Origin of the sequence: Fodinicola feengrottensis, from assembly GCF_039530045.1 — a bacterium.
Lineage (GTDB): Bacteria > Actinomycetota > Actinomycetes > Mycobacteriales > HKI-0501 > Fodinicola > Fodinicola feengrottensis.
The window spans coordinates 115344-170394 of sequence record NZ_BAAANY010000002.1; the positions used below are offsets into that span (position 1 = coordinate 115344).

The following is a 55051-nucleotide window of genomic DNA, read 5'->3' on the forward strand; positions in this document are numbered from 1 at the left end:
CGTTGGCATTGCCGAAAATCGCTGCGCCGCCGTGAATGTACACGATAACGGGCCGGTGCGTACGGCCGCTTTTCGGTGCCCAGACGTTGAGATAGAGGCAGTCCTCGTTCGTGAAGACCTTCTGGTTGGACGGGTAATCCTCCGAAGACGGGTCGGCATATTGCGGGCACACCCGGCTGCCGTCGCTGGCCCGCAGCGTCCCCTTCCACCGGGCCGCCGGCTGGGGTGGCCGGAAACGATTGTCGCCGGTGGGTGGCGCCGCGTACGGGATTCCCTTGTACGTGCAAAGGTTTCCGGCCGTGACACCGGCGATCCGGCCGACCGACGTGGTGATCGTACAGTTTCGCTGGCCGGCGGTGAGCGCATCGGCGTCAGCCGGAGCACCGCAGCCGGCGGTGAAAAACCCGGCCGCCAACGTCAGTCCGGCCGCCGCAGCGGCTGCCCGGCGCCAGCGGGTCAAGGTGAACATCAAAGGTCTCCCCAAAGTAGTCGGCACGACGCCGATAGTGGCCCGGCGGACGGTCCGTCCGGATCGCCGACAGGAGCGAACCTCGGCTCAATCTGCGAGGGGAAACGGTCAGGCGCCAGCGATGACCAACCCGGACTCGTACGCGAAAACGACCGCCTGGACACGGTCGCGAAGGTCGAGTTTGGTCAGCAAATTGCTGACATGCGTCTTGACGGTGTGCTCGCTGACCGTCAGTTCGGTGGCGATCTCGGCGTTGGAAAGGCCCTGCGCGACGAGCCGCAGCGTGGCCAACTCGCGGTCGGTCAGGTGCGCCAGCTTCGCGGTCAACCGCGGCACCGGCTGGCCGCGCTGAACCAGGTCGGCGATGAGCCGGCGGGTCACTGTCGGCGCCAGCAGCGACTCGCCGGCGGCCACCACCCGGACCGCGTTGACCAGCTCATCGCGGCGGATGTCCTTGAGCAGGAAGCCGCTGGCGCCGGCCCGAAGGGCGTCGTAGACGTACTCGTCCAGGTCGAACATGGTCAGCACGAGCACCTTCGCGGTGGTATGCCGGCAGATTTGCGCAGTCGCCTCGACGCCGTCGACATTCGGCATCCGTACGTCCATAAGGACGACATCAGGGCGGACCTCCAGAGCAACGCGGACGGCCTCGGCGCCATCGCTGGCCTCACCCACCACGGTGAGATCAGGCTGGGCGTTGAGGATCATGCTGAAGCCGCCTCGGAAGAGGTCCTGGTCGTCGACGACGAGTACGCGAAGCACGAGCAAGTCCTACCTGATGGGCAGCGTCGCCGCGACGGCAAACCCGGCACAGTCCGGCCGCTGTCCAGCTTCCAGAGTGCCTCCGCAGGCCAGCACTCGCTCACGCATGCCCAGCAACCCGTACCCACCGCCGGCCGAAGCCGTGCCGCCCTGCCCATCGTCTCGCACTTCGACCAGCAGAACCTCCACTGACCAGCACAAACACACCTCAACACGGCTGGCGCGAGCGTGCCTGACCACGTTTGTCAGGGCTTCTTGGACGACTCGGTACGCGGCGAGATCGACATCGGCGGGCACCTTGCGCGCCTCCCCCACGACCTCGACCGACACGTCCAGGCCAATCCGCCGAGTCTGCTCGATCAGGCCAGCCAGCGCATCGATGCCCGGCTGCGGCTGCCGGGCGGCCGGCTCATCCGCCGATCGGAGCGCCCCGAGCGCGCGACGCAGCTGCCCGACCGCGGCCCGACCGGTGTCCGCGATCGCGTCGAAGACCGCCTCAGCCCGGTCAGGGTCGGCTCGTACGGCCAACGGCCCCGCCTCGGCCTGCACCACCATGATCCCGACGGAATTCGTGACAATGTCGTGAATGTCGCGGGCGATCCGGGTCCGCTCGCGGATCACCGCGGCGGCCTGTTCCTCCTGGAGCCGGGCGGTCCGCTCGCGCAGCACCGCGGCCTGGGCCGCGTGGGCCCGCGCGCTGATGCCCAGCGCGTAAGCGGCCACGTACGCGACGCCGAGGTAGCGCGCCACGCTCAGGTCCTCGCCGGGCACGACAACCGAAACCGCGATGCCGATGATCGTCGCCACCACGCCCCACCAGCGCACCCGCGGCCGGCTCAACGCGGCCACCGTGTAGAGGCTCACCAGCCCGCCGACCGGCAGCAGCGGCGGCACATTCGCCAGCGCCTGCGCGATAATCGCCCAGCCGACCACCGCGCCGGTCCGGATCGGGAACCGGCGTCGCCAGAACAACGGCACGGACGCCAGCACGGCCAGCCCCACCGACCACCAGGTAGGCCAGCCGGCGACCGGGACGGCGGTGGCGACGAACGCGATCACCACCAACGCGGCATCCACCGCGACCGGCGGAATCCCCCGCAGCCATCGGCTCAGTCTCTCGGTCACACCGCAGTATGCGGCCGCGCGGTCGCTCGGCGCCTCCCGCGCCAGAGCGAACTGGCACTCGCTCCTAAGCCGGACCGCTGCCGTACGCTCGGGTCAGGATCTCCAGGCTGTGGCCGTTCGGGTCGTCCCAATAGACGCCGCGGCCGCCGTCTCTGGTGTTGATCTCGCCGGGCGTGCCGTGCCCCGGATCGGCCCAGTAGTCCAACCCGCGCGCGGTGATCCGGCCGAAGATCTCGTCGAACTCCGTCTCACTCACCAAAAACGCATAGTGCTGGCCACGAACTTCCCCGTCGGTGTCCAGAAAATCCAGCGTCACGTCATTCGCCGGTTGGACCATCATGAAGGGCCCGAAAGCCTCCGGCGCTGGCAGGCCAAGGATCTCCGCCATGAACCGCGCCGACGCCTTCTTGTCATGCGCCCAGACGATCGTGTGGTTCAACTGCACGGCCATCGCGTCTTCCCTTCCTGGGCGGGACAACTTCCCCCCACCTTAACGCGCGTGGCCGACCTCGTCGGTCAGGTTTCGCAGGCGATGCCGTCGTGGTCGCGGTCCAGGGCCGAGCGATAGCCGGGCTGGCCGCGATAGAGCGGCGCCTTGCCGGCGGCGCGTACGGCCGTGCAGTTCTGGTAATACACCGAGGATTCGCCGGAATCTCCGGTCGTACTCGAGCCGCCGCCGTCTCCCGAGGTGGTGCCAGCGCCGGCGGCCGGCGGGGCGAGCGACCGAGCCGGCACCGGTGCTGGCGGAGGTGGTGGTGGTGGCGCGGAGGGAGATGGCCGGACGGGCGAAGGCGACGCGGACGGCGACGGGGGCTTTGATGGCGACGGCTTCGGGATGGCGCTCGCCGCCGGAGCCACCGGCTTGTTCCCCATCATCGAAACGAAAAAGCCGCCGCCACAGCACAGCAGCACGATCCCGACAACGGCCGCGATCACCACGATGAGAATGTTCCTGGTTCGGTCCTGCATGCCGTCAGGGTCACCCCGGCAACGGTGACGCGGCGGCCCTTTCTCGTTGATCGAGCCACAAAGTCGTACCCGTAGGGCCAAAGTCCCCTAAGCTCGAAGTCCAAAAGCCCCTAAAGATGTGGTTTTTCGCAAAAAGCACCACATAACAAGGCCGGAGGCATCACTTGTCGTCATCGCGCCATTACCGTCGATTGCGACAATAGGTGGGGTTTGGTGGCGATCGCCGGCTCGAGTAGGGTCCCGGGGCGTGAGCGGCAGTCGGCGGTTGGCCCTGATCGGTGTTGTTCTTGTTGGCATTCTGGTGAATGTCGGTATCTGGTACGGCCTGCCACAGCTTTTAGGGACGACCCAGGTCGCGGTCGCGGACACCAAACCTGCGCCCCAACCGACCGGGACACAGTCGTCCGCCGCTGGCGCCGACACTGGCCGGCTCGACCCCAGTGGCGTTGGCAGTGGCACGCCCGATCCCAGCCATCCGGGCTCTCCGGTCGCCGGTGGCCCGGGCAGCCCGGCGGCCGGCCACGGCACGCCCGGCGGTCCGCAGCCGCCAGCAGGATCGGGACACCAGCCACCGCCCTCCACCCGGCCCAGCCCGCCACCGCCGGTGGTGCGTACACAGCAGGTGACCGCGCAGCATGGCTCGGCGACTTTCAGATACAGCAAGGGATCCCTGGACGTGATCGGCACCGAGCCGGCGGACGGCTACCAGGTGAGCGTCACCCGGCTCTCGCCCACCGAGATGGGCGTGCAGTTCACTGCCGGCAAACAGAAGGAAACGATCCTCGCCGCCGTCGATGACTCCGGGACCTTCAAGTCCGGGGTCATCGAGTCGAACGGTCAGTAATCAGCCTTTCTTACCTGGCTGCCAAAGGACGTCGCCGGTGTCCAGATTGGCCGTACGAGCAAGGATAAACAGCAGGTCGGACAGCCGGTTGAGATAGTGACCGGTGAGTGGGTTGGTCACCGCCGGCTCCGCTTCCAGCAGCGCCCACACCGATCGCTCGGCGCGCCGGGTGACCGTACGAGCCGCGTGCAGCAGCGCACCGGCGGGCGAACCGCCGGGCAAGATAAACGACCGAAGTTTTGGCAGCTGGTCGTTGAAAGTGTCACAGTGGCCTTCCAGTCGCTGGACATACGCCTCGGTGATTCGCAGCCGGTCGTCGCCCTCAACGATCGGCGTGCAGAGGTCGGCGCCCACGTCGAAGAGGTCGTTTTGCGCCTCGATCACCACCTTGCGCACGTCCTCGGCCGGATTTCCCAGCGACAGCACGACACCGATGGTGGCGTTGGCCTCGTCGGTGTCCGCATATGCGGCGAGCCGGACCGACGTCTTCGGGACCCGGCTGCCGTCCCCGAGACCGGTCGTCCCGTCGTCGCCAACCCGCGTGTAGATCCGGCTGAGCACCAGGTCCGCCATTTACGTGCCTCCGATTAGAAGAGTGCGCTCGCGAGATCGCGGCGCGCCTTCGCCACTGCCGGGTCGTCCGGCGAGGCGACTTCGAAAAGCTTCAGCAGGTGCTTGCGGGCCGCGTCCCGGTCGTCGCCGGCAGTCCGGCGTACGGCCCGGATCAGCCGGGCGAAGGCCGCCGGGGCCTCCCCCTGCACCAGCTCGGAGTCGGCCGCGAGGGTCTGGGCGGCCACGTCGTCGGGAGCGGCGTCGGCGTCGGACACCGCGGCCGCGAGGTCGACTCCGTCGATCCGCAGGAGCAGGTCGGCCTGGGCGATCCCGGACTTGGCCACCGGGTCGTTCGGCAGGTCCACCAGCACCTGTTCGTACAAAGCCTTGGCCGCGGTCAGGTCACCGGCCGCCATCTGGTCGTCTGCGGCCTCCAGCCGCGGGTCGATCGGCGGGCCGGCCTCGCCGGCCGGGCCAGCGCCCGGCTCGACACCGCCAGCTTGCAGGACCGCGGCGATGAACTGGCGCGCCTCAGCCTCCCCGATGGCGCCCTGGAAACCCTCCATGAGCTGGCCCTTGATGACCGCCATCACGGTCGGGATGCTTTGGATCTGGAGCGCCTGCGACAGCCGTGGGTTGGCGTCGACATCGACTTTGACCAGCACCCACGAGCCGCCACCCTCGGCAGCGAGATTCTCCAGCGTGGGCGAGAGCGTCTTGCACGGCTGGCACCAGTCGGCCCAGAAGTCGATCACCACTGGCGTGGTCATCGACCGGTCGATCACGTCAGCCTGGAAGCTGGTCTCGGTGGCGTCGATGACGGTCAGCGGGGCGTTCGGGTCGGCGGCGGCGTCCGGAGCCGCCGCGCGGTGCCGGCCGGTGTCGGGTGCCGCGTGCCGGGCGCCGTTGCCAGCCGGCCCGGCCGGGGCCGCCGCCGGACCGGCCAACGACGAGAGGTCTACCGCTCGTGAGAAGGCCGCCGACATCGCCGCGGCCTGCCGAGGATCTGGACGAGTCATAAGGACGATTCTCCCACCGTCGCCGGAACCGCTGCCCAGTGGTCCGGCCGACGGTGCATGCCAAAACTTTACACAAACTCGCTCAGGCAAATTTATAGGAGTAGTGTCAACGTCATCCGGGAAGCGAAGACATCCCACCCCTGAGGTGCCCCTGCCGGGCCGGCCTGAGGAAAGTGGTGGGATTTGTGATAGCCGTCCGCGTTCGTACCCATCCGGATGTCCGAGATCCTCGCTCAGGACCACTGCGCCGTACGACGGAGTGGGTCGGATCGGCGACCGCCAAGGCCGCGAGAGTCGTCGCCACGCTCATCGCACGGATCGCGCCATCGCGCCGTGCCGTACGCACTCCTCGTCGATGACGGCACGGCCCCGGCCGGCAGAAGGACCGAGAATGACAATTGAAGACAGCACATCCACACGGCTACGCCTGGAACCGCCACGCTCCCCCATGGGTCCGCTGGACGGCGCGTGGTGGCCTCGATCGGCCGATCCGGTCGCCGAGCTGCCGCCGCTGATCCGCGCCGTCGAGGTCAGCCGCGGCAGGATCACCCATCTCATGCTGCAGGCCGAAGGTTGGCGGAGCCAGCCGCGGCGGATGACCGTGGACGGCCGAGTGATCCGGCTGGGCTGGTTCACTTCCGGTCCCGCTGGCCTGTTGACCACCACGAACAGCGGCCGTGACCGGGTCGACCTGCTGGTCGTTCCGCCGACTCTGTCCAAGGCCGCCGCCGCGGCGGCGATGGCTGCCGCCTCGGATCCCACGAACACCTTACGTACCCCCGAAATCCTCGCTGCCGTGAACACGACCGATCCTGCCGCGCTGGACCGGTGGGAATCCGACGGCGGCCACCTTCGCACCGCCGCGGCTTAGTTCGCCGGAAAGGAAATCTCATGCAACTGCCACTGATCCTGTTGGCCGCCATCGTGGTGCTCGCACTCATCTATTTGTCCCGGTCACTTCGCATCGTCACCCAGTACGAGCAGGGAGTGCTGTTCCGGCTGGGCAAGATCCAGGGAATCCGCAAACCCGGGCTCGCCGTCATCGTGCCCGGCGTGGACGTGCTGCGTCGGGTGTCCCTGCGAATTGTCACGATGCCCATTCAGTCGCAGGGAATAATCACCCGTGACAACGTCAGCGTGGACGTGTCCGCGGTCGCGTACTACCGCGTCGTGGATGCGGTGAAATCCGTGGTAGCGATAGAAAACGTCGGCGCCGCGATCAACCAGATCGCGCAGACCACGCTGCGCAAGGTGGTCGGCCAGCACACCCTGGACCAGACGCTGTCCGAGACCGACGCGATCAATATCAACATCCGGGAAATCCTCGACGTGGCAACGGAGGAATGGGGCGTAGTCGTCACGCTGGTGGAGCTCAAGGACATCCAACTGCCGGACAGCATGAAGCGGGCGATGGCGAGGCAGGCCGAGGCCGAGCGGGAGAAGCGCGCGAAGATCATCGCCGCCGAAGGCGAGTCGCTGGCCGCGGCCGCGCTGGGCGAGGCGTCGGACGTCATGATGGCCCACCCGCTCGCACTCCAGTTGCGAAACCTGCAGAGCCTGGTCGAAATCGGCGTCGACAAGAACACCACGGTCGTCTTCCCGGCCCCGCTGATGAGCACCATCGGAGAGCTGGGCGCCTTCCTGGCCCGCGAGACCGCGGCCGGCGCGAGCATCACCCCGCACGCACCGACGACGGTGACCAAGGCCGCCGTTCCACCGACCAACTCGCACACTCCGCCGCTGTCCCCGGTGAAGTAGGGCCAGAGAAGAAAAGCCCGGCCACTGTGGCCGGGCTTTTCCGCGTCCGCTCAGAACCGGGCAGGCTCGACGTACGCTCCCCACTGGTCTTTAAGCGCGCCGCAGATCTCGCCGACGGTGGCCTCCAGTCGTACCGCCGCCAGCATCGGCGGGAGCAGGTTTCCATCCGTATGCGACACCCGCACCATCTCGGCGAGCGCGGCTCGTACCGCCGGCTCGTCGCGGGATTTCTTGCGATCGGCCAGAACCTGGACCTGGTCGCGCTCGACCTCGTGGCTGACCCGCAGGATTTCCAGGTCACCGGTGATCGTGTCGGTGTTGGTGTTGACGCCGACGATCCGCTTGTCGCCCTTTTCCATCGCTACCTGGTAAGTGAACGCGGAGTCGGCGATCTCGCCGGTGAACCAGCCGTCCTCGATGCCCCGCAGGATGCCGGACGTCATCGGACCGATCTCGTGCTGCTTCTCGTCGCCGCCACCCATTCGCATGATCTGGGCGAAAATCTTCTCGGCCTCGGCCTCGATCTTGTCGGTCAGTGCCTCCACGTACCAGGAACCACCGAGTGGATCGGCGACATTCATCACGCCGGTCTCCTCGCCGATCACCTGCTGAGTGCGCAGCGCGATCTCGGCTGACTCGGCGGTGGGCAGCGCGAGCGTCTCGTCCAAAGCGTTGGTGTGCAACGAGTTCGTGCCACCGAGGATCGCCGCGAGGGCTTCGACCGCGGTGCGTACGACATTGTTGTACGGCTGCTGCGCGGTCAGGCTGACACCGGCGGTCTGGGTGTGGAACCGCAGCCACTGCGCTTTCGCTGTCTTCGCGCCGTAAACATCGCGCATCCAGCGCGCCCAGATCCGCCGGGCGGCCCGGAATTTCGCGATCTCCTCGAAGAAGTCGATGTGACTGTCGAAGAAGAAACTGAGACCCGACGAGAACTTTTCGACGTCCAGGCCACGGGACAGGCCGAGTTCGACATAACCAAAACCGTCGGCGAGCGTGAACGCCAACTCCTGCGCGGCGGTCGCGCCGGCTTCGCGGATGTGGTAGCCGGACACCGAAAGTGGCTTGTACGCGGGAATTTCCGCCTGGCAGTATTCCATCAGGTCGCCGATCAGCCGCAGGTGCGGCTCCGGCTTGAACAGCCATTCCTTCTGGGCGATGTATTCCTTGAAAATATCGGTCTGCAAGGTGCCGTTGAGCTTGGAGATGTCAGCGCCCTGCTTTTCGGCGGCGACAACGTACATGCAGAAAAGTGGCACCGCCGGGCCGGAAATCGTCATCGACGTGGTCGTGTCCGCCAGCGCGATGCCGTCGAACAGCACCTCCATGTCGGCCAGCGAGTCGATCGCCACCCCACAGTGCCCGACCTCACCGAGGCTGCGCGGGTCGTCCGAGTCACGGCCCATCAGCGTCGGCATGTCGAATGCCACCGAGAGACCGCCGCCACCGGAGCGCAGGATCATCTTGTAGCGCTCGTTGGTCTGCCGGGCGTTGCCGAACCCGGCGAACTGCCGGATCGTCCACGCGCGGCCGCGGTAGCCGGTCGGATAGAGGCCGCGGGTGAACGGGAACTCCCCCGGCCAGCCGATCCGCTCGAAGTCCGGCACGTCGGCACCCTCGGGCGGCCCGTACGCGGGATCGACCTCCATCCCGGACAGCGTGCTGAAGTCGGCGTCCCGGACCGCTGACGCCTCGTACCGCTCCCGCCAGCGTCTCCGCCCGGCCTCGATCTCTTCACTCATCGCATGCCTCCTGAGAAAATACTAGGATGTCCTAGTAATTTCAGCCAGTGGGATGCGACCTATCTCTCAGAGGCTGCCCGAAGGCCACCAGCCGGTAGCGCGGATCGGCCCGGGCCACCTCCTGATGGGGCAGCGCGGCAAGCGATCTGTCCAGCTCAGCCGCCTGATCGGCGGTCATCGTACGCATCCAACGGATGGTGCCGGCGGCCAACCAGCGGCGCCACTGCGCCGGCGCAACGCCCTGCCCGACGCCGCTGAAGGTCGTCTCACCCACCAACTCCAACCCCCTGAGCAGGCCGGTCACGGTGGCGAAGTCGTCGAACTCCACGTGCCTCGCCCGGTCTGGTCTCGCGCGGGCCAGGCTCGCCGCCAGGTCGCTGTCCATTTCGAAGTGGCCATCGTTTTTGTTGACCGTCAACACGAGCACCCCACCGGGCCGAACGACCCGGACCGCCTCGGCGAGCACCGGCCCCGGGTCGTCCAGCAGGTGAACCAGCCAGATCATCGTCACCGCGTCCACCGAACCGTCCGCGAACGGCAGCGCCCGCGCATCTGCCCGTACGACCCGCCCGCCGAGCCGGGCCGCCGCGATCCGCAGCATCCCCGCCGCCAAGTCGATCCCGACCGCTCGCACGCCGCCGATCTCGCTGGTCACGAAGCCAGTGCCACATGCGACGTCCACCAGCGTCCGAGTGCTCGCCGGCAACAACCGGCCAACCGCGCCGGCCGCCTCGCGCGCCCTCGGAAGCCCACCGCGAGTCGCGTCGTACCGCGCCGCTTCGGCGTCGTAGTCCAGCACCCCTCACCCTCCCGTTCGTCGGCGTCTGGATCACTCCGACGAGGTGAAGTCACCAGCCGCGGACCGTACGTCCCGAAGCCGCTCGAAGAGCAACGAACGGTCCTGGTCGTCGAGCGCGTCCAGGCCGAAGTCGATGGCCATCAGATCCTTGGTCGCCCGGCGGACCACGTCACGGCCAGTGTCGGTGAGCGTTGCGAGGACGCCGCGGCCGTCGTCCGGGTTGCGGCGGCGTGCGACCAGGCCGGCAGTGACCAGCCGGTCGATGATGTTGGTGACGCTGGTCGGGTGCACCTGCAGGCGCTCGCCGATCGTCTTCAGAGACAGCGAGCCGGTACGGGAGAAGTCCAGCAGCACCAACGCCTCATAACGGGCGAAGGTGATCTCGTACGGACGCAGCACCGCGTCATAGCGGGCGAGCAGGATCTGCTGGACCCGCATCACCGACGTGGCGACTCGCATCGCCTCGGCCGGCCCGTACCGGCGGGCCCAGATGTCGCCGGCGCGTTGGATCGGATCGAACGGCAGGCCAGCCCCGGATTCCACGATGCAACCCTAGGCCAGTCGATTGACAGGGTGGCGGATCGATCAGCCAGGAGTCGAGTCGCGATCCATCGGCCGGCCGGCGCCCCATCGCGCAAACAGGTGGCGGCAGGTACGGCCCCGCAAAAGCAGACCTCTACCCTGGCCAAGTGGACTGGAGCTTGCGGGCCTGCGGCCGGCGCGGACATCTGACGTACCGGCCAACAGAGACGGACCTGGCCGACCGGCTGACCGCCGACACCGCGATCGGTACGGTCTGGCGCTGCCTGCGGTGCGGCGACTTCGTGCTGAGCGAGCCGAAGCTGACCGGGCCGGCCAACGAGGCGCCGATCGTGCTGCGCGGCCCTGCCCTACGCGACGCGGTGATCCTGCGGCTGTTGTCCGCCGAGCGGGCGATCCGCGGCCTGTTGTTGCTGCTGGCGGCCTATGGCGTCTTCGAGTTCCGGACGGTCAAGGGCTCCCTCCAGATGGCCTTCGAGCAGTATCTTCCGCTGGTCAAGCCGCTCGCCGACCAAATCGGCTACGACCTGACCAACGCCGGCCCGGTGCGGCTGATCGAGGGCGCGTTCTCGGTCAGCGCCAACGCACTCATCTGGATCGCTCTCGGCGTGCTCTTGTACGCGCTGCTTCAGCTGACCGAGGCGACCGGCCTCTGGTTGCTCAAACGCTGGGGTGAGTACGTGGCGGTGATCGGCACGTCGCTGTTCCTGCCGCTGGAGATTTACGAGCTGATCGAGAAGATCACCGTGATCCGGATCGGCGCGCTGCTGATCAACATCGTCGCGGTCATCTACCTGGTGTGGACCAAGCGGCTCTTCGGCGCCCGCGGCGGCCGCGCCGCGCACGAGGCCGAGCGGCACAGCGAGTCCGTGCTGGAGGTCGAGCAGGCGGCACTGAAGGCCAGCACCCCGGTGCCCGCCACCACCGACTAGCGCGGCCCGATCTCCAGATAGGCGATGGTGTCCGGCCCGTCCAGGAGGCTGGTGTACAGCCGCCGGACCAGGCCGTTGTTGGCCTGGATGATCCGCTCCACCGCGGCGCCTTCGGCCAGATCGAGCACCCGCGCGACACCAGCCATCGGCGGGCCGGTCGGCCGGCCACGGCTCGTGCAGGGCGCCACCAGGACGGCCGGCTCCCGACGGATCCGGCGGGTCTTGTACGCGTCGATGCCCGTCTCCACGTAGACCCGGTCGCCGGCCGCGCCGAACCAGACCGGCGTCGGCACCGCGGTCCCGTCCGCGCGATAGGTGACCAGCAGGCAATAGCGGTGTCGGCGCAGCGTACGCACATCCCAAGGGCGCACCTCCGCCGTCGTCACCGTCCCAGCGGCCGGATGCCCCAGCCGCTGGAGCATCCCGACCAGCGCCTTGCCAACACGCTCGTACCGGTATCCGCTGCCCGCTCGTACGGCCATCAGCACTCCTCGCTCGACTAGTGAGAGTGTTCCCTCACCATCGGGCATTAAGGAAGACGACGGTCAGCCGCCGGCCGTGTCGTCGGGGGTGGCGTCCGGGAACGAGTGGTGTTCGTGCGCGACAACCCAACGCTGTTCTCCTTACGTAGCCCCAAAGTTAGCCACACCCGGTGCTCTGGATGGGCCGCGAGGTGTGCCGGCGCGCCGCACAGCAAGAGGGCGTATGCGAAAGCGACGTCGTCGCCGGCGACGATCTCCAGCGACTCGATCTCGAAGCAGGCAATGCGCTGCCACTCGAAGAAGCCCGGCCACGTCTCGCGGTAGGCGTCGATGCCACGGACACCTTCGTACGGCGGAGGTATGTCGAACATAACGATGTCGTCGGTGTGGTCCGCGAGCACTCCGGCCATGTCCCCTGCGTGTACGGCGGCGGCCCAGCGCTCGATCAATGTCCGGATTTGTTCCTCGTTGGTAGCCATTGTCATCCAGTCTTTAGCCGTCGACGTTCGGTGTTACAACTACGACCCGGGCCGATCGGAGAACTCATCGCGCTCCGGGCGGGTCTTGCCAGCCACCTTCGGCGGCCCTACTATCTCGGACTATCGGAAAACGTTTACGCTATTTCGAAACTAGGTGCCGCCGTGATGGGTCGTGGGGTCGCAGATGGATATCTCTGAACCTTCGCGCGAGCTCGGGTTGAGCCGGCGCGGATTCCTCGCCGCCGCGGCCGGGGTGGGGGCGCTTGGCATGACCGGCTTGGCCGGCTGCGGCGCGGCCGGCGACGGCGGCATCTCGTTCTGGAAAACGCCGGTCGGCGACCTGCCTTTCGAGCAGTCATACAACAAACAGCTGATCGTGGACTTCGCCAAGGCCAACAAGAACGCCAAAGTGAATTTCCTGATCATCCCGTGGGACAGCGCGCTGCCGAAATACACCGCCGGTTACGCCGGCAGCAACCCGCCCGATGTGGCGTACGAGATCCTGCCGTGGATGAACAAGTTCCGCGGCACCGGCGCGCTCACTGACCTACGCAAAATCGACCCAGGCGTGGAAAAATACTTCCAGAATGTGCCACAGAGCGCGATCGACGGCTGCTCGGGACCCAACGGTGAGCGCTTCGGTGTGCCGTTCGCGGCCGGCCATTTCGGCCTGACGCTGAACGAGGAGATCTGGGAAAAGGCCGGCAAGCCGACCCTCCCGGTGACGTACGAGGACATCATCCCGTTCGCCCGGAAACTGACCTTCGACAAGGCCGGCAAACGACTCGGCGAGGCCGGCTTCGACCCGAAGAACATCGCCCACTGGGGGATGACCTGGGCCGGCTCGACCGGCGCCGAAACGAACTACATCTGGAACTATCTCTGGGCGTACGGCGCCGACATTGTCAACAAAGACAAGAACGACATCGGCTTCGGCGGTGCGCAGGGTCGTGCCGCGTTGACCCACATGAAGAAACTGGTCGATTCCGGCGCTACCACCCCGATGGGCCTTTACAGCGACCAGGACGCCTGGAATGACCTGATGTTGCAAGGAAAATCCGCCCTGCAGTGGATGGCCAACATCAGTCCCACTCAGCAGAAGGCCTACGCCACCCGATTCCGGGTGCTCGACCTGCCCAAGGGTCCGGCCGGCACGTTCGTCGTCGGCGGCTGCGGCTACTACGCGATTTCCAGCAAAAGCAAGAACAAGAAGGGCGCGTACGCGCTGCTGCAGTTCCTGTTCGACGACACTCGCCGGAAGGACTACATCCGCAGCATCCGGGTCTACCCGTTCGGCGACCCGCCGGCCGGTTACTACAGCGGAGTCGGCGACAAACGGGTCGAGGACTATCTCACCGCGGTCGGCGCGCAGACCAAGTACGTGCGGCTCACACCGGTGCTGCCGTACGACCCACAAGACTACATCCTGGGCAAGTTCAACGACTTCTTCCTCGGCCGGAGCAGCCTGGACGACATGCTCAAGGACACCTCAGCACACGTGAAACAGCTGGCATCGACTGCCCGCTAGCCGCACCGGAAAGGACACCGAGGTTTTGGTCAGCGTCCAGGAGACGAGGCTTTCCCCAGCGGCGCCGGAAAATCTGCCAGCGCGCCGGCGCCGCCGGCCGGTCGGCCGCGCCGCCACCTACCGGGACGCCGCCCTTTTCCTGCTGCCCAAGGCCCTGCTCTTCGGAGTGTTCATCCTGGTCCCGTTCGTCTACACGTTCGTGCTGGTTTTTCAGGACGGGTCACTGCTGGGCGATTTCCGGTTCGTCGGACTGGCCAACTTCGCCACCATCCTGTCCGACTCGCTTTTCCTGAGCACGCTGAAGAACACGCTGCTCTTCCTGGTGATCCTGGTGCCGCTGACGATGACCGTGCCGCTCGCGGTCGGCGTCCTGCTCTCCAGCAAACTGGCCGGTCTGCGGTTCTACCGCTCGCTGATCTACCTGCCGTCGCTGCTGTCCATTGTGGCCACCGGGCTGATCTGGCGGGTGCTGGTGGATCCGCAATCCGGCCCGTTGAACCTGTTTTTCCAGCGCGTACTGGACATCGAGGTGCCGTGGCTGTCCAACGGCACCTTCGCGATCTTCTTCATCGCGGTCATTACCATGTGGTCCTCACTCGGCTTCAACTCGATCATTTTCATGGCCGGGCTGAACGACATCCCGGACGAACTGGTGGAGGCCGCCCGCATCGACGGCGCCGGCATGTGGCGTACTTTCTGGAGCATCAAGCTGCCGCTGCTGCGACCGGTCATGCAGTTCGTGCTGATCCTCACCACGATCGCGTCGGTGCAGGTGTTCGACGTGATTTTCGTGATGACCAAAGGTGGTCCGGGCACCGCCACCTACACCGCGATGTGGTACATCTACCAAAACGTCTTCAACGGCGGCTCGGTCGGCTATGCCGCCACCATGAGCGTGATCCTGCTGCTCCTCACCCTGGTGATCTCGGCTTTCTACCTGCGTGCCACCCGATCGGACGGTCGCGGCCGTGGCTGACAGCAGCAAAACCCTCCGCCGCTACGGGCGTCAGACAGTTCTGCAGATCTTCGCGATCATAGTGACTTTCGCTTGTGTGGCACCGATCGCGCTGATCGTCTTCGCGTCTTTTCGGGACGTACACACCTTCAACGACCTGAGTCTGAGCTTTTCCGGCTGGAGCCTCGCCGGCTATCAACAGCTCTTCGCGCTCGGCACCATCCAGACCTGGTTGTTCAACACAGTCTTGGTCTCCACGGTCGGTACGGTGTTGACCGTACTGGTGGACCTGATGGCCGCTTTCGCTTTCAGCAAGCTGAAATGGCGCGGTCGCGACTCGGTTTTCCTGCTGCTGATCAGCACCATGATGTTGCCGTTCTCGGTGACGCTGGTGCCGACGTACCTGATCGCGAACAGTCTCGGGCTGACCGACAACTACGCGGCGCTGATCCTGCCCGGGCTGTCCGCGCCGCTGGGTACTTTCCTGCTCCGCCAGTTCGTCCGCGGCATCCCGGACGAACTGCTGGAGTCGGCCAGGGTGGACGGCGCCTCCAACGCCCGGATCTTCGTCTCGATGATCGTGCCGCTGTCCGCCCAGCCGATGGCCGTACTGGCGATCCTCACCTTCGTGGCGAACTGGAACAACTTCCTCTGGCCCCTGTTGGTGATCCAGACCGACAGTCTGAAGACGCTGACCGTCGGCCTCGCGACCACGAGCACCGAGTTCAGCGTCGACCTGTCGTCGCTGACCGCGACCACGGTGATCAGCCTGGTCCCGATGGCCATCCTCTTCTTCGCCTTCCAGCGCTACTTCCTGCGTGGCGTGACGGCCGGCGCCGTCAAGGGCTAGCTCCGCGTTTCCGCAGCTCAGCGGCCTGAGCGCGACACCTGGGTAGTTCGCTGGAGGAAAATGAGTACGTGCTACTCATGCGCCCGGCTGCCCGAACAGGCAAGCTCATGCCCAGAGTGGACGGGCGCTTGGCTGGTGGCCCGTCGGGACGGTAGCGAGGGGTGGACCGGCAATGTTGCTGAGAGCGCTGATAGACCGCGATGGCGAAGTGGTGGGCGTGAGCGCCGACTTCGACGAGACTCCGCAGGCGTACGACCCGCCACACCGGCCGGGTGACCGGATCAGCACGCTGCGGATCCCGGACCCGGCCGGTGACGTGCCGCTGCTCGAGCTGCACCGCCGGCTGTCGTACGACCGCACCACCGGGCAGCTGCGGCTGGCCAGCTGCCAAGAGGCGGTCTGCGCTAGTTAGGACTTCCCAACGGCGATCTTGAGGGCCGGCTCCAGTTGGCCGAGCAGCCAGCGCACGCCGAGCACTGACGGGTAGCGCAGGACGCTGATGGTTTCGAGGTCGGTGCTGAAATACCGTTTGTCGCGGACCGCGGCGAGCCCCTTGAAGACCGCGTTGCCTTCAAAGGTGGTTTTCGCGGCCGGGCTGGGAAAACCGACGATCAACAGATCCGCGTCCAACAGGTCCAGCTGCTCCATGCTGAGCTGCCCGGTCAGCTTGCCGCCGCCGGCCGGCCGGACCTTGTCGATCGACGCCGGCAGCCGCATCCCCAGCTGGACGAAGAACTTCACCGCGAAGTCCGCCTGCGACACCAGGGTGAAGACATCCGGGGCGTACACCACCGAGGCGGTAAAGGTTTTTCCTGTCAGCGCGTACCTTTTCGCCGCCGCGGCAACGGCTGCCTCGGTCTCCCGAATCGCCGTCTCGGCCACCGCCGGCAGCCCGACCGCCTTGCCCGCGAGCCGCGTGAGGTCCTGCCAGGAATCGGTGCCCCAGCCCGTCAGGTAGCCGATTGTCGGCGCTATCTGGGACAGTTTCCGGTAGTCCTCGGCCAGCTTGAAGTGGGTGGTCGCGAGGATCAGATCCGGCCGCAACGCGGCCACCTTCTCGAAGTCGACCCCCTTGCCGATGCTCAGCAGCTGGGTCTTCTTCAGGTCGATCTTCTCCTTCAGCCAGGGGAAAACCCCGGCCCCGTTGGACTCGTCCCTGGACACCCCGACCGGCGCCACTCCCAACGCCACCAACGCGTCGATGTCGCAGGACCCGGTCCCTATCGCGATCACCCGCCGCGGCTTGCGCGCGATCGTTGTCGTCCCGAACTTGTGCTTGATACTGACCGGAAACCCCGGATCCGCCCCGGCCGCCGACGTACCGGCCCCACCACCACACCCAGCCAGCGTCCCCGCCACCGCGAGTCCGCCCAGCCCACCCAGCAGTCCACGCCTGGTCACCGCTTCCGGCAGGGCGACGAGCTGCGAAGTCATTCGACCTCCTCCAGTCCACAGGGCTCCCACGAGCCTATGAAGATAGGTTAGCCTTACCTACTCTCTTTTCCGTACCTTGACTCACCTCGATGCCACCGGTGAGGACCAGATTTCGTCGAGTGCGGGACTTTGTCCCACGCTCGACGCCGAGTGTGGGGTTTTGTCCCGCAGTCGACGACGGGCCTGTTGCCGGTGGGGCTGATGTGACCACTGAGGTGTCGGAAATCAGGAACGGACCAGGGTGGCTTGGCCGTCGGCGATGTGGAGTTCGGCGTCGCAGACGTCCGCGGCTTCTGGGTCGTTGGTGGCGAAGACCACGGCCGCGCCGGTACGGGCGTGGGCGCTCAGGAGTTCCAGGACGAGTTGGCGGTTGGTGGCGTCGAGTTCGCTGGTGACCTCGTCGGCCAGCAACAGGGCCGGTGCGACCGCCATGCCGCGGGCCACCGCGACCCGCTGTTGCTGGCCTCCGGAGAGTTCTTCCACCAGCTGGTCGGCGTGTGACGTGAGGCCGACCGCCGCCAGCGCCGCACCGGCCCGGTCACGGGTCTCGGCGGCGGCCAGGCCGCGGGCGAGCAGGGCGACCTCGACGTTCTCGGCGGCGGTCAGCACCGGCACCAGGCCGTTGTCCTGCGGCACCAGGGCCACCTCGGCGGGGGCGCAGCCGTCCAGGCTGATCTGGCCGCTGGCGACCGGAAGCAAGCCGGCCACTGTCCACAGCAGCGTCGACTTGCCAGCGCCGGACGCGCCGGTGACGGCGACCAGCTGGCCCGGCAGCACCCGCAACGACACCCCTACCAGCACGTCCCGCCCGCCACGCTGGACCGTTACGTCCTCCACCACCGCGCTCAAGAGCCCTCCCCCGTCGGTTCCAGCAGCACCGAGCCGTCCCCCTGCAGTCGTACGCGCACCAGCGTCCCTGGCGGCAGCGCGGCCACCACGTCCAACGGCAGGGTCAGCGAGCCGCCCCGGCCGACCACCGCGAACTCCTCGCCGCTGCGACCCTCGGCGCCGACCCGGCCATCCCGGATGGTGACCGTACGACGGACCCGCTCACTGACCTCCGGGTCGTGCGTGACCGCCACCACCGTGGTGCCGCGTACGGCGTTGACCTGCGCCAACGCGTCCAGCACCTCCTCGCGGGCGTCGTGGTCGAGCTGGCTGGTCGGCTCGTCGGCGAGCAGCAGGCCGGGCGAGTGCGCCACCGCCACCGCGACCGCGAGCCGCTGTCGTTGGCCGGGGGTCAGCACCTGGAACTTCTCCCGCGCGAACGACTCCAACCCGAGCAGGTCCAGCACTTCCTCCGGCGCATCCAGCTCAGCGCCCCTGGGCGCCGCCCGCTGCGCGAACCGGACGTTGTCGTACGCCGTCAGATAAGGCAGCAGATTGCGGCTGGCCCCCTGCAGCACCACCCCGACCTCGGCGGCTCGCATCCGCTGCAGCTGGGCCGGCGACATCGACTCGACAGCGTGCGCGCCGATCCGCAGCCGACCGGCGCTGGGCCGAAGGACACCGGCGAGGATTGACAGCAGCGTCGACTTGCCGGCGCCGGACGGTCCCAGCAGCGCGACCGACTCACCGGCCGCCACCTGCAGGTCGATGCCGGCCAGCGCCACCACCTCGGTGTCCTCGGCGCGGTAGATGTGCACCAGACCCTCACAGGACACCGCCACACCGCTGCTCATTGCTGCCCCTCCTGTACGCGCCGGATAGTCCCACCGCGTTCGGACCGGACCGCCACCAACAAAGCCACCACAGTCAGTACGGCCGCCGCCAACATCGCGGCGCCCAGCGGCCACGCCGGGCCGGGCAGATAGACCAGCCGCGGAAAGGGCGGCGGATCGGAGAACACCGGAATGGCCGGCAACGCGAGCGCCGCGCCGACCCCGCCGGCCACCAACCCGGCGACCACCCCCGCCAACGCCGGAGCCAGCTGCTCCAACCGGGCCGCTCCACGCAGCACCTGATCGGACACACCGGTCAGCCGCAGCACCCCGAACTCGTACGCTCGCACCCGGCCGTCCAAGTACGCCGCCACCACGATGGCACCACCGGCGAGCAGCAGCGCGGCCACCGCCGCGACAAGGTACATCCGCAGCGCGAGCGTCGGGCCTTGGCCGTCCAGCTGCGCCAGCCGGCCGGCGTACGTCGTCTCGGACAGTGTCTCGATGCCGGCGGCGGACAGGTTCTTCAGCACCGACGCGGGCGCGTCCGGCGCGAGCCACACCTCGTCGGTGAGGCTGACCCGGCCGTACGTGTTCGACACCCGGTCGAGGTAGGCCAGGTCCGCCATCAGCACCGATCCGCTGACGCTGGGTACGTAGTCAGCGTGCGCGGCCACCAGGTACGTGTGTGTCTGCACCGAGAAGTCCGGACCCGCCACCTTCGACCCGGGTTTGCTCAACCCACTGTTGTCGCTGTCCGGGTCGGGCGCAGCGGTCGGCGGTGCCGGAAGCACGTCCGTGGAGCTGTCCGTTGGCGCCTCGGCCGGCACCGGTGGCGGCGCCGTACCAGCCAGCACTGCCGGGATCGGCGACGGTGTGTCGGCCCGCGCGGCATAGATCTGCTCGCCGCCGTCGCTGTTGAAGCTCACGGTCAGGGTGGAGTCGCCGCTCAACGTGGCGTGCGGGGAGCTGAGGCCGCTGTCCGGTGTCCGCCACCCGTTCGCCGCGGCGAACCCGGTCACTGGGCTGCCCCCGTCGGTCAGCCCAGTGACTTGTACCTGTCCGGAGATGGTCAGCAGATCCAGCGGATCACGCTGGATCTGCAGGCCGTCGAACCGGCAGCCGGCGGCGCAGCCGGGCAGCGGCGCCCGGAGCGTCTGGGCTCCCTGCCGGAGAGCGCCCATCGGTACGTTCACCGGCTGTCCGTGGTTGTCGCGCAGCGACACCTCGAGGGTGAGCGGCCGCGCCGACTTCAGCTGGTCTCCTACCACCCGCAGCGCCAGCTCCGGGCCGTGCATCAGCAGCGGCGTCGCCGGCGCCGGCTTCGACAACGCCTGGGCGATCGCCGCGACCGGCTCGGTGAGGCCACCGCGATCCCACCGCGCGACGGCCGCCAACCGGCTGGAGTCCACCCCGAGGACGGCGTTCACGCTGCCGCTCTGTCCGACGGCGAACTGGACGGCGGCCATCGCGTACTGCCCGGTCGGGTCGGCCTTGCGGACGGCCTGCAGCAAGTCCAACTCGCTGCTCGCCCGTACCGTCAGCACCCGGTCCGCGCCCACCTCCGCGGCCGCCCGGGCCTGCCGGTCGGAGGCGGCGGTATCCCAGGCGATCGAGGAGAAGAAGAGCAGCGCGACGGCGACGGTGACCACCAGGATCGACCGTCGGCCACTGGCCCGGCGCTCCAGCGGAGTCCATCCGAGCATGCCGACCAGGTTGGCGCGCGTACGAGCCGTGATGCGCTGCCACCGCGCCAGCAGAGGCAGCAGGCGGGCCGCCCCAATGCCCATCACGACGGCCACCATCGCGGGCGCCACCAGCGCCAACGGCGACGCCGAGCGGCCTCGGTCGGTCAGCAGCTGGACCAGCGCGGCCACCGCCAACGCGACCACGATGCCGTCCGCGATGCCGGCCCGCAGGCCGTGCCGGCGCGCCGGCACCCGGCGCAGCAGGTCGGCGACGCTGAGCCCGAGCACCCGGCGCCCGGCGATGGCCGCGGCCACCAGAGCGCCGGCCAGCGCGAGGCCGGCCACCACCCACACCGGCAGCCGCAGCTCGACGTGGATGCCCGAAGCCAGCAGGCCGCGGGCCACCAGCTCGGTGGCCAGCAGACCAAGCAGCAGGCCAACCGGGCCTGCGGCCAGCACCAACAGCAGCGACTCGGCCAGCCCGAAAGCGGTCACCGACCTGCCGCGATGCCCGCGTAACCGGGCCAGTGCGATCTCCGGCCCGCGTACGTCGGTGGCGTCCGAGACCACCAACATCAGCACGAACCAGGCGATCAGCACCAACTCGGCAGCCACCAGCGGGATCGACAGCGCGACCAGCCGGCGACCGACGGTGACCGGGTCGACCACGGTCTGCAGCTGTTCGCTAACGGCGTAGCCGCTGCCCTTCATCGTCGACTCGACGCCCGCGTACTTGCCGAGGAGGCGGTCGATGTCGTCGAGCCGGACCTGGTCGACCCGCATCGCCACATCCGCGACGACGGTCAGCTCTCCCGGCAGACCCCCGAGCAGGTGTTCCCCGCCGAAGACCGCGTCGACGCCCTGAATCGTGGTCTCCCGGTCCAGGTTCACCAGCCGGAAGTCGAAGTACGGCTGCGCCAGCCAGTACGGCTCTTCCGGGTTCACCGGCTCGTACAAGCCGGTGACCGGCACAGACTTCGGCGACCCCGCGGTCTTAAGACCTTTCAGGTCGAGCTTGCTCCCGACGTGCATCCCGGTGGTCGCGGCCGAGCGTTTCGAGATCACCACGCCACTGTCGATATCGCAGGTGCCGGCGACGATCCGGAGGTGAGCGCACGCGCCGTCGCGGTAGACCACGGTGGTGGCTACCAGCTCGGACTTCGCATTGGTGAAGCCGGCGACCATCTCCAACCCGCCCACCGGCTTGGCCAGCAACGGGTCCACGGCTCCGGCATTGGCCACTTCGCTACCGACCACCGCAGGCGACTCGCTGTGCGCGTCAATGCTGATTTCCGAGCCTGCCGTGACGTACCGCAGCGGAAGGTAAGGACTCGAGACGCGGATGCCCACGATCGACGCCGGTGCCGCGCGCAACGCGCTGACCAGCAGAGACTGCTCCGCGGCTCGGGCGTACGCCGGACCCACGACGGCCGCGGTCATGGCGATCACCGCTACCGCGAAAACCGTGAGGGAACGCCCCCGCCGATACAACAGACCCCGTACCGCCACCGCCATCGGCCCCATGCCAGGACACCCTCGTCTGACCCGCTAGCCTCGGCCGCCCCCGTAACCCGATCGTGCTCTCGCCGTGAGGCAATCGTTATCCGGGATTACTCGCCCATGCGGACAAACGGGGATCACTCAGAGCTAAGGCCGTCGATGAGACGGTCGGCGCTGACGTACGGGTCCTGGCGGCCTTCGACGACGGCGGCGGCCAGCGAGCCGAGCGCCTGCTGGCCGCGCAGGTCACCCATCCGCTCGCGCAGCGTCTTGACGGCGATCGCCTCGATCTCAGCGGCGGCCCGGCGGAGCCGGCGGCGGTGGAGCTCGCCGCTCTCCTCCATCCAGGCGCGGTGCTTGTCAATGGCAGTCAGTACGTCGTCGATGCCCTTGCCCTCTGAAGCGACCGTCGACACAATCTCCGGCCGCCACGCGCCCGCCTCCGCATGCCGGCCGCCGAGCCGCAGCATCCCGTTCAGGTCGCGTACGACCTGGTCAGCGCCGTCCCGATCGGCCTTGTTCACCACGAAAATGTCGGCGATTTCCAGGATCCCGGCCTTCGCGGCCTGGATGCCGTCACCCATTCCGGGCGCCAGCAAAACCACGGTCGTGTCGGCGAGCGAGGCGACATCGACCTCCGCCTGGCCGACGCCGACCGTCTCCACCATGACCACATCGCAGCCGGCCGCGTCCAGCACCCGTACGGCTTGGGGCGTCGCCCACGACAGCCCGCCGAGGTGGCCACGGGACGCCATCGACCGGATGTAGACGCCACTGTCGGTGGCGTGGTCCTGCATGCGTACGCGATCACCGAGCAGCGCGCCGCCGGAGAACGGCGACGACGGGTCGACGGCCAGGACGCCGACCCGCTTGTCCTGCTTACGGATGGCCGCCACCAACGCGTTGGTGGACGTCGACTTGCCGACGCCGGGCGAGCCGGTCAGGCCCAACACCTGGGCCCGGCCGGTGTGCGGCGCCAGCGCGGCGGCGACCTCGCGCAGCGCCGGACTGTCGTCCTCGACCAGGCTGATCAGCCGCGCGACCGCCCGCGGATCGGCGTTCTGAGCCCGCTCCAGGACCTCCGCGAGTGGCGCGTCCCGGCGGAGCGGCTTTTGAGCTGTGGCCATTTACTTCTTGCTTGGTACGCGCAGAATCAAAGCGTCACCCTGGCCGCCGCCACCGCACAGCGCGGCCGCGCCGACTCCGCCGCCGCGGCGACGCAGTTCCAGGGCGAGGTGCAACGCGAGCCGAGCGCCGGACATCCCGATTGGGTGACCGAGCGCGATCGCGCCGCCGTTCACGTTGACCTTCTCCTCGTCGACTTCCAGGTCCGCCATGGACTGCAGCCCGACGGCCGCGAAAGCCTCGTTGATCTCGATCAGGTCGAGGTCACACACCGAGAGGCCCTCTTTGGACAGGGCGTGCTTGATGGCGTTCGACGGCTGCGACTGCAGCGAGTTGTCCGGGCCGGCGACATTTCCGTGGGCACCGATCTCGGCGATCCACTCCAGCCCCAGCTCTTGGGCTTTCGCTTTGCTGACAACGACAACCGCACAGGCGCCATCGGAGATCTGGGATGCCGTACCAGCCGTGATGGTGCCTTCCTTGCCAAAGGCTGGCCGCAGTCTCGCGAGTCCGTCGACGGTCGTGTCCGCGCGGATTCCTTCGTCAACGGCGAAAACGATCGGGTCGCCCTTGCGTTGCGGAATGCTGACCGGGGTGATTTCCGCTTCGAAGAGGCCGTCTTTCTGCGCACGCGCGGCCCGTTGGTGCGACCGCGCGGCAAAAGCGTCCTGGTCTTCCCGCTTGATGCCGAGTTTTTCGTTGTAGCGGTCGGTCGACTCGCCCATCGGGATGTGGTCGAAAGCGTCGGTGAGGCCGTCGTACGCCATCGCGTCGACCATCTCGATCGCGCCGTACTTGTAGCCCGAGCGCGACTTGGGCAGCAGGTGCGGCGCGTTCGTCATCGACTCCATGCCGCCGGCCACCACGATGTCGAACTCGCCGGCCCGGATCAGCTGGTCGGCCAACGCGATCGCGTCCAGCCCGGACAGGCAGACCTTGTTGATGGTCAGCGACGGCACCGTCATCGGGATGCCGGCGGCGACCGCGGCCTGCCGGGACGGGATCTGCCCGGCGCCGGCCTGCAGCACCTGACCCATGATCACGTACTGCACGGCCTCCGGCCCGATCCCGGACCGTTCCAGTGCCGCCTTGATCGCGATCCCGCCGAGCTCCGCGCCGGAGAAGTCCTTCAGCGAGCCGAGCAACCGGCCCATTGGCGTACGCGCACCCGCCACGATCACAGATCCCGCCATCGCGTCCTCCCGAACGGTCGTTAGGTGGCCCACCTTATGAGATGGCATGGCTCACAACATGCGGTCGTGACTGGATCCACATCACTTACTGTTGAGTAATGTTCACCGCCATAGATCATGTTGGTATCGCGGTCGCCGACTACCAGAACGGCATCGACTTCTACACCGGCACGTTCGGGATGACCGTGCTGCACGAGGAAGTCAATGAGGAGCAGGGCGTACGCGAGGCGATGCTCGCGCCCGGTTCGGATGCCTCCGGTACGCAGATCCAGCTGCTCGCGCCGCTGACGCTGGAGTCAACCATCGCGAAGTTCCTGGACCGCAACGGCCCCGGCATACAGCAGATCGCCTACCGCGTCACCGATGTCGCCGCGACCGCCGCCACCCTGCGCGAACGTGGGTTGCGACTGCTCTATGACGCGCCCAAGCGGGGCACGGCCGGGAGCCTGGTCAACTTCATTCACCCCAAGGACGCCGGCGGCATCCTCGTCGAGCTCGTCCAACCCGCCACGGACCACCAGACCGTGCCACAGTAAGCAGAGTGCGGCTTTTCACACCGTGCTGCACTGGATCGTTACTCGCCGGTAGGGTCCGGCATCACCTGCTGATTCGGGAGGTCAAGCGGTGAAGCAGATCCTCGACGCGATCATGGCCGGCGAGAACCAGGCGCTCGCGAACCTAGCGGTGCCGGAGTCGTACAAAGGCGTGGTCGTACGGGCGGATGAGGCGGACATGTTCGCCGACCAGCCCACCAAAGACAAGGACCCGCGCAAGTCGCTGCACGTCCAGGACGTGCCGACGCCCGAGCTCGGGCCGGGCGAGGCACTGGTGGCGGTGATGGCTAGCGCGATCAACTACAACACCGTCTGGACCTCGATTTTCGAGCCGGTATCGACGTTCTCGTTCCTCAAGCGATACGGGAAGCTGTCGCCGCTGACCGCCCGACACGACCTGCCCTACCAGGTGGTCGGATCGGACCTCGCCGGCGTGGTGCTGCGCACCGGTCCCGGCGTACACGTCTGGAAGCCCGGCGACGAGGTGGTCGCGCACTGCCTGTCGGTGGAGTTGGAGCATCCGGACGGCCACAACGACACGATGCTCGACCCGGAGCAGCGGATCTGGGGCTTTGAGACCAACTTCGGCGGGCTCGCCGAGATCGCGCTGGTCAAGGCGAACCAGCTGATGCCCAAGCCGGACCACCTGAGCTGGGAAGAGGCCGCCGCTCCGGGGTTGGTCAACTCGACCGCGTACCGGCAGCTCATCTCGACCAACGGCGCGAACACCAAGCTCGGCGACGTGGTGCTGATCTGGGGCGCCTCCGGCGGCCTCGGTTCGTACGCGACCCAGATGGCGTTGCAGGCCGGTACGACCCCGGTGTGCGTGGTGTCCAGCCCGGAGAAGGCGGAGATCTGCCGCCGGATGGGCGCCGAGCTGATCATCGACCGGAGCGCCGAGAAATACGAGTTCTGGTCGGACGAGCACACCCAGAATCCCAAGGAGTGGAAGCGGTTCGGCTCGCAGATCCGCGAGCTGACCGGCGGCGACGACCCGGACATCGTCTTCGAACATCCAGGCCGGGAGACCTTTGGCGCCAGTGTGTACGTGGCCCGCCGCGGCGGCACCATCGTGACGTGCGCCTCAACCTCGGGCTACCTGCACGAATTCGACAATCGCTATCTGTGGATGAATCTGAAAAGAATTGTCGGATCGCATTTCGCCAACTACCGGGAGGCGTGGGCGGCGAACCGGCTGATCCAGCGCGGGATCGTGCATCCGACGCTTTCGCGTACTTATGAAATGCGCGAAACGGGACAAGCTACCTATGACGTTCACAAGAACGTACATCATGGCAAAGTGGGCGTATTGACCCTCGCTCCAGAGCCTGGCCTGGGCATACGTAATAACGAACTACGTTCGAAACACTTACAGGAAATCATGCGCTTCCAGAATATTTGACCCTTTTCGCGGCCCACCGCCACAGGGCGACTTTGAGGGGTGAATACTACGGGTCTAGGGTGTGCTTCCTCACCTGTTCATGATCCCTGGGACCCGTAAGAGAAGGCCCGGCGGAGCATGCCGCGTGGGAAGCAGCTCAGGACCCGTCCACCGCCTCTGCGATAGTGAGCGACATGGCCTCCGACACCGACGTGCAGTTCTTCGACAACATCCAGAACGAGCCCGAGTTCGCGATCACGCTGCGCGGGTACGACCGCCAGCAGGTCACCGAGTACATGCGGCGGGCCTCCGTCGAACTCGGTCAGCATTCGGCCGCCCGGGCCGAAGCCGAGTCGCGGCTCAACGACGCCGGCAACCGCATCCGCGGCCTGGAAGACAAGCTCGGCACGCTGCAGCGCCGGGTCGCCGACCAGGAGCAGCAGCTCAAGGAGAACGCCAAGCCGTCGCTGTCCGGCCTTGGCACCCGGGTCGAGCAGATGCTCCGGCTGGCCGAGGAACAGGCCACCGAGCACACCGAAGAGGCGAAGAAGGTCGCCGCCGAGACGCTCTCCAACGCGCGGGCCTCCGCCCGTGAGATGACCGAGAAGGCCCGCCAGGAGGCCAAAGCGGTCAAGGAGGGCGCCGAGCGCGAGGTCTCCGGTACGCGTGAGGTCGCCGAGCGGGAGGCCGCCGAGCTGACCGCCCGGGCCGAGCGGGAGGCGGCGCTGCTGCGCGCCAACGCCGAGCGCGAGACCACCCAGCTGCGCAAGACCACCGACCACCAGGTCGCCGAGCAGAAGGGCACCATCGAGCGCGAGGTGTCCCAGCTGCGGGCCACCGTCGAGCGCGAGGTCACCCAGCTGCGCGGCAAGGCCACCCAGGAGACCGAGCAGCTGCGCAACGCCGCTCGCAAGGAGATCGACCAGCTTCGCGCCGCCGCCCAGGCCGCGGCCGCCAACCTGCGCGCCGAGGCCGAGCGCGAGTCGGCTGAGAAACGGTCCATCGCCGAGCGGCTGCTGGCCGAGGCCAGCCAGAAGCGCGACACCGACCTGCGCAGCCTGGAGCTGGACCTCGCCGAGCGGCGCGAGCGGGCCGAGCAGCAGCAGTCCGAGCGGCACGCGGCCTCGGTCGCGGGCAACCAGAAGCTGATCAGCGAGGCCGAAGAGCGCGCTCAGGCGGCCGACGCCCGCGCCCGCGAGATCGAGGTGGCCGCCGAGGCCCGCCGCAAGGACTCCGAGCAGCAGGCCCGGGCCACCGTGGAGAAGGCCAAGGCGTTCGCGTCCAAGACCACCTCCGAGGCCCGCTCGGAAGCGGACCGGCTGCTGGCCGACTCCCGGTCGCAGGCCGAGCAGCTGACCAGCGACACCAAACGGCAGGTCGAGGACCTGATCAAGCAGCGGGACGCGATCACCGGTCAGCTGGGTCAGCTCCGCGAGATGCTCGCCGGCCTGGTCGGCGGCGGCGCGGCGGCGGCCCCCAAGCTCGCCGCGGTCGACTCGGTGATCTCCGACGCCAAGGGCGGCCGGCCGTCCCCGTCGCCGAGCTAATCACCGCCGTACGATAAATCCGGGTGGCCGCGACGCGCGGTCACCCGGATTTTTTTATTCATTTTTTTTCCTTGCTGAGTACGGAAATCCGCTAACACAACGGAGGGCGGGCGGCATCGGGCCCGGGTTCATGTGAGTATGGGGGCATGTCCACGCAGAGCCATGGCACTGGCGATGTATTTCGCCTTTCCGGCGCCGCCCCGGTCGATTTCGAGCGGGTGCTGCGCGGATACGACCCCCGGCAGGTCAACGCGTTCATAGCTGACCTGGATCGCGGCGTCGCGGCCCTCGCGGCCGAGCGCGACAACGCCCTGGCACAGATGGAAAGACTCGCGGCGCAAACCCAGCAGGCCAAGGTCGAGGCGCTGAACTGGCGCCGGCACGCGGCCGCCGGCAGTGGCGAAGTGTCGTACGCGAGCCTCGGGGTGAGGGTCGAACAGATCCTGCAGCTGGCCGCGGACGACGCGGCCGAGAAGATCGCCCACGCACAGCGGATCGAGGATGGTTCCCAGGCCCGCGCCGATGAGGTTATCGGCGCCGCTCAGCGGCGTGCCGACGCGGCCGAGCAGGACTACCAGGCCACTCTTGCCGCCAAGCGCACCGAGGCCGAGCGGGAGCTGGCCGAACGGCAGCGGGCCGTCGAGCAGGAATGCCGTGATGCCCTGGAGCGGGCCCGCAAAGCGGAGTCCGATGCCGCCGGGCAGGCCAAGGCCACCGTCTCCGAAGCCGAGGCCCGGGCCGCCGCTCTGACCAGCGAGACCGAGCAGAGCGCGACAGCCCTGCGCAAGGACACCGAGGAATATGCGGCGAAGATCCGGCACGAGGCCGAGGTCTACGCCAACCGTCTTCGCCGCGACGCCGAAGCGCACGCCGCCACCCTCATCTCCGCCGGCCGCCGGGACGGCGAACGCGCCGCCGCCGAAGCTCAGACCGCTGCCGACAAGCTCCGTACGGCCGCCGCTGTCGACGGCGAGCAATACCGTACGACCGCCCGCCAGGAAGCCAACCGCCTCGTGGAAACGGCCCGCACCGAAGCCAACCGCCTCACCACCGTCGCCCGGGCCGAGGTCGACACCCTCACCGCCCGCCGCGACGCCGTCACCCGTGAGCTCGCCGAGATGACCGCATCCATGAACGTGTTGGGCGCCAGCATCCCGCAGGACCTCCTCGACCTCACCGAGGCCACCGCGGACCCGCCGGCCGCCGCCCCCGCCAGCACGGCCTCGGCGCCTGCGGCCCCAGCCGCCGCCCCAGCCGCCGCCCCAGAGCCGCCGCCCGCCAACGCACCGGCCGCTTCCGACGCGCCGCCGGCCGGCATTGCGGCGGCCCGCCTGAACCAGAAATCATCGTGACGTACTTTCTAACCCCACCAACAAAAACTCACGTCAGGCCGGCGACGAAGTCTCGTACGGCCGCGTTGAACGCGCGCGGGTCCTCCATCGCCGACAGGTGACCAGCGGCCATCAGCCGCGCCATCGTCACCTTCGGCAGCGCGTCCGCCATCGCCTCGGCGTCCGCGACCGAAGCGATCTGGTCCTCGTCGCCGACGATGACCAGTGCCGGCACCCGCGCCGACTCCAGCAACTCGATGGAGTCAGGCCGGGCCGCCATCGCGCGCGCTGCCCAGGCCACCCCGGACGGGGTGGCGTCGCCGATCAGGCCCCGCACCTCGGCCACCACCTCGGGCCGATGGTCTTTGGTGGAACGGCCCAACAAAGTCGGCAGCACCTGGTCGTACAAGGCCTCCACGGTGCCGGACTCGACCACCGTGGACGCGAGCCGTTCCCGGTTCGCGCGGGCCTGCGCGGTGTCCGCGGTGGCCTTGGTGTCGGCGAGCACCAGGGCGGCGATCCGCTGCGGGTATTTGCGCAGCATGGCCATCGCCACATAGCCGCCCATCGACAGCCCACCCAGCACCACCGAGCCGAGATCGAGCCGGTCCAGCAACGCGAAAACGTCGTCGGCCATCGCCTCCAGCGCCGGCTCGTCCGCGCCGGCCGGCGAGCGACCGAAGCCGCGCAGGTCCGGGGTGATGACCCGGCACGAATCGGACAGCGTGGCCCGCTGGTTCGCCCACATCCGCCCAGAAAGCGGGAAGGCGTGCAGCAGTACGAGGGGGATTCCCTCGCCGCTGTCCTGAAAATGCAGCGCGACCGTCATGCCCGCAAATCTACCGGTCCACGACTGGCGGCAGGCCTACGACCTGTCCTCTGTGGACTGACCGAGCACCGGTATGTCCGCGAACGCGGCGACCGTCCGGTCGGCGTACGCCCGCGCGTCGCCCATCTCGTACGGGCCGTCCCATTCGGTTGGCAGCGGCCCGACTCCCGGAGCGATCCGCTGGACGATCTCGTCCAGGACCCGCTCGGCGTGACCGACCATCAGGTGCCGCGCCTTGGCCACCGGCACCACCTCGGCCTGCGGTATCGCCGCGAACCGCCGCACCGCCTCCGCGGGCCGCAGGTAGTCGTCGAACTCCGGCACCAGCGCGGTCACCGGCTTGCCGGAATCGGCCCAGCGCAACAGATCCGCGTCACCAGCGAACCGAAGCGGCGGCGAGATCAGGATCGCGCCGACCACCGCCGGGTCACAGCCGTAGAGCAGGGCCAGGTCCGTGCCGAACGACCAGCCGACCAGCCACGGCGCTGGCAGCTCGTGGAAGTCCACATATTCCAGGGCGGCGGCCACATCGAACCGCTCGGCCATGCCGTCGCCGGTCGGATCGCCGTCAAAGCTGCCCTCGCTCGTACCTCTCAAGGACCACGTGCCGCGGGTGTTGAACCGCAGCACCGCCAGCCCGGCCAGCGCCGGCAGCCGCCAGGCCGCCTTCCGGTAGAGATGGCCGTCCATCATGCCGCCATGCGTGGGCAGCTGGTGCAGGCAGACCATCGTCGCCACCGGCGGCCGGTCCACCGGCACCGCGATCTCCCCGACCAGCGTCAGCCCGTCGGCCGTCTGCAGCTCGATGTCCGTACGGGTCGCCGGCAGAATCGTGTTCGCCCTGATGCTCACCACTCCCCCATCCTGCCAGCCTTGGCTCAGCCATAGCGGGGGGCGTTGCGGGTCCGGTCGACCGGCGGCTGCCGGGTCGTCCGGTGTTGCCAGCAGGGCCGATGCCAGTGATGTCGGTCCTCGGGGCCGTCCACCGCGGTGTGGCCGCCGTCCGCCGGCCACGTCACCAGGTGCCCTTGGCCGGGGCGGATCTCCTGGTTGCAGCCGGGGCAGCGGTACGCCTTCGTGGACCGGCCACCGTCGATTGGCCGGACCACCCACGCGCCATCGTCGGCGTCCTCCACCGGATCCGTCCGCAACGGCCGGACCGGCGGCGCCGTACGCTGCCTCCGCCTTCCCATGTTCCCAGTATCCAACGTCCGCGAAAGCCGGTGCGGTTTGGACGTACTGAATCGATGCGTACAGGTCATCTCGCCGTCGACCCTCGGCAATCCGTACCCACGAGTAATAAGCTGCTGACATGACAGTCACCGAGCCCGCCGCGGCCATTGCCGAGACCTTCGACTCGCTCAACCCGGCAACCGGCGAGGTCGTCGGTACGCACCGGATCTTCACCGACGCCGAGGTCAACGAGACCGTCCAACGCGGCCGTAAAGCCGCCGCCTGGTGGGCCGAGCTCGGTTTCGCCGATCGCGGCAAGATCCTGCGCGGCTGGCGGTCCGCACTCGTGCGGCGGTCCGCCGAGCTGGCCGACCTGATGCATCAGGAAAACGGCAAGCCGCACGCCGACGCGATGATCGAGATCGTGCTCGCCGCCGACCACCTCGACTGGGCCAGCAAGCACGCCCGCAAGGTGCTCGGCCGGCGCCGAGTCTCGTCCGGGATGCTCATGATCAACCAGACCGCCTCGGTGGAATACCAGCCACTGGGCGTGGTCGGCGTGATCGGCCCGTGGAACTACCCGGTGTTCACGCCGGCCGGCTCGATTGTGTACGCGCTCGCCGCCGGCAACGCGGTCGTCTTCAAGCCCAGCGAATACACCCCCGGCATCGGTCAGTGGCTCGCTGACAGCTTCCGCGAGGTGGCCGGCGACCTGCCGCTTTTCCAGGTCATCACCGGCCTTGGCGCGACCGGCAACGCGCTCTGCCGGTCCGGCGTGGACAAACTCGCCTTCACCGGCTCGGCCGCGACCGGCAAGAAGGTGATGGCCGCGTGCGCCGAGAACCTCACGCCGGTGGTCATCGAGGCCGGCGGCAAGGATGCGCTGCTGGTCGACGAGGACGCCAACCTCGACGCGGCCGCCGACGCGGCGGTCTGGGGCGGCATGAGCAACGCCGGCCAGACCTGCGTCGGCGTCGAGCGGGTGTACGTGCATGAGCGGGTCTACGACCAGTTCCTGGACAAGGTCGTCACGCTCGCCAAGGACCTGAAGGCCGGCGAGGGCGAGCCGATCGGCCCCATCACCATGCCGTCCCAGCTCAAGGTCATCCGCCGGCACATCGCGGACGCCATCGAGCACGGCGGCCGCGCGGTGGTCGGCGGCCTCGACGCGGTCGGCGACCGGTACGTCCAACCCACCGTGCTGGTCGACGTGCCGGAGGAATCCGCGGCCGTCCGCGAAGAGACCTTCGGGCCCACGCTGACCATCGCGAAGGTGCCCGACATGGAGGACGCCCTACGCCGGGCGAACGCCACCAACTACGGCCTCGGCGGCGCGGTCTTCTCCCGGGCCCGCGGCCTGGAACTGGCCCGCCGGCTGCGCTCCGGGATGACCTCGGTGAACGGTGTCATCACCTTCGCCGGCGTGCCGTCGCTGCCGTTCGGCGGCATCGGTGAATCCGGCTTCGGCCGCATCCACGGCCCGGACGGCATGCGCGAGTTCGCCCGCCCGAAGGCGATCACCCAGCAACGTTTCACCAGTCCGGTGCGTACGACCACCTTCACCCGCCGCCCCTCCGACGACCGCCAGCTCGTTCGGATGGCCCGGCTCCTCTACGGCCGCCGCTAGGTGTCGAAGTTGTTGATCTTGTTCACTTTGCCTACCCGAAAAGGACAATTCAGTCCTATGTCCGTTTTGGGTAGGCAAAGTGAACAAGATCAACAACGAATCTCACGCGCGCGGTGCGTACGTCCGAAAGCCCCGGCCAGCCTTGCGGCCGACATAGCCGGCGGTGACGAGGTGTTCCAGCAGCGGGGTGGGCGCGAAGCCGGGCTCCCGGAACTCCAGGTAGAGCTCCCGCTCGATGGCCAACGACACGTCGAGGCCGACCACGTCCAGCAGCTCGAATGGCCCCATCGGATAGCCACAGCCGACCTTCATGGCCGCGTCGATGTCGTCGGCGGAGGCGTAGTTGGCCTCCAGCATCTTGACGGCATCGTTGAGATAGGGGAAAAGCAGCGCGTTGACGATGAATCCGGAGCGATCCCGGCAGACCACCGGGTGCTTGTCCAGCTTCGAGGTGACCGCCCGCGCGGTGGCCAGTGTCTGCGGTGACGTGGACACAGTGTGCACGACCTCAACCAGCTTCATCACCGGCGCCGGGTTGAAGAAATGCAGACCGACCACATCGGACGGACGGCTGGTCGCCTGCGCACATTCGATGACCGGCAACGAGGAAGTGGTCGTCGCAAGGATCGCGCCGGGCTTGCAGATCTCGTCGAAGTTCTCGAAAAGCGCCTGTTTGACGGCCAGCTCCTCGACCACCGCCTCGACCACCAGGTCCACTGTGGACAGATCGTCCAGCTTGGTCGAGCCGCGCAACCGCCGCAGGGTGGCGACCCGGTCGGCGTCTTCCAGTTTCCCGCGCTGCACGGCCTTTTCCAGTGACCGCTCGATGGTGGCCTGTACTTTCGCCACCTTTTCCGCAGCCCTGGTCACAAAAGTGACGTCATAGCCAGCCTTGGCGAAGACCTCGATGATCCCGCAGGCCATCGTGCCGGACCCGACCACGCCGACGGTCTGGACGTTTTTGGCCGCGCCGTTGACTTTCGTGTCGTCCGGCGTCTCGTGATCGGCGACCAGCCTGGGCGAACCAGGCTTGTCGTACGTATAAAAGCCACGGCCGGTCTTGCGGCCGAGCTGGCCGGCGGTGACCATCTGCTTGATCAGCGGAGCGGGCGCGTGCAACCGGTCGCGGCCCTGTTTGTACATCGTGTCAAGGATTTCGTACGCGGTGTCGACACCAATCAGGTCCATCAGCGCGAGCGGCCCCATCGGCAGCCCACAGCCGAGCTTCATCGCCGCGTCGATGTCCTCACGGGACGCATAGCGGGACTCGTAGAAGCTCACCGCGTGGTTCAGATAGCCGAAAAGCAAGGCGTTGGCGATGAACCCGGCCTTGTCGCCAATCGTCACGTCGACCTTGCCGAGCTGCCGGGCGAGGCCCTCGATGTCGTCGACGACCTGCTGGTCGGTGACGACCGTACGAACGACCTCGATCAGCTTCATCACCGGCGCGGGGTTGAAGAAATGCATGCCGATGACCCGGCTGGGGCGCGAAGTGGCCACCGAGATCTCGGTCACCGACAACGAAGAGGTATTGGTCGCCATGATGACGTCGTCGTTGCAGACCTTGTCCAACTGCGCGAAAATCTGCTGCTTGAGCTCCAGGTGCTCGGGCACCGCCTCGATCACCAGGTCGACATCGGCGAGGTCGGACAGGCTGGTGCTGAACGAAACCCGGCCGAGCAGCGCGGTCTGCTCGGCGGTCTCCAACTTGCCGCGGTCGACCGCGCGCTGCGTCGAGGCGGCCAGGATCTGCCGACCGTGCTCCTTGGCGTCCTCGCTGGCCTCGACCCCGATCACCGACAACCCGGCCCGGGCGAAGACCTCGGCGATGCCGGCCCCCATCGTGCCCAGGCCCACCACACCGACCGTGGAGAACTCCCGCGTCATCACGCCTCCCGCACTCGCCAACTGACTGACCGTGAGTCTGTCATGTGGCCGGGAACTCTGCGGGTGGCATTCCCCACGCCCGCCGCACCCACGAGGTGAGACGTCAAAAGAGGCGGGCCGAAGGGTCGTCGGCGCCGCGGAGGGCGTCGTAGTCGACGGTGACGCAGTCGATGCCGCGGTCGACGGCGAGCGTACGCGCCTGGGGCTTGATGACCTGGGCCGCGAAGACGCCTCGTACGGGGGCCAGCAGGGTGTCCCGGTTGAGCAGCTCAAGATATCGGGTGAGCTGCTCGACGCCGTCGATCTCGCCGCGCCGCTTGACCTCGACGGCCACGTGTACGCCGTCGGCGTCGCGGCACATCAGGTCGACCGGGCCGATCGGCGTCGGGTATTCGCGGCGGACCAGCCGCCAGCCGGTGCCGAAGGTTTCCACGTGTTCGGCGAGCAGTTCCTGCAGGTGCGCCTCGACGCCGTCCTTCTGCAGGCCCGGATCGACACCGAGGTCATACGCCCATTCATGCAGCACCTCGTCGAAGGTGATGATCAGCTTCTCGTCGGCCTTGTTCACCACCCGCCAGACGCCGGCCTGCGGGTCCTCTTCGAGCCGGCAGGGCGGGGACATCCAGTTCAGGGGCTTGTACGAGCCACCGTCCGAATGCACCAGCACGGAGCCGTCGGCCTTGACCATCAGCAGCCGCTCGGCCATCGGCAAGTGGGCGGTCAACCGGCCGACGTAGTCGACGGAACAACGAGCTATCACCAGGCGCACGAGACGCCACGCTAGTGCACGCGGCCTGTCCAGGGAAAAACCCACAGCCCACGGCCGTGTCGCCACGCTACGGTTTGGGTTGTGACCGTCTTCGCCGCGTCCGCCGGAGTCTGAGACCGCATGCCGTCGCCATTGCGTACGGGCGTGCTCGCCGGGCCTTATGGACGGTCGACTTTCTATGTCGAGAAGCCTCCACAGGCCCGTCTGGCGGCCGTCGTCGCCGGCACCTGGCATGGCCGGGCCGGCTGGCGGCGGGAGCTGCGGGTGCTGCCCGATGGGCTGCACCGAGCTGGTGTGGAACGGCCGGTTGTGGGTGGTGGGGGCGATCAGCGCGGCGGTACGCGAGCCGGTCAGCCCGGAGGTCGAGAGCGTGGGTCTGCGGCTGCGGCCGGGCGTGGCCGGCACGATCCTGGACCTCCCGGCGGACCAACTGCCCGGCCGGCTCACGCCGTTGGAGACGCTCTGGGGTGCTGCCGCCGTACGACTCGAGGAACGGCTGGCCAGTTGCGCGACCGCGGACGCCCGCCGGCAAGTCCTGGAAGACATCGTCGTAGGCCGGCTGGCCGACCGGGAGCCGGATCGCACCACGATGGCCGCGGCGGCGCTGGTCGGATCGTCCGCGGAGGTGGCGGATCAGGTCGGGCTGAGCGAGCGCCAGCTCCGGCGCAGGTTCAGTGAACAGGTCGGCTTCGGACCCAAGACACTGCAGCGGGTGCTGCGCTTCCAGCGGTTCGTCCGGCGGCTGCCGGAGCTGGCCGCCGGCGGATCGCTGGCGGCCGTCGCCGTCGAGGCCGGCTATGCCGACCAGTCGCACCTGGGCCGCGAGTGCCTGGAGCTGTCCGGGTCGTCGCCGCGATCGCTGGTCCGACGGTGGGCCGCACAGCGTGAAGTCGGCCGAAATCTTCCAGACCGGCGAAGGATCCGCCCGGCAGGCTGAGGCCATGCAGCCAACGGGAAATCCGGTCCGAATGGCCGTTCGGGTCTTCGACCTCGACACCAACGGGCACGTCCGGGGACCGATCTACCTGGAGTTCGCCGATCACGCGCGCTGGGAGTGCGTACGCGCCGCCGGCATCTCCCTCGACGACCTCGCGGCCGCCGGGTTCGGGCCGGTCAACCTGGAGACGACTATCAAGTTCCACCGCGAGCTGCGGCCCGGCGACGAGGTGCTGATCACCACCGAATTCCTTTATGGAGAAGGGAAGACCAGTCGCGTACGACAGGAAATGCACCGCCTCGACGGCACTCTCGTCGCCGAGGTGACCAGCGTCAGCGGACTGCTCGACCGGACCACTCGCCGGCTCGTCGCGAACCCGGCCGCACACTGGCGCCAGTACGCGAAAGCTCCCGAACACCTCGGCCTTTAAAGGCCTTTAAAGGCCTTTAAAGGCCTGAGGCGTCGGCGGCGGACGCTACGATCCGGCCGTGACCAGCAGCCGCCCGCAGCCACCGCGGATGGTGGTGTGTGGCGACGACACGCTGCTCGTACGGCTGCTGGAAGAGCTCGCGATGCTCGACGAGCGGGCCATCGCGGTGGTGCCGGACGGCAATCCCGAAGTCGTTCGGCTGGTGACCGAGTTGGGTGTCGAGGTGGTGATCGGATCGCCGACGGACGCCGGCACGCTGCTGTCCGCCGGCATCGAGCGCGCACGAGCGCTCGCGCTGGTCGGTGAGGGCGACGAGAAAAACGTGCACGCGGCGCTGGTCGCGGCCGAGCTGAACCCGAAACTTCGGTTGGTCGTACGAATGTTCAACCTCCGGCTCGGACAGCGGATAGACGACCTCTTCGACGACTGCACCGTGTTGTCCGCGTCCGCGATCGCCGCACCCTCCTTCGTGGAGGCGGCCCTGGGCGACGGCCACGGCCGTTCGATCCCGGCCGGCGGGCGTACCTTCGCCGCCGGCGCTCCGTCCACAGTGGACGACGTGGTGGTGCCGTTGGCGAGGTATCGGGACGACGGCGAGATCAGCCTGCTGCCCAAGTCCGCCAATGACGCGTTTTTGGTGCTGGGCACGCCTTCGGAGTCCATCCTGCGTACGGTGGTGGCCGCCGCCACGTCGCACCGCGGACCGGTGCGCCGGCGACTGCGCGAATGGGCTCGATTTCTCGGCCAGCTGACCGACCAGCGGCTGCGGCTCGCGCTGGCGAGCCTGACGCTGGTGGTGGTTCTCGCGACCGCGCTCTTCAAGTTCGCGCTGCGGCTGGAGTGGGTGCAGGCGCTGTATTTCACCGTCACCACGGTCACCACCACCGGCTACGGCGACATCAACCTGGCGGCGGCGCCGCCCTGGGTGCAGCTGGCCGGCGTGGTCGTGATGATCATGGGCGTGCTGGTCGTCGCGCTGCTGACCGCCGCGGTGGTCGACAATCTGGTCGGCGCCCGGCTCGTACGCGCCCTCGGCCCGCCGGTCGGCAAGCCGCACGACCACATCGTGGTGTGCGGGATGGGCACTGTCGGGCTGCGCGTCTGCGAACAGCTCCGCGCCGCCGGTGCGGAGGTCGTGGGCATCGAACAGGACCCGTCACCCGCACTTATGGCCGCCGCCCGCCGCCTCGAAGTGCCGTTGGTCGCCGGCGACGCGAGCGACGCCAGCACCCTCGCCTCGGCCGGCGCCGGCAAGGCCCGCTGCGTCGTCGCGGTCACCGACGACGACGTCGTCAACCTCGAAGCCGGCCTCACCGCCCGCGCGCTCCAGCCAGACACCCGCGTCGTCCTGCGCCTCTTCGACCCCGACCTGGCCGACCGCGTCGACCGTCGCCTCGGCCTGTCCGTCTCCCGCTCCGTCTCGTACGCCGCCGCCCCGGTCTTCGCCGCCGCCATGATGGGCCGCCAGGTCCTGGCCGCCATCCCCGCCGGCCGCCGAGTCCTGCTCGTAGCCGCCGTCCCCATCGGCGCCCGCAGCTCCCTCGACGGCGCCTCTCTATCCACTGTAGACAGTGGACGGGTGCGGATTTTTGGCTTGCGTACGGGCAATGCCGAGCCGGTCTGGCAGCCTCCCGGGGAGAGTCGGTTGGTAGCCGGGCAGGTGCTTTTCGTGGTCGCCACCCGGGCCGGCCTCGCCAAAATCCTGGTCGCCAGCGGCGCTCACTGATGCACTCCGCGGGTCAGACTTTCGGTGTTAGCCAGGCCAGACAGGCGGCCGCTTCTCCATGAAGGACGCCATCCCCTCGCGGGCCTCGGGAGTCTGCGAAGCCGCCGCCATCACCTCCAGGGCCAGTGCGTACGCGTCGGCCTCCGGCCGGTCAAGTTGCCCGTACAGAGTCTGTTTCCCCAGCTCCTTGCTTCGCCGGCTGCCCCGCGTCGCGGCGGCCAACAGTTCGCCGACGGCCTTGTCGAGCTCCCCGTCCGGTACGACGCGGTTGACCAGCCCCCAGTCGTACGCCGTGCGCGCGTCGATCATGTCGCCGGTGAGCGCCAGCTCCATTGCCCGCTTGCGACCGATATTGCGGGCGATCGACACCATCGGGGTGTGGCAGAACCAGCCGCCTTTGCCGCCAGGCGCGGCGAAAGCGGCGGACTCGGCGGCGACCGCGAGGTCACAGGTGGCGACCAGCTGGCAGCCGGCGGCGGTCGCGAGGCCGTGTACGCGCGCGATGACCACTTGCGGCACCGACTGGATCGTCTCGCACAGCCGCGTACACGTCGTCAGGAGCGTGCGTACGTCATGAAGGTCGGCGGACGCGACATCGGCGAAATCATGGCCGGCGGAGAAGACCTTGCCGGCGCCGGCCAGCACGATCCCGGTCGCCGCCGAGCGGCCGACCTCGTCGAACGCCTCCTGCAGCTCGCGCAGGTGGGCCAGTGAGAGCGCGTTGCGGCGCTCCGGGCGGTTCATCGTGATGGTCGCGACCGGACCGTCGCGCTCGACCAGTACCCGTTCGTACGCCATGGACTCGAAGATACCCGTGCATCCGGCACTGTGATGAGAGTAATAATTGCGCGCAGACATGTTCGTACGACAGGCTTATCGAGCAGAAACGCGCAAGGAGAGGGAGTTCTAGTGACGGAAACAGCCAACCGGCATCTCGCCGCCGAGATCGCCGACCAGCCGGTGGCCTGGGCGAAAGCAGTCGACAAGATCAGCAGCGCCGGGCTCGACTGCGGCGGCGCCCTGCCGGCGGCCGGCGAGCGGGTGGCCGTGGTCGGCTGCGGCACCTCCTACTTCATGGCGCAGGTGTACGCGTACCTGCGTGAAGACGCAGGTCAGGGACTCACCGACGCTTACGCGGCGAGCGAGCACCGGCTCGGTCGCGGCTACGACCGGGTGGTTCTGCTCAGCCGTTCGGGCACCACGACCGAGGTGCTGGAAGTCGCTGAGCAGCTCAAGGGCCCTCGTACGACCGCCATTGTCGGCAACGCCTCAATGCCGCTGGCCGGCCTGACCGACGACGTGATCGCGCTGGACTGGGCGGACGAGCAGTCGGTCGTCCAGACCCGCTTCGCGACCACCGCGGTCGCCCTCTTCCGTGCCCACCTCGGTGAGGACCTGACCGACGCGATCGCCGACTGCCGCAAGGCTCTCGACACCGGGCCGGACGCGGAGCTGGTCAACGCCGAGCAGTACACCTTCCTCGGCCACGGCTCGACCGTCGGGCTGGCCACCGAGGCCGCGCTGAAGATGCGCGAGTCGACCCAGTCGTGGACCGAGTCGTATCCGGCGATGGAATACCGGCACGGCCCGATCGCGATCACCACCACCGGCCGGGTCGCCTGGATGCTGGGTACGCCGCCGGAGGGACTCGCCGAGCAGGTGGCCGCGACCGGAGGCCGGTTCGAGACATCGGAGCTGGACCCGCTCGCCGAGCTTGTCCGGATACAACGGGTTTGCCTGGCCAAGGCGACCGCGGCCGGCCTGGACGCCGACCACCCGCGGCACCTGACCCGCTCGGTCATCCTGACCTGAGCGAGAGACAACCGTCATGAGCAGGCAAAATCAGGGCATGCCTGACGATCGTTGCGTGCTCGCCGTGGATGTCGGCGGCACCGGACTGAAGGCCGAGCTCCTCGGCCCAGACCTGGCGCCCCTGCGTACGCACACGACGCCCACCGACGCTGACCGCGGGCCGGACGCGGTGGTGGAGACGATCCTGCGGCTCTGCGCCGACCTGACCGCGACCGCGCCGATTCCGGTCGCGGCGGCCTCGCTGGCCGTGCCGGGCCTGGTCGACGCGGAACAGGGCATCGCGCTCTGGTCGGCGAACATCGGCTGGCGGGACGTGCCGCTGCGCAAGCTCGTCGAGCAACGCCTCGGCATCACCGCGACGGTCGTTCACGACCTCGCGGTCGGCGGCTTCGCGGAGGCCCGGATCGGCGCCGGAGCGGGTGTCGCGGACCAGTTGTTCATCGCGATCGGTACGGGCATCGCCGGCGCCATCACCGCCGGCGGAATACCGATCACCGTCGGGCACGGCCAGGCTGGCGAAATCGGGCACGTCATTGTCGAAGAAGGCGGCCCGCTCTGCGGTTGCGGTGCGTACGGCTGCCTGGAAGCAATTTCGTCGGCCGCCGCCATTTCCCGGCATTACGCCGATCGCTCCGGCACCAAGCGTTCGACCGCCGAAATTGCCACTCGGCTGGGGAAAGACCCGATCGCCGACGAGGTTTGGGCGCAAGCCGTACAAGCCCTGTCGCGCGCTCTGGTCTCATACGTGAGCCTGCTCGCGCCGAGCATCATCGTGATCGGCGGCGGGCTGGCGGAGTCCGGCCCGGCACTTTTTGAGCCGCTGCGGGCCGCGATGGCCGCGCGGGTGACCTTCCAGTCCCTGCCCACCCTGGTGCCGGCCAAACTCGGCGCCCGCGCCACCGTGATCGGCGCCGGCCTGCTGGCCTGGGACAAACTCAACGAGGAAGCGACTGAATGACTGTCTTTTCCCACGCCCGCTTGGTGCTGGCCGACCGGGTCCTCGAAAACGGCTGGGTTCGCGTTGATGGCGACACCATCGCGGAGGTCGGCGAAGGTGACGTTGATGGCACCGATCTCGGGGGCCGCTGGCTCACGCCCGGGCTGATCGACATTCACGTACACGGCGGAAACGGCGCCTCCTACAATGCGGCCGAGCCCGGCGCCATCCAGACAGTCACCGATTTTCATCGCTCGTACGGCACCACCACGATGCTCGGCGGTCTGGTCACCGGGAAACCCGACGACATGCGTACGGCCACCGCCGTGCTGGCCGACAGCTGCGACGCCGGCGAAATCGGCGGCATTTATCTCGAAGGCCCGTTTCTCAACGTCGCACGCAAAGGCGCGCACGATCCCGAACTTTTGCGGATGCCTGATGTCGCACTGATGGAATCCGTGCTGGAAGCCGGCCGCGGGCACGTCAAACAGGTCACGATCGCGCCCGAACTGCCCGGCGCGCTGGATTTGATCAAGCGCTGCGCCGATCATGGCGTCATCACGGCCGTCGGCCATACGGACGGCTCGTACGAACAGGTCAGGGCCGGTTTTGACGCGGGCGCACTGATGGCGACGCACCTTTTCAACGGCATGCGGCCGCTGCACCACCGCGACCCCGGACCAATTGCCGCCTCGATGGCCCAAGCCGGCGCGATCTGTGAGGTCATCGCCGACGGCGTGCATTTGGCCGATGGAACGGTCGAGATGCTTTTTGGCGTACTCGGCTCCAGTCGAATCGCTCTTGTCACCGACGCGATGTCCGCCGCCGGCGTCGGCGACGGCGAGTTTCAGCTCGGCCACTTGAAAGTGCACGTCATCGACGGCGTCGCCCGACTGGAAAACGGTTCGATCGCCAGCAGCACAGCCACTTTGGCGCAAGTTGTCGCTCGTACCACCGGCATGGGAGTCGCATTCCCCGATGCCGTACGCGCCGCCAGCCTCACCCCGGCACGCCTGCATTCCCTGGACAAATCCGTCGGTGCGATCGCTCCCGGCCTGCGCGCGGACCTGGTCGCCTGGAACGACGACCTGACCGTCGCCGGTGTCCTGCGCGCCGGTTCGTGGGTCCGGCCCATCGAAGGAGCTCCGCATGCCGCTCGCTGAGATCGGCGACCTGATCACCCCGGCCGCCACCCGAGGTCGCGGTGTCGGCGCTTTCAATGTGATCCAACTGGAGCACGCGGAGGCGATCGTCACCGGCGCCGAGCGAGTCGGCGCGCCAGTTGTTTTGCAGATCAGCGAAAACACGGTCGCTTTCCATCGGGGATTGTTGGCACCGATCGGGCGGGCGTGTCTCGCGATCGCCGAAGCGGCCACGGTGCCGGTGGCTGTGCATCTCGACCACGCCACCCGCGAGGATTTGGTGCATGAGGCCGTACGACTGGGCATCCGATCGGTGATGTATGACGCGTCCGCCCTTACGTACGAAGAAAACGTCGCCGCGACCGCCGCGATTGTCCGCTGGTGCGGTGACTACGGCGCGTGGCTGGAGGCGGAATTGGGCGAAGTCGGTGGAAAAGATGGCGTCCACGCGCCCGGCGCCCGTACCGACCCCGATGACGCGGCACGCTATGTCTCGTACACCAAAGTCCAGGCACTCGCCGTTGCCGTTGGCAGCTCGCACGCCATGCTGACCCGCGACGCGGTCCTGGACATCGACCTGATCCGGAAAATCCACGCAACTGTGCCAGTTCCGCTGGTTCTGCACGGTTCGTCCGGAGTGCCGGACGCGGGCATGACCGAAGCGGTTTCGGCCGGCATGACCAAAATCAACATCGCGACGCATCTCAACAAGGCACTTACCGCCGCGGTACGCGAAAAACTCGACGCCGATACAGCCCTGGTCGACCCACGGAAATACCTCGGCCCCGGCCGCGACGCGATCGCCGACCAAGTCGCCCATCTCCTCGGCGTTCTACGAGCAGTAGAATAGGTGCTGTGGATCTACCGTTAACGCATCGCTGGGCCGTCACCGCCATCGAAGACGCCCTGCAGCTCCATCGGCCCAGCGACGCTTATGTCTTCCAAAGCACCGCAGTCCACCTCGCGGACACCACGGTCATTCCGGATTTGCTCGTCGTACAAGAGGAAACACCGTTCCACGGCGATGCGTACGACGCCGGCGGGGTGCTCCTGGTGGTGGAGGTCGGCCAGGCCAGCAGTGCCGTTTACGCGGACAGTGGCGTCCCGTCGTACTGGCGGATCGACCCCGACCTCACCTTGTCCTGCTTCCACCTGCGGGACGGCTCGTACGAGCTGGCCACCGCGGCCGGCCTCGGCGAACACCTCACCGTCGACTTCCCCTGGCCCATCTCCTTCGCCGTCGACCACCTCCGGCTTCCTTAGACCGCGTTTGACGGCCGGCGCGTTTCTGTCGGACCCTCTTCGTACGGTTCGAGATGATCGAGCCGGGAGGAGTACGAGATGATGACGACACTGACGGATGAAGACATGGACCCTTTCACCATTGACGGGCACACGGCGGCCGATCTGTCCCACGAGCCAGAGGACGGGCTCGGCCGCGAGCTGCACGACGGGGTGATCTACGTGGTCCCACCACCATCCAACAAACACCAATGGGCGGAAAGCGCTCTCGAACGTGCGCTGCTTCGGCGCTGCCCGGAGGACGCCTACGTCTTTCGCGGGTGCGGAGTGCACACCGGCGCCAACCGCTTGTATGTGCCGGACGCGATGGTCGTTAAGGCCAACACCCCGTTCCACGACAACGCGTACGACGCCAGTGGCGTCCTGCTCGTCGCAGAAGTCGTGTCCCCGTCATCGGTCACGATGGACCGGGCAGCGAAACCGGCCGTCTACGCCGAATGCGGCATCCCTTCGTACTGGCGAGTCGACCGCGACCTCACCATGCACTGCTTCGAACTGATCGACGGGGCGTACGTGCCGGTGGCGAAGGCATCTCGCGGCGAAAAGCTCACCCTGGACCACCCATGGCCGGTCACCATCACCGTCGACGACCTGGTCCTGCCACACGAACGCTGAGGGGCGCGGTTTCGTCCGACCCGGCTCCTACGGTGCACGTAAGAGCATCGGAAGGAGCATCACATGGGAAGTGCGAACCCGGTCGACACTGCTAGTCTGTCTAGACAGGACAGACTAGGGAGCGAGCCAATGAACGACCATCTCGGAGATCATTGGCAGGTCCAAGAGGCCAAGCAACGGTTCAGCGAGGTTCTACGCGCCGTTGAGAACAACGGCCCGCAGACGATCACCCGCCACGGCGAGGAGGTCGCGGTCGTCATCGACATCAACGAATACCGTCGCCTCGCCGGTGCCAGAAAGAGCTTCGCCGAACACCTGCTCTCGTTTCCCAAGATGGACGCTGCCGACGGCGAGCCAGACGTGTTCGACGAGATTGAGCGGGAGCGCAAGAAGGACTTCCCACGTGACATCGATTTGGGTGAATGGGAATGAGCTACCTTCTTGACACCAACATATTGTGCGAGTCCAGCAAGCCGCGTCCAAACGCGGGCGTTGTGAGCTGGATGCGGCAGGCCTCAGTCGGCAGGCTCATGCTCAGCGTCGTGACGATAGGTGAGATACGTCGTGGCGTGGAGCGCCTTCGTGCCCGGAATGATCACCCGCAAGCTCGCCGCTATGAGCAATGGCTGGCTGAAACCCAGGACCTGTATAGCGAGCGGCTGATTCCGGTGGACATACGGGTCGCCGAGACGTGGGGCGACATTGATGCGCAACATCCACTCGCGACAACCGATGGGCTCATAGCGGCGACCGCCAAAGTCCATGGCCTGACTGTCATAACCCGCAACACAAAGGACTTCCACACTACTGGAGTTCGCATTCTGAACCCATTTACCAGTTGACCCGACAAATCGGCCTGTCCGGTGGGGGATGTCCTTCGCCACCGGTCAGGCTGCCGCCACCTCTAGACCAGCAGGTAAAGTAAGGCTAACCTACTCACGGTCCGCGTTGCGTGACCGCGGCCGCGGGCCCCCATCCCGACTGGCCGTGCCACACGTACGTACGGAGGGGGCGAGCCGTGAGCGCCGACGTCGAGACGCAGCCGGTGGCCGAAGTCGAGGAGTCGGCGGCGCTGACCCGGACCGAAGCCGCTGCGCGCAAAGTTCGCAGCGGCAGCAAGTTTCGCCGGTGGTGGCGGCGCCGGCCGATGCGTCGGTCGCTGGTCCTAACCCACCGCTGGACTTCGTTGGTGTTGGGGCTTTTCCTGATCGCCGAGACGACCTCCGGCGCGATCGTGCTCTACAACGCCGAGTTTTTCCACGCCACTCACGGAAGTTTCTACCAGCACACCACCTCTGCGCATCCGATCACCGCGCAAACGGCCCTTGAGACAGTGCGAAAGGCGCATCCGGAATTCGGCGCGGCCTGGGTCAGCTCGGACAACGGCGTGTTCGCGATCGGCGACGAGGCGTACGAACACGTTTATGGGGTGGATCCAGGCAGTGGCCGGATCACCGGGCTCGCCGACCTCAACGGCGGCCCGATGGGATTCCTGGTGAACCTGCATGACTGCGGGCTCGGCTGCAAGGGATATCCGGGATATGTGCCCTTCCTCGGCGCCACCATGGAAGGGCTGGGCATCAACTGGCTGGCCACCGTCACCTGGGGCGAGTTCATTCTTTTCGTGCTCGGCCTGCTGATGGTGCTGCTCGCGATCTCCGGTCTGATCACGTGGTGGCCAGGCTTTCGGCGGTTCTGGCAGGGCTGGCGGGTACGCACCAAAAAAGGTCGCTTCGCACGGGATTACGACCTGCACAACATCATCGGCATGATCGCGTTGCCGTTCCTGTTCATGTGGGGCCTGACCGGTGCCGCGATCTATGTCCAGCCGGTGGCCAATGTCTGGCTCACGATCACCGGCGGCCACGCCATCGATGAGAGCCGTTTCGACTTCGCCCCACACAAAGTCCCGAAAGGCACGCCGGACATCGGGGTGGACGCAGCCGTACGGGTCGCCCTGCAGCACTACCCGGGCCGGCTGGCTTACCTGACAACACCGGAAAAACTGACGCCCGGCTACTATTCGGTCTCGATCGCCGGATCCTCGTATTCGGCGTACGAATATCGCGCCTTCTACAGCGGTGACACCACGGTCATGGTGGACAGCCACGACCCGAAGAATGTCAAAGTGGTCGACACCAAGGGCGAGCCGCTGTCGAATGTCTTCTACGACAAGGTTTTCGAGGCGCGCCATTTCGGGTGGCTGGTGAATCCGTGGTGGCGGATCATCTGGTTCGTCCTCGGGCTCGCGCCACTCGCGCTGGCGGTGACCGCGCTGTCGACCTGGCTTTTCCGGCACGGCAACAAAAAGCGCCGCAGGCACGCGAAAAAGGCCGCCGCCGCGACATGATCGACGCACTTTCCCTTGCGCTCACCGTCACCTGCGCGTTGGCCGGGATCATCATCCTGGGCGCCGCGCTGCTCAAACGCTATCGCTGGCGGGCCGTACTGCCCACGGTGATCATCGTCGAGGCCGCCCTGCTGATCCAGGCGATCCTCGACCTCGCGGGCCTGCTCGGCGGCCACCACCCCGCCGAGCCGGCCACGCATCTCGCGTATTTGGTGACATCGCTCGCCGTCCTGCCGGTCGCCGGCAGCCAGGTGGCCCGCGACAACGGCCGCTGGGCCGCCACCCTGCTGGCAGTCGCGCTGCTCGCGCTCGCGGTTATCGTCGTACGGCTGCAAACGACTTGGCGGCCGGCCGGTGACTGAGCGGCGGGTCGGACCGGGCCGGGTTTTGCTGGGTTTCTACGCGCTTTTCGTGGTCGCCGCCGGTTCACGCAGTGCCGTCCAACTCCTCACCCACGCGAGCCGCGCCCCGATCGCGTACACCCTGTCAGCGGTGGCCGCGGCCATCTACCTGGTCGGGCTGATTCTGTTGTACCAGGCCGAAAAGCACCCGACCCGCAGTCGCGGCCTGGCGACCGGCTGGTGCGTTTTCGAGGTGGCCGGCGTCGTCGCGGTCGGCATCACCAGCCTGGCCTGGCCCGCCGCTTTCCCAGACGCCACGGTCTGGTCCCATTTCGGCAGCGGCTACTTTTTCGTACCCGTCCTGCTGCCGATCATCGCCGCCGGCTGGCTAGTTGCCGGAACCCGGCGAGGAGAAGGGGCGCTCGTCGACGATCCGTTTCATCACGATCGTGGACGTTAGTCGTCTTACGCCCGGAAGCACAGCAAGCTTTTCGTCCCGCAGCTGCTGATACGCGGCGATGTCGGCGGTTGCGACCCGTACCAGGTAGTCGGGGTCGCCGAAGAGCCGTTCGGCATGGCGCACCTCTGCGACCGTCGCGAGGCTGCTCTCGAACCGCTCGATCGTTCCGGCGTCCTCGCGGTCCATCGTCACGGACACCAGGACCTCGAAACCCAGGCCCAGCGAGGCCGGGTCGACGACAGCTCGATAGCCGCGGATGACGCCCGCTCGTTCCAACTCGCGCAGCCGGCGGTGACAGGGTGCCACGCTGAGCCCGACCCGCTGGGCCAGCTCGGTCACGGTTAACCGTGCTTCCGCTTCCAGCAGAGCAAGAATCTTGCGGTCGATGGCATCCATACGTCGGATACTAGCTCAAAATTGCCTCCCACCGCATAGATTAGCAAGGTTCTGCCGGTCAAATCGGCGTATTCTTGCTGCATATGGAACAGTTTCTCGACTACCTCCCGTTCGCCGCCGCAGCGTTCGGAATCCCGCAGTATCTGCCCCAAATCGTCAAACTCCGGCGTACGCGCGACATCGCAGGCGTGTCCTGGCCATGGGCGACGCTGACGAGCGTTAACAATGCCGCGTGGTTCGGCTACTTCGCGCTGTCCGCCTACTGGACGGCACTGGTGCCGTCGTCGGCCGCATCGGTGCTTGCCGGCACGCTCGCGGTCATGCTCGCCGCCCGCGGCCTGGTCACCGTCCGCGCGGTCCTCGCGATTTGTTGCTGGGCAACAGTTTTAGTCACGTCGTACGCCGTCGGCGGGCTCATTGGCCTCGGCACCGTACTAGCCGCGGCGTCCATCGTCCAGGTCACGCCCTCGATCTGGACCGCCTACCGGACAGCGCATCCCACCGGCATTTCGCGCGGCACCTGGACATTGGTATTCGGCGAGCTCTCGTGCTGGACGGCCTACGGTCTGCACCGGTCGGACCCGCGGCTGATCGCGCTCGGCATTACCGGCGTGGGCGCCGCCGCACTCATGCTCGCCCGGACACTCAGGCGTCCACCGGCAGGCCGCGGGCTTTGCGGATTTGGGTGACGACTCTCGAGAGGATGCCCGTCAGGTCGAAATCCTTGGGCGTGAAGACCTCGGCCACCCCGAGTTCGCGCAGCCGGACGGCATCGGCGTCTGGAATGATGCCGCCGACCACCACCGGCACATCGTCCAGGCCAGCGTCACGCAAGCCCTTCAAGACATCGGGGACGACTGACAGGTGTGAACCGGACAGCACCGAAAGTCCGACGACATGTACGTCTTCCTGTACGGCGGCCGAGACAATCTGCGCAGGCGTCAACCGGATCCCTTGGTAGACAACCTCAAAACCGCAGTCTCTGGCGCGTACGGCCACTTGCTCGGCGCCGTTGGAATGACCGTCCAGGCCCGGCTTGCCCACCAGCATCTTCAGATGGACACCCAGTTCTTCGCCGGTCTTGCGAACTTTCTCTCGTACCGCCTCGATATCGGCGCCGACACCGGCCACGCCGGCCGAGCCGCTGACGCCGGTGGGGGCCCGGTATTCCCCGAAAACCTCACGCAGAGCACCGGCCCACTCCCCCGTCGTGACGCCGGCGCGGGCGCACGCGAGGGTCGGGTCCATCAGGTTCGACGTGCCTTTCGCGGCCTCAGTGAGCGCGGCGAGCGCGTCCTCAGCCGCGGTTCTGTCGCGCGCCGCACGCCACGCTCGTACGGCGTCGATTCCCTGCTGTTCGACTGCTTTGTCGACCGTCTGGATCGCGGTGTCCAGGTCCGCGAGCAGCGGGTTGGGCTCTGTGGTGGTGAATTTGTTGACGCCGACCACCACGTCCTCGCCGGACTCCATCCGGCCGCGCCGGGCGGTCAGCGACCGGACCAGCTCGGACTTCATATAGCCGGACTCGACCGCGGCCACCGCGCCGCCCATCTCCCGCACCCGCCGCATTTCCGCGCGCGCACCGTCCACAATGGCCGACACCTTCGCCTCGACCACGGTGGAGCCAGCAAAAAGATCGTCGTATTCCAGCAAATCCGTCTCGTACGCGAGGACCTGCTGGAACCGTAGCGACCACTGCTGGTCCCACGGCCGGGGCAATCCCAGCGCCTCGTTCCAGGCCGGCAGCTGGACAGCGCGGGCGCGGGCGTCCCTGGACAGCGTCACCGCGAGCATTTCCAGCACGATCCGCTGCACGTTGTTCTCCGGCTGCGCCTCGGTCAGGCCCAGCGAGTTCACCTGTACGCCGTACCGAAAACGCCGCTGCTTGGCATCGGTCACGCCATAGCGTTCCGCGGTCAGCTCGTCCCACAGCTGGACGAACGCCCGCATCTTGCACATCTCCTCAATGAAACGCACGCCTGCGTTGACGAAGAAGGAAACCCGCGCCACCACCCGGCCGATGTCGTCCGCGTTGATCTGGCCGGAGTCGCGTACGGCGTCCAGGACCGCGATCGCCGTGCACAGCGCGTACGCGACCTCCTGCACGGGTGTCGCGCCGGCTTCCTGCAGATGGTACGAGCAAATGTTGATGGGGTTCCATTTCGGCACCGCGTTCACCGTGTACGCAACGGTGTCGGTGATCAGCCGCAGGCTCGGCCCGGGCGGAAAGACATACGTGCCGCGGGACAGGTATTCCTTGATGATGTCGTTCTGCGTCGTGCCGGCCAGCTGCCGCGGATCGGCGCCCTGCTCTTCAGCGACCACTTGGTAGAGAGCCAAAAGCCACATCGCGGTGGCGTTGATCGTCATCGACGTGTTCGCGTCGGCGAGCGGAATCTGGTCGAAAAGCTGGCGCATGTCCCCGACATGCGTCACCGGCACGCCGACCTTGCCGACCTCGCCGCGGGACAGTTCGTCGTCCGGGTCGTAGCCGGTCTGGGTCGGCAGGTCGAAAGCCACCGACAGACCGGTCTGGCCCTTTTCCAGGTTCCGCCGATAAAGCGCGTTGGACTCCTTGGCGGTGGAGTGCCCTGCGTACGTACGCATGACCCAGGGGCGGTCGCGCTCGTCAGGACTGCTCGGATACGGCACGGGAGGCCACCTTCCGTGGTGCTCGGATGGCCGGAGTCTACTGGCGGGTAACGATTCAGAACCGTGGCAAGAGCTGCCACATCACCCCGTGAGGTTTCGCACACGGCCCCTCGCTACGTAACCCGAGCAGGAACGCATGTACAATGCATGCATGGTGGCGTTGCAGATCCGAGATGTTCCGATCGAGGTCCGCGATGCGCTCGCCGAGCAGGCCCAGGCCCGCGGCCAGTCGCTGCAGGCGTTTCTGCTCGCGTTGGTCGAACGGGAGGCACGCAGAATGCGCAACATGGAGATCCTGCTGCAGATCGACAAGCAATCGGGCGGGTCACGGCTGACCGCCCAGGAGCACGCTGAAATCCGTACGGCCGAGCGCAGTGAACGCGACCGGCGTTTTGAGGCGGCGCCAGGATCCGAGTCAGACCAGTGATCGTCATTGACGCGTCGGTGTTGTGCTCAGCTCTGACCGATGACGGCCACATCGGCCGGTTGAGCAGGCTCGAAATGATGCGCGATGACCATTGGACGGCGCCGGAACATCTTTTTGTCGAGACGTTCTCGGCCATTCGCGGACGTTTGCTTGGCGGCAAGATTAGTGAAGAGCGCGCCAAACACGCCGTCGCGGCACTGGGCGAGCTGACCATCGACCTGATGGACACCACCGCCCTGCTCTCCACCATGTGGGAGCTGCGCGCGAACGTGTCAGGTTACGACGCGGCATACGTGGCCGCCGCCGAGGCTCTTCGCTGTGCGCTGGTGACCGCGGACGGGAAACTCGCGCGAAGCGAAGCCGCCGGCTGCGAGATCCGACTGATTCGCCACCGCACCTGAGGGAAGGTCAAGCCGTGACCGAAAGAAAATGACCGTTGGTGTCTCGGGCCCGAGACACCAACAGCCTTCTTTTCTTCGGTTGCCCCCGTGGGGCTCTATGTGGTGGTGCTTTCCATAAGGAAGTGGTGCGTTTTCAGATGAAGCTCTATGAAAAATCTGGTCAGGCCGCCGGTCGGACGGTCTCCGACCGCAGCACGCGGTCCAACCCGATAATGCGGAGCAGCCGGGCCACCCGCGGCGGTGTGCCGCGAAGGACCATGGTGCGACCACGGCGGGCGGCCAGGCGCTGGGTCCCAGCCAGCACTCCGAGCCCGGTGGCGTCGACCAACTGCACATCGCTCAGGTCCACAACGAAAGTTCCGCTGCCGACCCCGACCGCGGCGTGCAGCCGCTCACGAACCTCGGTCGCCGTGGATGCGTCCAGGCGACCGTCAACGCAGACGACAGTCAGACCGCCGTCATACCGCTGACGGGGAACGGCCCCCGTTATGCGGGCCAAGGTCAACGTCCCGTCCACCCTGATCCCCCGATCCTCGTCGTTCGAGTCCTGCATGCGCCGGTGTCCTCATCCATCGCGCCTGGTTAGCCCGTCATCTGCCTTGACGCACCAACTCCGGATCGATGACACCGTGTTCGACAATCTGTTCAACAATCTCTTCTACCTATACGACGCTCTGGAACCTGATCTGGTTGCGTCGACATCCATAGCTTGCCAACTGCCACCGACAATTCCATCGACCTACAGAGGGAACCTCTCCCCTAAGGGTGTCCACCTGTGGGGTGAGGGTTCCCCCGGTAGGTCATCCGTTTGACCGATGAGGCACCAATCCATGACTAGTACGCGCGTTTGCGGCCGCGCGATGTCACACTGTCTGGATGGACCTGCTGGTGGCGCTCGTCGTGGTGGCCGTCCTGGCCCTCATTCTGAGGTGGGCGTACGGTTCGCCGCGGCCCAAAGACGCCGAGCTGGCCGAGTTCATGGAGCAGCAGCGGTCGCAGGACCCCACTTCCCACCCCCTGTCCGGTGACCCTGAGCCGCATGAGGCGGCGGTGCCAGACGGCCCGCCAGCGGGCCGCTACGGGCTGCTGGTCGCGGTCGCCCGGGTCGCCACCGAGGCCGACGGGCTGGCTCTGAAGGCGGTGCTGGCGGAGGCGAAGATCCGCGCCACCACCAGCCAGGAGGACGACAGCACGGTGGTGCTGGTCTTCCCCGTCGACGCACCGCGCGCCCGCCGCCTGGTCAGCCAGCGCTAGCGTCAGGGCTGGCGGCCGAGGTAGGCGACCAGCCGGTCGCTGGCGGCGGCCGGGCCAGTCACCCAGACCCGCGGACCGAACAGGCCCGGGCGGTCACCGTCGGCGACCAGCAGCGGCGCGACCTCCAGCAGTTCGGTCGCGAGCGCCCGCGGGATCGGCCGCGGCCGGCCGGTGGCCTGGGCGATGTCCCAACCGTGTACGGCGATCTCGACGGACCCGGCCACCGCGACGACGCAAGCGGTCAGGCCGACGCTTGAGATCTCGATCACACCACCGTCTCCGGGGGTCGTCGCCCACCCACCCATCAGCCGGGACGCCCGCCAACGGAAAGCCGCCAGCGGGTCGGCGACCGACCCTTCGTCGGGCTCACCGTCGATCCGGCCTTCGTCGATGCCGGTGGTGAGAGCGCTGAGCGAGTCGTTCAGATGTCGTACGAGCGTCCGCAGATCCCACGGCCGACAGGGCGTCGGCCAGGACAGTGACTCGTCGGTCACCATCCGTACGGCACCGAGGGCATAGCTCACCGCCCGCTCCAGCAACCCGACTCCCTCGGTGAACTGGGCGGTGGCCGGCAAGCTGGTCATCTCGGCGCGGCTGACACTGGTAAAGCGGCCGAGTCCGGATGCACGTCCGGCAGACCGAACCTGGCGAACAGGTCGGTGTCGAAGAAGGCCACCATCTTGGCCACCAGGCCGTCCACGATCGTCGGCACCTGCAGCGAGTGCGCGCGATGCACACCTTCGTCGTCCAGGATGTAGAGCGCGAGCGCGGTCTGGCCGTTGGCCTGGGTCGGGATGATCTTGATCGCGCCGGCACCATGCGCGGGGCAGTGCGTCTCGATGAGGCTGACGATCGCTTCCCGGCCGCTGAACCACGACAGGTAGGGCGGCATCTGCCAGGTGGCGTCCTGGGTCAACAGCTCCTTGATCGCCACCGTGTCATAGCGCTCGAACGCCGACACCCACTCCTTGAGCAACGCCTTGTCCTGCGGGTTGTCCGGCTCAGTGATGCTGTCCTGCGCCGGCGACACCTCTTCCAGCTGCGCACGCGCGCGCTGCAGGGCGCTGTTGACAGCGGCCGTACTCGTCTCCAGCAGCTCAGCCACCTCCGCGGCACGCCAGGCCAGCACGTCCCGCAGAATCAACACGGCCCGCTGCTTCGGGGGCAGGTGCTGCAGCGCGGCGATCAGCGCCAACCGGATGCTGTCCCGGGAAGCGACGACCGCGGCAGGGTCCGCCGGTGTCTCGACCATCGCGTCCGGCATCGGCTGCAACCAGCTGACCTCCTCCGAGGACGCCAGCTCACCGGTGGGATTGTCGGAGGCCGCGCCAAGGTCCGCCGGCAGCGGCCGGCGCTTGCGGGTGTCGAGCTCGGTCAGGCACGTACGCGTGGCGATCCGATAGAGCCACGTACGCAAAGACGATCGACCCTCAAAGTTGTCGTACGCCCGCCAGGCCCGGATATAGGTCTCCTGCACCAGGTCCTCGGCCTCGTGCACCGAACCGAGCATCCGATAGCAGTGCGCCAGCAGCTCACGCCGGAACGGGTCCGCCAGGCGTACGAACTCCTCGTTGTCCGACATCGCTCTCCCTCACCGTCTGTTTGTCTCCACCATTACAGACCAGCGGGCGCGGCAAAACTCATCGGTCGTTCTTTCAGAATTCCAGCGCGAGTTCGTCGTCCGGCACGTCGACCCGCTGCACGTCCGCGCCCAACCCCTGCAGCTGCGGGACGAAAGCCGGGTAACCCCGGTCGATGTGGCGGATGTCGGACACCTCGGTGACGCCGTCGGCACACAGGCCGGCCAGCAGCAGGCCCGCACCGGCCCGGATGTCGTGCGCGGTCACCGGGGCCCCGGAGAGCTGGTCGCGGCCGCGTACGACCGCGTGGTGGCCGTCGGTGCGTACGTCCGCGCCGAGCCGGGCCATCTCGTTGACGAACATGAACCGGGCGTCGAACACGTTCTCGGTGACCATCGACGGGCCGTCGCTGACGGCGGCCAGCGCGATCGCCATCGGCATCAGGTCGGTCGGGAAACCCGGATAAGGCAGCGTGACGACATCGACGGCCTTCGGGCGGTGGTCCATCTTCACCCGGAAGCCGTCCTGCTCAGCGCTCACCTGCGCGCCGGCGGTGCAGATCTTGTCGAGAGCGATCTCCAGATTCCGCGGATCGGCGCCGCGTACGAGCACGTCGCCGCGGGTCATGGTGGCCGCGACAGCCCACGTGCCAGCCACCATCCGGTCGCCGACCGTACGGTGGCGGACCGGCTTCAGCTCCGGCACACCCTCGATGAGCACGGTCGACTCGCCGGCGCCGGAGATCTTCGCGCCCATCGCGATCAGCATGCCGCAAATGTCCACGA

General features: G+C 67.5%; 60 protein-coding genes and 1 pseudogene (2 of these 61 only partly in view). 31 read left to right on the top strand and 30 right to left on the bottom strand.

All coding sequences use genetic code 11. The annotated features are described in order from the left end of the window. From ABD301_RS02980 to ABD301_RS03000, 5 genes are all read right to left on the bottom strand, one after another. Positions 1 to 469, bottom strand: partial view of a carboxylesterase/lipase family protein gene (locus ABD301_RS02980; RefSeq protein ID WP_344306902.1) — the 5' portion only. Its footprint begins 1175 nt before the window's first position; 469 of the gene's 1644 nt are visible here — the first part of the coding sequence; it begins with the start codon at positions 467 to 469; its stop codon lies off the left edge, out of view. A gap of 108 nt (positions 470 to 577) precedes the next feature. Next, positions 578 to 1231 (bottom strand): response regulator, encoded by a 654-nt coding sequence (locus ABD301_RS02985; RefSeq protein ID WP_344306904.1) that lies wholly within the window; start codon positions 1229 to 1231, stop codon positions 578 to 580. Positions 1232 to 1240: 9 nt separating this feature from the next. Next, positions 1241 to 2356 carry a sensor histidine kinase gene (locus ABD301_RS02990; RefSeq protein WP_344306906.1) on the bottom strand — a complete coding sequence of 372 codons (1116 nt, stop codon included), beginning with the start codon at positions 2354 to 2356 and terminating at the stop codon, positions 1241 to 1243. Positions 2357 to 2420: 64 nt separating this feature from the next. Further along, positions 2421 to 2807, bottom strand: a complete 387-nt coding sequence (locus tag ABD301_RS02995) for a VOC family protein (protein WP_163567463.1) — start codon at positions 2805 to 2807, stop codon at positions 2421 to 2423. 65 nt (positions 2808 to 2872) lie between these two features. Further along, positions 2873 to 3325 (bottom strand): excalibur calcium-binding domain-containing protein, encoded by a 453-nt coding sequence (locus tag ABD301_RS03000; RefSeq protein ID WP_344306908.1) that lies wholly within the window; start codon positions 3323 to 3325, stop codon positions 2873 to 2875. A gap of 247 nt (positions 3326 to 3572) precedes the next feature. On the opposite strand from ABD301_RS03000, the gene ABD301_RS03005 reads away from it, so the two are divergent. Further along, complete coding sequence (locus tag ABD301_RS03005; RefSeq protein ID WP_344306910.1) at positions 3573 to 4169, top strand: hypothetical protein; 597 nt, start codon at positions 3573 to 3575, stop codon at positions 4167 to 4169. On the opposite strand, the gene ABD301_RS03010 is transcribed toward ABD301_RS03005, so the two are convergent. Next, the gene (locus ABD301_RS03010; protein WP_163567460.1) at positions 4170 to 4742 is read right to left on the bottom strand and encodes a cob(I)yrinic acid a,c-diamide adenosyltransferase; all 573 of its coding nucleotides are present in this window, start codon (positions 4740 to 4742) and stop codon (positions 4170 to 4172) included. Between the two features lie 14 nt (positions 4743 to 4756). Continuing rightward, positions 4757 to 5740 carry a tetratricopeptide repeat protein gene (locus ABD301_RS03015; RefSeq protein WP_344306912.1) on the bottom strand — a complete coding sequence of 328 codons (984 nt, stop codon included), beginning with the start codon at positions 5738 to 5740 and terminating at the stop codon, positions 4757 to 4759. A 391-nt stretch (positions 5741 to 6131) separates the two neighbouring features. Between ABD301_RS03015 and ABD301_RS03020 the strand changes: the two genes are divergently transcribed. Together ABD301_RS03020 and ABD301_RS03025 are read left to right on the top strand one after the other, a co-directional pair. Further along, positions 6132 to 6611 (top strand): DUF5994 family protein, encoded by a 480-nt coding sequence (locus ABD301_RS03020; RefSeq protein ID WP_344306914.1) that lies wholly within the window; start codon positions 6132 to 6134, stop codon positions 6609 to 6611. 20 nt (positions 6612 to 6631) lie between these two features. Then, positions 6632 to 7498 carry a slipin family protein gene (locus ABD301_RS03025; RefSeq protein WP_163567458.1) on the top strand — a complete coding sequence of 289 codons (867 nt, stop codon included), beginning with the start codon at positions 6632 to 6634 and terminating at the stop codon, positions 7496 to 7498. Between the two features lie 50 nt (positions 7499 to 7548). On the opposite strand, the gene icmA is transcribed toward ABD301_RS03025, so the two are convergent. From icmA to ABD301_RS03040, 3 genes are read right to left on the bottom strand one after another with little or no spacing between them, the layout of a single operon-like run. Then, entirely contained in the window at positions 7549 to 9240 is a 1692-nt protein-coding gene (icmA, locus tag ABD301_RS03030) for a coenzyme B12-dependent isobutyryl-CoA mutase large subunit (RefSeq protein ID WP_344306917.1), read from the bottom strand. 40 nt (positions 9241 to 9280) lie between these two features. Next, positions 9281 to 10039, bottom strand: coding sequence for a class I SAM-dependent methyltransferase (locus tag ABD301_RS03035; protein ID WP_344306919.1), 759 nt, complete (start codon positions 10037 to 10039; stop codon positions 9281 to 9283). Between the two features lie 30 nt (positions 10040 to 10069). Further along, on the bottom strand, positions 10070 to 10582 hold the full coding sequence (locus ABD301_RS03040) for a MarR family winged helix-turn-helix transcriptional regulator (protein WP_425551880.1): 513 nt from the start codon (positions 10580 to 10582) through the stop codon (positions 10070 to 10072). Positions 10583 to 10728: 146 nt separating this feature from the next. Between ABD301_RS03040 and ABD301_RS03045 the strand changes: the two genes are divergently transcribed. Continuing rightward, entirely contained in the window at positions 10729 to 11511 is a 783-nt protein-coding gene (locus tag ABD301_RS03045; protein WP_344306921.1) for a DUF2127 domain-containing protein, read from the top strand. On the opposite strand, the gene ABD301_RS03050 is transcribed toward ABD301_RS03045, so the two are convergent. Then, positions 11508 to 11993, bottom strand: coding sequence for a PPOX class F420-dependent oxidoreductase (locus ABD301_RS03050; RefSeq protein WP_344306923.1), 486 nt, complete (start codon positions 11991 to 11993; stop codon positions 11508 to 11510). The genes ABD301_RS03045 and ABD301_RS03050 overlap by 4 nt on opposite strands. A 47-nt stretch (positions 11994 to 12040) precedes the next feature. Continuing rightward, positions 12041 to 12472, bottom strand: coding sequence for a YybH family protein (locus ABD301_RS03055; RefSeq protein WP_313885604.1), 432 nt, complete (start codon positions 12470 to 12472; stop codon positions 12041 to 12043). 184 nt (positions 12473 to 12656) lie between these two features. Between ABD301_RS03055 and ABD301_RS03060 the strand changes: the two genes are divergently transcribed. The 4 genes from ABD301_RS03060 (at position 12657) to ABD301_RS03075 (ending at position 16217) form a co-directional block, all read left to right on the top strand. Further along, a complete protein-coding gene (locus ABD301_RS03060) occupies positions 12657 to 14000 on the top strand; it encodes an ABC transporter substrate-binding protein (RefSeq protein ID WP_344306928.1) in 1344 nt (447 codons plus the stop codon). A 25-nt stretch (positions 14001 to 14025) separates the two neighbouring features. Further along, on the top strand, positions 14026 to 14976 hold the full coding sequence (locus tag ABD301_RS03065) for a carbohydrate ABC transporter permease (protein ID WP_344306930.1): 951 nt from the start codon (positions 14026 to 14028) through the stop codon (positions 14974 to 14976). After that, complete coding sequence (locus ABD301_RS03070; RefSeq protein WP_344306932.1) at positions 14969 to 15805, top strand: carbohydrate ABC transporter permease; 837 nt, start codon at positions 14969 to 14971, stop codon at positions 15803 to 15805. The genes ABD301_RS03065 and ABD301_RS03070 overlap by 8 nt, the downstream gene beginning before the upstream one ends. Positions 15806 to 15977: 172 nt before the next feature. Beyond that, the gene (locus ABD301_RS03075) at positions 15978 to 16217 is read left to right on the top strand and encodes a hypothetical protein (protein ID WP_163567453.1); all 240 of its coding nucleotides are present in this window, start codon (positions 15978 to 15980) and stop codon (positions 16215 to 16217) included. Here ABD301_RS03075 and ABD301_RS03080 read toward each other — a convergent pair. The 6 genes from ABD301_RS03080 to ABD301_RS03105 all read right to left on the bottom strand — a co-directional run bounded on the left by ABD301_RS03080 (position 16214) and on the right by ABD301_RS03105 (position 24406). Next, complete coding sequence (locus ABD301_RS03080) at positions 16214 to 17239, bottom strand: ABC transporter substrate-binding protein (protein WP_344306935.1); 1026 nt, start codon at positions 17237 to 17239, stop codon at positions 16214 to 16216. The genes ABD301_RS03075 and ABD301_RS03080 overlap by 4 nt on opposite strands. 225 nt (positions 17240 to 17464) lie before the next feature. Then, positions 17465 to 18079 (bottom strand): ABC transporter ATP-binding protein, encoded by a 615-nt coding sequence (locus tag ABD301_RS03085; RefSeq protein ID WP_344307387.1) that lies wholly within the window; start codon positions 18077 to 18079, stop codon positions 17465 to 17467. Positions 18080 to 18084: 5 nt separating this feature from the next. After that, on the bottom strand, positions 18085 to 18921 hold the full coding sequence (locus tag ABD301_RS03090) for an ABC transporter ATP-binding protein (protein ID WP_344306937.1): 837 nt from the start codon (positions 18919 to 18921) through the stop codon (positions 18085 to 18087). Beyond that, positions 18918 to 22112, bottom strand: a complete 3195-nt coding sequence (locus ABD301_RS03095; protein WP_344306939.1) for an FtsX-like permease family protein — start codon at positions 22110 to 22112, stop codon at positions 18918 to 18920. The genes ABD301_RS03090 and ABD301_RS03095 overlap by 4 nt, the downstream gene beginning before the upstream one ends. 113 nt (positions 22113 to 22225) lie before the next feature. Then, a complete protein-coding gene (meaB, locus tag ABD301_RS03100) occupies positions 22226 to 23215 on the bottom strand; it encodes a methylmalonyl Co-A mutase-associated GTPase MeaB (RefSeq protein ID WP_344306941.1) in 990 nt (329 codons plus the stop codon). Further along, positions 23216 to 24406: an acetyl-CoA C-acetyltransferase gene (locus tag ABD301_RS03105; RefSeq protein WP_344306943.1), complete on the bottom strand. Its 1191-nt coding sequence runs from the start codon at positions 24404 to 24406 to the stop codon at positions 23216 to 23218. A gap of 98 nt (positions 24407 to 24504) precedes the next feature. On the opposite strand from ABD301_RS03105, the gene mce reads away from it, so the two are divergent. From mce to ABD301_RS03125, 4 genes are all read left to right on the top strand, one after another. Next, positions 24505 to 24942, top strand: coding sequence for a methylmalonyl-CoA epimerase (gene mce, locus ABD301_RS03110; RefSeq protein ID WP_344306945.1), 438 nt, complete (start codon positions 24505 to 24507; stop codon positions 24940 to 24942). 88 nt (positions 24943 to 25030) lie between these two features. Continuing rightward, the gene (ccrA, locus tag ABD301_RS03115) at positions 25031 to 26362 is read left to right on the top strand and encodes a crotonyl-CoA carboxylase/reductase (protein ID WP_344306947.1); all 1332 of its coding nucleotides are present in this window, start codon (positions 25031 to 25033) and stop codon (positions 26360 to 26362) included. A 173-nt stretch (positions 26363 to 26535) separates the two neighbouring features. Beyond that, on the top strand, positions 26536 to 27888 hold the full coding sequence (locus tag ABD301_RS03120) for a coiled-coil domain-containing protein (protein WP_344306949.1): 1353 nt from the start codon (positions 26536 to 26538) through the stop codon (positions 27886 to 27888). A 146-nt stretch (positions 27889 to 28034) separates the two neighbouring features. Continuing rightward, positions 28035 to 29240 carry a coiled-coil domain-containing protein gene (locus ABD301_RS03125; RefSeq protein WP_344306951.1) on the top strand — a complete coding sequence of 402 codons (1206 nt, stop codon included), beginning with the start codon at positions 28035 to 28037 and terminating at the stop codon, positions 29238 to 29240. 28 nt (positions 29241 to 29268) lie between these two features. Here the strand turns inward: ABD301_RS03125 and ABD301_RS03130 are convergent, their stop codons facing one another. The 3 genes from ABD301_RS03130 to ABD301_RS03140 are packed head-to-tail and all read right to left on the bottom strand — an operon-like array spanning position 29269 to position 31241. Next, a complete protein-coding gene (locus ABD301_RS03130) occupies positions 29269 to 30048 on the bottom strand; it encodes an alpha/beta fold hydrolase (RefSeq protein WP_344306953.1) in 780 nt (259 codons plus the stop codon). A gap of 36 nt (positions 30049 to 30084) precedes the next feature. Further along, a complete protein-coding gene (locus ABD301_RS03135) occupies positions 30085 to 30903 on the bottom strand; it encodes an alpha/beta hydrolase (RefSeq protein WP_344306955.1) in 819 nt (272 codons plus the stop codon). A gap of 23 nt (positions 30904 to 30926) precedes the next feature. Next, a complete protein-coding gene (locus tag ABD301_RS03140) occupies positions 30927 to 31241 on the bottom strand; it encodes a hypothetical protein (RefSeq protein ID WP_279579618.1) in 315 nt (104 codons plus the stop codon). Positions 31242 to 31360: 119 nt separating this feature from the next. Between ABD301_RS03140 and ABD301_RS03145 the strand changes: the two genes are divergently transcribed. After that, positions 31361 to 32848 carry an aldehyde dehydrogenase family protein gene (locus ABD301_RS03145; RefSeq protein WP_344306958.1) on the top strand — a complete coding sequence of 496 codons (1488 nt, stop codon included), beginning with the start codon at positions 31361 to 31363 and terminating at the stop codon, positions 32846 to 32848. A gap of 102 nt (positions 32849 to 32950) precedes the next feature. Here the strand turns inward: ABD301_RS03145 and ABD301_RS03150 are convergent, their stop codons facing one another. Next, on the bottom strand, positions 32951 to 34735 hold the full coding sequence (locus ABD301_RS03150) for a 3-hydroxyacyl-CoA dehydrogenase family protein (RefSeq protein ID WP_344306960.1): 1785 nt from the start codon (positions 34733 to 34735) through the stop codon (positions 32951 to 32953). Between the two features lie 103 nt (positions 34736 to 34838). Then, positions 34839 to 35504, bottom strand: a complete 666-nt coding sequence (nucS, locus tag ABD301_RS03155; RefSeq protein WP_163567445.1) for an endonuclease NucS — start codon at positions 35502 to 35504, stop codon at positions 34839 to 34841. Positions 35505 to 35778: 274 nt separating this feature from the next. Between nucS and ABD301_RS03160 the strand changes: the two genes are divergently transcribed. The 3 genes and pseudogenes from ABD301_RS03160 to ABD301_RS03170 form a co-directional block, all read left to right on the top strand. Then, on the top strand, positions 35779 to 36441 hold the full coding sequence (locus ABD301_RS03160) for a helix-turn-helix domain-containing protein (RefSeq protein WP_344306963.1): 663 nt from the start codon (positions 35779 to 35781) through the stop codon (positions 36439 to 36441). Positions 36442 to 36445: 4 nt separating this feature from the next. Beyond that, a complete protein-coding gene (locus tag ABD301_RS03165; protein ID WP_163567443.1) occupies positions 36446 to 36871 on the top strand; it encodes a thioesterase family protein in 426 nt (141 codons plus the stop codon). Between the two features lie 88 nt (positions 36872 to 36959). Next, a pseudogene (locus tag ABD301_RS03170) lies at positions 36960 to 38258 on the top strand (NAD-binding protein); the annotation flags it as partial. Between the two features lie 366 nt (positions 38259 to 38624). On the opposite strand, the gene ABD301_RS03175 reads toward ABD301_RS03170, so the two are convergent. Then, positions 38625 to 39395 (bottom strand): enoyl-CoA hydratase-related protein, encoded by a 771-nt coding sequence (locus ABD301_RS03175; protein WP_344306968.1) that lies wholly within the window; start codon positions 39393 to 39395, stop codon positions 38625 to 38627. Positions 39396 to 39506: 111 nt separating this feature from the next. Between ABD301_RS03175 and ABD301_RS03180 the strand changes: the two genes are divergently transcribed. The 11 genes from ABD301_RS03180 to ABD301_RS03230 all read left to right on the top strand — a co-directional run bounded on the left by ABD301_RS03180 (position 39507) and on the right by ABD301_RS03230 (position 47556). After that, complete coding sequence (locus ABD301_RS03180; RefSeq protein WP_344306970.1) at positions 39507 to 40409, top strand: SIS domain-containing protein; 903 nt, start codon at positions 39507 to 39509, stop codon at positions 40407 to 40409. Between the two features lie 37 nt (positions 40410 to 40446). Next, a complete protein-coding gene (locus tag ABD301_RS03185) occupies positions 40447 to 41367 on the top strand; it encodes an ROK family protein (RefSeq protein ID WP_163567573.1) in 921 nt (306 codons plus the stop codon). Next, positions 41364 to 42509: an N-acetylglucosamine-6-phosphate deacetylase gene (nagA, locus tag ABD301_RS03190; protein WP_344306973.1), complete on the top strand. Its 1146-nt coding sequence runs from the start codon at positions 41364 to 41366 to the stop codon at positions 42507 to 42509. Before ABD301_RS03185 ends, nagA begins: the two co-directional genes overlap by 4 nt. After that, positions 42496 to 43338 carry a class II fructose-bisphosphate aldolase gene (locus ABD301_RS03195; protein ID WP_344306975.1) on the top strand — a complete coding sequence of 281 codons (843 nt, stop codon included), beginning with the start codon at positions 42496 to 42498 and terminating at the stop codon, positions 43336 to 43338. The genes nagA and ABD301_RS03195 overlap by 14 nt, the downstream gene beginning before the upstream one ends. 5 nt (positions 43339 to 43343) lie before the next feature. Further along, positions 43344 to 43751, top strand: coding sequence for a Uma2 family endonuclease (locus ABD301_RS03200; protein WP_344306977.1), 408 nt, complete (start codon positions 43344 to 43346; stop codon positions 43749 to 43751). 78 nt (positions 43752 to 43829) lie between these two features. Further along, entirely contained in the window at positions 43830 to 44405 is a 576-nt protein-coding gene (locus ABD301_RS03205; protein ID WP_344306979.1) for a Uma2 family endonuclease, read from the top strand. Between the two features lie 129 nt (positions 44406 to 44534). After that, positions 44535 to 44837: a type II toxin-antitoxin system Phd/YefM family antitoxin gene (locus tag ABD301_RS03210; protein ID WP_163567571.1), complete on the top strand. Its 303-nt coding sequence runs from the start codon at positions 44535 to 44537 to the stop codon at positions 44835 to 44837. Continuing rightward, positions 44834 to 45247: a type II toxin-antitoxin system VapC family toxin gene (locus ABD301_RS03215; RefSeq protein WP_163567438.1), complete on the top strand. Its 414-nt coding sequence runs from the start codon at positions 44834 to 44836 to the stop codon at positions 45245 to 45247. Before ABD301_RS03210 ends, ABD301_RS03215 begins: the two co-directional genes overlap by 4 nt. Before the next feature lie 176 nt (positions 45248 to 45423). Continuing rightward, entirely contained in the window at positions 45424 to 46755 is a 1332-nt protein-coding gene (locus ABD301_RS03220; RefSeq protein WP_344306983.1) for a PepSY-associated TM helix domain-containing protein, read from the top strand. After that, positions 46752 to 47117: a hypothetical protein gene (locus ABD301_RS03225; RefSeq protein WP_344306985.1), complete on the top strand. Its 366-nt coding sequence runs from the start codon at positions 46752 to 46754 to the stop codon at positions 47115 to 47117. The genes ABD301_RS03220 and ABD301_RS03225 overlap by 4 nt, the downstream gene beginning before the upstream one ends. Continuing rightward, a complete protein-coding gene (locus tag ABD301_RS03230) occupies positions 47110 to 47556 on the top strand; it encodes a hypothetical protein (RefSeq protein WP_344306987.1) in 447 nt (148 codons plus the stop codon). Before ABD301_RS03225 ends, ABD301_RS03230 begins: the two co-directional genes overlap by 8 nt. On the opposite strand, the gene ABD301_RS03235 is transcribed toward ABD301_RS03230, so the two are convergent. After that, positions 47485 to 47952 carry an Lrp/AsnC family transcriptional regulator gene (locus tag ABD301_RS03235; RefSeq protein WP_344306989.1) on the bottom strand — a complete coding sequence of 156 codons (468 nt, stop codon included), beginning with the start codon at positions 47950 to 47952 and terminating at the stop codon, positions 47485 to 47487. The genes ABD301_RS03230 and ABD301_RS03235 overlap by 72 nt on opposite strands. Positions 47953 to 48035: 83 nt before the next feature. On the opposite strand from ABD301_RS03235, the gene ABD301_RS03240 reads away from it, so the two are divergent. After that, positions 48036 to 48641 (top strand): hypothetical protein, encoded by a 606-nt coding sequence (locus tag ABD301_RS03240; RefSeq protein WP_279579606.1) that lies wholly within the window; start codon positions 48036 to 48038, stop codon positions 48639 to 48641. On the opposite strand, the gene ABD301_RS03245 is transcribed toward ABD301_RS03240, so the two are convergent. Next, positions 48598 to 50604: a methylmalonyl-CoA mutase family protein gene (locus tag ABD301_RS03245; RefSeq protein ID WP_344306992.1), complete on the bottom strand. Its 2007-nt coding sequence runs from the start codon at positions 50602 to 50604 to the stop codon at positions 48598 to 48600. The two genes, ABD301_RS03240 and ABD301_RS03245, sit on opposite strands and share 44 nt — an antisense overlap. Positions 50605 to 50755: 151 nt before the next feature. On the opposite strand from ABD301_RS03245, the gene ABD301_RS03250 reads away from it, so the two are divergent. After that, a complete protein-coding gene (locus tag ABD301_RS03250) occupies positions 50756 to 51031 on the top strand; it encodes a hypothetical protein (protein WP_163567435.1) in 276 nt (91 codons plus the stop codon). Beyond that, on the top strand, positions 51028 to 51432 hold the full coding sequence (locus tag ABD301_RS03255; RefSeq protein WP_279579604.1) for a type II toxin-antitoxin system VapC family toxin: 405 nt from the start codon (positions 51028 to 51030) through the stop codon (positions 51430 to 51432). The genes ABD301_RS03250 and ABD301_RS03255 overlap by 4 nt, the downstream gene beginning before the upstream one ends. A 160-nt stretch (positions 51433 to 51592) precedes the next feature. On the opposite strand, the gene ABD301_RS03260 is transcribed toward ABD301_RS03255, so the two are convergent. Next, complete coding sequence (locus ABD301_RS03260) at positions 51593 to 51985, bottom strand: STAS domain-containing protein (RefSeq protein ID WP_344306995.1); 393 nt, start codon at positions 51983 to 51985, stop codon at positions 51593 to 51595. A 323-nt stretch (positions 51986 to 52308) separates the two neighbouring features. On the opposite strand from ABD301_RS03260, the gene ABD301_RS03265 reads away from it, so the two are divergent. Beyond that, positions 52309 to 52686: a hypothetical protein gene (locus ABD301_RS03265; RefSeq protein WP_279579603.1), complete on the top strand. Its 378-nt coding sequence runs from the start codon at positions 52309 to 52311 to the stop codon at positions 52684 to 52686. Positions 52687 to 52688: 2 nt separating this feature from the next. Here ABD301_RS03265 and ABD301_RS03270 read toward each other — a convergent pair whose 3' ends face one another. The 3 genes from ABD301_RS03270 to murA form a co-directional block, all read right to left on the bottom strand. Further along, positions 52689 to 53270, bottom strand: a complete 582-nt coding sequence (locus tag ABD301_RS03270; RefSeq protein WP_344306997.1) for a TIGR03086 family metal-binding protein — start codon at positions 53268 to 53270, stop codon at positions 52689 to 52691. After that, positions 53267 to 54268: a sigma-70 family RNA polymerase sigma factor gene (locus ABD301_RS03275; protein WP_344306999.1), complete on the bottom strand. Its 1002-nt coding sequence runs from the start codon at positions 54266 to 54268 to the stop codon at positions 53267 to 53269. Before ABD301_RS03275 ends, ABD301_RS03270 begins: the two co-directional genes overlap by 4 nt. Positions 54269 to 54341: 73 nt before the next feature. Continuing rightward, a protein-coding gene (gene murA, locus ABD301_RS03280) for a UDP-N-acetylglucosamine 1-carboxyvinyltransferase (protein WP_344307001.1) crosses the window boundary here: on the bottom strand, positions 54342 to 55051 show its 3' portion. It continues 571 nt past the right edge of the window; the window shows 710 of its 1281 coding nt (coding positions 572-1281); its start codon lies off the right edge, out of view; its stop codon occupies positions 54342 to 54344.

Bases quoted from the DNA above. Each gene is read 5' to 3' on its own strand.
- meaB (WP_344306941.1), bottom strand. From the start codon at position 23,215: ATGGCCACAGCTCAAAAGCCGCTCCGCCGGGACGCGCCACTCGCGGAG.
- ABD301_RS03160 (WP_344306963.1), top strand. From the start codon at position 35,779: ATGGGCTGCACCGAGCTGGTGTGGAACGGCCGGTTGTGGGTGGTGGGG.
- ABD301_RS03130 (WP_344306953.1), bottom strand. From the start codon at position 30,048: ATGACGGTCGCGCTGCATTTTCAGGACAGCGGCGAGGGAATCCCCCTC.
- ABD301_RS03090 (WP_344306937.1), bottom strand. From the start codon at position 18,921: ATGAGCAGCGGTGTGGCGGTGTCCTGTGAGGGTCTGGTGCACATCTAC.
- ABD301_RS03060 (WP_344306928.1), top strand. From the start codon at position 12,657: ATGGATATCTCTGAACCTTCGCGCGAGCTCGGGTTGAGCCGGCGCGGA.
- ABD301_RS03120 (WP_344306949.1), top strand. From the start codon at position 26,536: ATGGCCTCCGACACCGACGTGCAGTTCTTCGACAACATCCAGAACGAG.
- ABD301_RS03250 (WP_163567435.1), top strand. From the start codon at position 50,756: ATGGTGGCGTTGCAGATCCGAGATGTTCCGATCGAGGTCCGCGATGCG.
- ABD301_RS03150 (WP_344306960.1), bottom strand. From the start codon at position 34,735: ATGACGCGGGAGTTCTCCACGGTCGGTGTGGTGGGCCTGGGCACGATG.
- ABD301_RS03195 (WP_344306975.1), top strand. From the start codon at position 42,496: ATGCCGCTCGCTGAGATCGGCGACCTGATCACCCCGGCCGCCACCCGA.
- ABD301_RS03235 (WP_344306989.1), bottom strand. From the start codon at position 47,952: ATGGATGCCATCGACCGCAAGATTCTTGCTCTGCTGGAAGCGGAAGCA.
- ABD301_RS03185 (WP_163567573.1), top strand. From the start codon at position 40,447: ATGCCTGACGATCGTTGCGTGCTCGCCGTGGATGTCGGCGGCACCGGA.
- ABD301_RS03240 (WP_279579606.1), top strand. From the start codon at position 48,036: ATGGAACAGTTTCTCGACTACCTCCCGTTCGCCGCCGCAGCGTTCGGA.
- icmA (WP_344306917.1), bottom strand. From the start codon at position 9,240: ATGAGTGAAGAGATCGAGGCCGGGCGGAGACGCTGGCGGGAGCGGTAC.
- ABD301_RS03145 (WP_344306958.1), top strand. From the start codon at position 31,361: ATGACAGTCACCGAGCCCGCCGCGGCCATTGCCGAGACCTTCGACTCG.
- ABD301_RS03265 (WP_279579603.1), top strand. From the start codon at position 52,309: ATGGACCTGCTGGTGGCGCTCGTCGTGGTGGCCGTCCTGGCCCTCATT.
- ABD301_RS03000 (WP_344306908.1), bottom strand. From the start codon at position 3,325: ATGCAGGACCGAACCAGGAACATTCTCATCGTGGTGATCGCGGCCGTT.
- ABD301_RS03015 (WP_344306912.1), bottom strand. From the start codon at position 5,740: ATGACTCGTCCAGATCCTCGGCAGGCCGCGGCGATGTCGGCGGCCTTC.
- ABD301_RS03025 (WP_163567458.1), top strand. From the start codon at position 6,632: ATGCAACTGCCACTGATCCTGTTGGCCGCCATCGTGGTGCTCGCACTC.
- ABD301_RS03270 (WP_344306997.1), bottom strand. From the start codon at position 53,270: ATGACCAGCTTGCCGGCCACCGCCCAGTTCACCGAGGGAGTCGGGTTG.
- mce (WP_344306945.1), top strand. From the start codon at position 24,505: ATGTTCACCGCCATAGATCATGTTGGTATCGCGGTCGCCGACTACCAG.
- ABD301_RS03165 (WP_163567443.1), top strand. From the start codon at position 36,446: ATGCAGCCAACGGGAAATCCGGTCCGAATGGCCGTTCGGGTCTTCGAC.
- ABD301_RS03215 (WP_163567438.1), top strand. From the start codon at position 44,834: ATGAGCTACCTTCTTGACACCAACATATTGTGCGAGTCCAGCAAGCCG.
- ABD301_RS03080 (WP_344306935.1), bottom strand. From the start codon at position 17,239: ATGACTTCGCAGCTCGTCGCCCTGCCGGAAGCGGTGACCAGGCGTGGA.
- nagA (WP_344306973.1), top strand. From the start codon at position 41,364: ATGACTGTCTTTTCCCACGCCCGCTTGGTGCTGGCCGACCGGGTCCTC.
- ABD301_RS03105 (WP_344306943.1), bottom strand. From the start codon at position 24,406: ATGGCGGGATCTGTGATCGTGGCGGGTGCGCGTACGCCAATGGGCCGG.
- ABD301_RS03125 (WP_344306951.1), top strand. From the start codon at position 28,035: ATGTCCACGCAGAGCCATGGCACTGGCGATGTATTTCGCCTTTCCGGC.
- ABD301_RS03075 (WP_163567453.1), top strand. From the start codon at position 15,978: ATGTTGCTGAGAGCGCTGATAGACCGCGATGGCGAAGTGGTGGGCGTG.
- ABD301_RS03205 (WP_344306979.1), top strand. From the start codon at position 43,830: ATGATGACGACACTGACGGATGAAGACATGGACCCTTTCACCATTGAC.
- ABD301_RS03140 (WP_279579618.1), bottom strand. From the start codon at position 31,241: ATGGGAAGGCGGAGGCAGCGTACGGCGCCGCCGGTCCGGCCGTTGCGG.
- ABD301_RS03225 (WP_344306985.1), top strand. From the start codon at position 46,752: ATGATCGACGCACTTTCCCTTGCGCTCACCGTCACCTGCGCGTTGGCC.
- ABD301_RS03175 (WP_344306968.1), bottom strand. From the start codon at position 39,395: ATGGCGTACGAACGGGTACTGGTCGAGCGCGACGGTCCGGTCGCGACC.
- ABD301_RS03210 (WP_163567571.1), top strand. From the start codon at position 44,535: ATGAACGACCATCTCGGAGATCATTGGCAGGTCCAAGAGGCCAAGCAA.
- ABD301_RS03020 (WP_344306914.1), top strand. From the start codon at position 6,132: ATGACAATTGAAGACAGCACATCCACACGGCTACGCCTGGAACCGCCA.
- ABD301_RS03260 (WP_344306995.1), bottom strand. From the start codon at position 51,985: ATGCAGGACTCGAACGACGAGGATCGGGGGATCAGGGTGGACGGGACG.
- ABD301_RS03010 (WP_163567460.1), bottom strand. From the start codon at position 4,742: ATGGCGGACCTGGTGCTCAGCCGGATCTACACGCGGGTTGGCGACGAC.
- ABD301_RS03275 (WP_344306999.1), bottom strand. From the start codon at position 54,268: ATGTCGGACAACGAGGAGTTCGTACGCCTGGCGGACCCGTTCCGGCGT.
- ABD301_RS03095 (WP_344306939.1), bottom strand. From the start codon at position 22,112: ATGGGGCCGATGGCGGTGGCGGTACGGGGTCTGTTGTATCGGCGGGGG.
- ABD301_RS03050 (WP_344306923.1), bottom strand. From the start codon at position 11,993: ATGGCCGTACGAGCGGGCAGCGGATACCGGTACGAGCGTGTTGGCAAG.
- ABD301_RS03055 (WP_313885604.1), bottom strand. From the start codon at position 12,472: ATGGCTACCAACGAGGAACAAATCCGGACATTGATCGAGCGCTGGGCC.
- ABD301_RS02995 (WP_163567463.1), bottom strand. From the start codon at position 2,807: ATGGCCGTGCAGTTGAACCACACGATCGTCTGGGCGCATGACAAGAAG.